This window comes from Streptococcus sp. 2100, assembly GCF_013276335.1.
Lineage (GTDB): Bacteria > Bacillota > Bacilli > Lactobacillales > Streptococcaceae > Streptococcus > Streptococcus pseudopneumoniae.
The window spans coordinates 1-50,280 of the sequence record NZ_VMKV01000037.1; the positions used below are offsets into that span (position 1 = coordinate 1).

General features: G+C 40.2%; 35 protein-coding genes and 5 pseudogenes. 9 read left to right on the forward strand and 31 right to left on the reverse strand.

What is annotated here, in order from left to right; genetic code table 11:
* Window positions 1–226: transposase family protein (locus tag HT669_RS06145; protein ID WP_172933658.1), on the reverse strand; the 226-nt coding region annotated here is incomplete at its 3' end.
* A gap of 37 nt (window positions 227–263) precedes the next feature.
* On the opposite strand from HT669_RS06145, the pseudogene HT669_RS06150 reads away from it, so the two are divergent.
* Window positions 264–473 (forward strand): annotated as a pseudogene (locus HT669_RS06150) (FAD:protein FMN transferase); the annotation flags it as partial.
* 99 nt (window positions 474–572) lie between these two features.
* Here the strand turns inward: HT669_RS06150 and HT669_RS06155 are convergent.
* From HT669_RS06155 to HT669_RS06190, 9 genes and pseudogenes are all read right to left on the reverse strand, one after another.
* Window positions 573–830 (reverse strand): DUF896 family protein, encoded by a 258-nt coding sequence (locus tag HT669_RS06155; RefSeq protein ID WP_000371298.1) that lies wholly within the window; start codon window positions 828–830, stop codon window positions 573–575.
* Between the two features lie 42 nt (window positions 831–872).
* Window positions 873–2,909 (reverse strand): glycine--tRNA ligase subunit beta, encoded by a 2,037-nt coding sequence (glyS, locus tag HT669_RS06160; protein ID WP_000164732.1) that lies wholly within the window; start codon window positions 2,907–2,909, stop codon window positions 873–875.
* Between the two features lie 211 nt (window positions 2,910–3,120).
* The gene (gene glyQ / locus HT669_RS06165; RefSeq protein ID WP_023936433.1) at window positions 3,121–4,038 is read right to left on the reverse strand and encodes a glycine--tRNA ligase subunit alpha; all 918 of its coding nucleotides are present in this window, start codon (window positions 4,036–4,038) and stop codon (window positions 3,121–3,123) included.
* A gap of 368 nt (window positions 4,039–4,406) precedes the next feature.
* Window positions 4,407–5,168: an elongation factor Tu gene (locus HT669_RS06170; protein ID WP_050223293.1), complete on the reverse strand. Its 762-nt coding sequence runs from the start codon at window positions 5,166–5,168 to the stop codon at window positions 4,407–4,409.
* 272 nt (window positions 5,169–5,440) lie between these two features.
* Window positions 5,441–6,283, reverse strand: coding sequence for an aldo/keto reductase (locus HT669_RS06175; RefSeq protein WP_050223292.1), 843 nt, complete (start codon window positions 6,281–6,283; stop codon window positions 5,441–5,443).
* 120 nt (window positions 6,284–6,403) lie between these two features.
* Complete coding sequence (gene pgdA, locus HT669_RS06180) at window positions 6,404–7,795, reverse strand: peptidoglycan-N-acetylglucosamine deacetylase PgdA (protein ID WP_044814436.1); 1,392 nt, start codon at window positions 7,793–7,795, stop codon at window positions 6,404–6,406.
* A gap of 234 nt (window positions 7,796–8,029) precedes the next feature.
* Window positions 8,030–8,629, reverse strand: coding sequence for a DUF6088 family protein (locus tag HT669_RS06185; RefSeq protein WP_000998387.1), 600 nt, complete (start codon window positions 8,627–8,629; stop codon window positions 8,030–8,032).
* Window positions 8,630–9,116: 487 nt separating this feature from the next.
* Window positions 9,117–9,227 (reverse strand): annotated as a pseudogene (locus HT669_RS11140) (flagellar assembly protein H domain protein); the annotation flags it as partial.
* A 5-nt stretch (window positions 9,228–9,232) separates the two neighbouring features.
* Window positions 9,233–10,207 (reverse strand): Rpn family recombination-promoting nuclease/putative transposase, encoded by a 975-nt coding sequence (locus tag HT669_RS06190; protein ID WP_000603335.1) that lies wholly within the window; start codon window positions 10,205–10,207, stop codon window positions 9,233–9,235.
* A 196-nt stretch (window positions 10,208–10,403) separates the two neighbouring features.
* Between HT669_RS06190 and HT669_RS06195 the strand changes: the two genes are divergently transcribed.
* The gene (locus tag HT669_RS06195) at window positions 10,404–11,381 is read left to right on the forward strand and encodes a Gfo/Idh/MocA family oxidoreductase (protein ID WP_172922295.1); all 978 of its coding nucleotides are present in this window, start codon (window positions 10,404–10,406) and stop codon (window positions 11,379–11,381) included.
* Window positions 11,378–12,460, forward strand: a complete 1,083-nt coding sequence (locus HT669_RS06200) for a DEAD/DEAH box helicase (protein WP_172922294.1) — start codon at window positions 11,378–11,380, stop codon at window positions 12,458–12,460. Before HT669_RS06195 ends, HT669_RS06200 begins: the two co-directional genes overlap by 4 nt.
* A gap of 361 nt (window positions 12,461–12,821) precedes the next feature.
* Here the strand turns inward: HT669_RS06200 and tuf are convergent, their stop codons facing one another.
* The 7 genes and pseudogenes from tuf to HT669_RS11375 all read right to left on the reverse strand — a co-directional run bounded on the left by tuf (window position 12,822) and on the right by HT669_RS11375 (window position 31,186).
* A complete protein-coding gene (tuf, locus tag HT669_RS06205) occupies window positions 12,822–14,018 on the reverse strand; it encodes an elongation factor Tu (protein ID WP_001040724.1) in 1,197 nt (398 codons plus the stop codon).
* Window positions 14,019–15,099: 1,081 nt separating this feature from the next.
* On the reverse strand, window positions 15,100–15,969 hold the full coding sequence (gene gla, locus HT669_RS06210; RefSeq protein ID WP_172922292.1) for an aquaglyceroporin Gla: 870 nt from the start codon (window positions 15,967–15,969) through the stop codon (window positions 15,100–15,102).
* Window positions 15,970–16,149: 180 nt separating this feature from the next.
* Window positions 16,150–16,383: pseudogene (locus HT669_RS06215) on the reverse strand (ATP-binding cassette domain-containing protein); the annotation flags it as partial.
* A gap of 160 nt (window positions 16,384–16,543) precedes the next feature.
* Window positions 16,544–16,924, reverse strand: a pseudogene (locus HT669_RS06220) (flagellar assembly protein H domain protein); the annotation flags it as partial.
* Window positions 16,925–16,933: 9 nt separating this feature from the next.
* Entirely contained in the window at window positions 16,934–17,872 is a 939-nt protein-coding gene (locus tag HT669_RS06225; protein WP_172922290.1) for an Rpn family recombination-promoting nuclease/putative transposase, read from the reverse strand.
* A 567-nt stretch (window positions 17,873–18,439) separates the two neighbouring features.
* Window positions 18,440–22,240, reverse strand: coding sequence for a G5 domain-containing protein (locus HT669_RS06230; RefSeq protein ID WP_172922668.1), 3,801 nt, complete (start codon window positions 22,238–22,240; stop codon window positions 18,440–18,442).
* A 102-nt stretch (window positions 22,241–22,342) separates the two neighbouring features.
* Window positions 22,343–31,186, reverse strand: coding sequence for a YSIRK-type signal peptide-containing protein (locus HT669_RS11375; protein WP_172933659.1), 8,844 nt, complete (start codon window positions 31,184–31,186; stop codon window positions 22,343–22,345).
* Between the two features lie 459 nt (window positions 31,187–31,645).
* Between HT669_RS11375 and HT669_RS06240 the strand changes: the two genes are divergently transcribed.
* From HT669_RS06240 to HT669_RS06260, 5 genes and pseudogenes are all read left to right on the forward strand, one after another.
* Complete coding sequence (locus tag HT669_RS06240; protein ID WP_172922298.1) at window positions 31,646–32,644, forward strand: Rpn family recombination-promoting nuclease/putative transposase; 999 nt, start codon at window positions 31,646–31,648, stop codon at window positions 32,642–32,644.
* Window positions 32,645–32,651: 7 nt separating this feature from the next.
* A pseudogene (locus HT669_RS11160) lies at window positions 32,652–32,996 on the forward strand (hypothetical protein); the annotation flags it as partial.
* Between the two features lie 210 nt (window positions 32,997–33,206).
* Entirely contained in the window at window positions 33,207–34,145 is a 939-nt protein-coding gene (locus HT669_RS06250) for an Rpn family recombination-promoting nuclease/putative transposase (protein WP_172922300.1), read from the forward strand.
* 311 nt (window positions 34,146–34,456) lie between these two features.
* The gene (locus HT669_RS06255) at window positions 34,457–36,175 is read left to right on the forward strand and encodes a phospho-sugar mutase (RefSeq protein ID WP_172922301.1); all 1,719 of its coding nucleotides are present in this window, start codon (window positions 34,457–34,459) and stop codon (window positions 36,173–36,175) included.
* A gap of 110 nt (window positions 36,176–36,285) precedes the next feature.
* Window positions 36,286–36,633, forward strand: a complete 348-nt coding sequence (locus HT669_RS06260; RefSeq protein WP_172922302.1) for a PedC/BrcD family bacteriocin maturation disulfide isomerase — start codon at window positions 36,286–36,288, stop codon at window positions 36,631–36,633.
* Between the two features lie 278 nt (window positions 36,634–36,911).
* Here the strand turns inward: HT669_RS06260 and HT669_RS06265 are convergent, their stop codons facing one another.
* The 5 genes from HT669_RS06265 to HT669_RS06285 form a co-directional block, all read right to left on the reverse strand.
* Window positions 36,912–37,748: an amino acid ABC transporter substrate-binding protein gene (locus HT669_RS06265; protein WP_061438856.1), complete on the reverse strand. Its 837-nt coding sequence runs from the start codon at window positions 37,746–37,748 to the stop codon at window positions 36,912–36,914.
* A gap of 12 nt (window positions 37,749–37,760) precedes the next feature.
* A complete protein-coding gene (locus tag HT669_RS06270) occupies window positions 37,761–38,390 on the reverse strand; it encodes an amino acid ABC transporter ATP-binding protein (RefSeq protein ID WP_172922303.1) in 630 nt (209 codons plus the stop codon).
* A gap of 9 nt (window positions 38,391–38,399) precedes the next feature.
* The gene (locus tag HT669_RS06275; protein WP_172922304.1) at window positions 38,400–39,041 is read right to left on the reverse strand and encodes an amino acid ABC transporter permease; all 642 of its coding nucleotides are present in this window, start codon (window positions 39,039–39,041) and stop codon (window positions 38,400–38,402) included.
* A gap of 145 nt (window positions 39,042–39,186) precedes the next feature.
* Entirely contained in the window at window positions 39,187–40,416 is a 1,230-nt protein-coding gene (locus HT669_RS06280) for a tetratricopeptide repeat protein (RefSeq protein WP_172922305.1), read from the reverse strand.
* The gene (locus tag HT669_RS06285; protein WP_172922306.1) at window positions 40,406–41,572 is read right to left on the reverse strand and encodes an AI-2E family transporter; all 1,167 of its coding nucleotides are present in this window, start codon (window positions 41,570–41,572) and stop codon (window positions 40,406–40,408) included. Before HT669_RS06285 ends, HT669_RS06280 begins: the two co-directional genes overlap by 11 nt.
* A gap of 143 nt (window positions 41,573–41,715) precedes the next feature.
* Here HT669_RS06285 and HT669_RS06290 point away from each other — a divergent pair, with 143 nt between their 5' ends.
* Entirely contained in the window at window positions 41,716–42,729 is a 1,014-nt protein-coding gene (locus tag HT669_RS06290) for a lactonase family protein (RefSeq protein ID WP_000665626.1), read from the forward strand.
* A 171-nt stretch (window positions 42,730–42,900) separates the two neighbouring features.
* On the opposite strand, the gene HT669_RS06295 is transcribed toward HT669_RS06290, so the two are convergent.
* The 9 genes from HT669_RS06295 to HT669_RS06335 all read right to left on the reverse strand — a co-directional run bounded on the left by HT669_RS06295 (window position 42,901) and on the right by HT669_RS06335 (window position 50,075).
* Entirely contained in the window at window positions 42,901–43,320 is a 420-nt protein-coding gene (locus HT669_RS06295) for a F0F1 ATP synthase subunit epsilon (RefSeq protein WP_000192870.1), read from the reverse strand.
* A gap of 10 nt (window positions 43,321–43,330) precedes the next feature.
* Window positions 43,331–44,737 carry a F0F1 ATP synthase subunit beta gene (gene atpD, locus HT669_RS06300; RefSeq protein ID WP_000094362.1) on the reverse strand — a complete coding sequence of 469 codons (1,407 nt, stop codon included), beginning with the start codon at window positions 44,735–44,737 and terminating at the stop codon, window positions 43,331–43,333.
* A gap of 85 nt (window positions 44,738–44,822) precedes the next feature.
* Window positions 44,823–45,701 carry a F0F1 ATP synthase subunit gamma gene (locus HT669_RS06305; protein WP_000301222.1) on the reverse strand — a complete coding sequence of 293 codons (879 nt, stop codon included), beginning with the start codon at window positions 45,699–45,701 and terminating at the stop codon, window positions 44,823–44,825.
* 15 nt (window positions 45,702–45,716) lie between these two features.
* Complete coding sequence (gene atpA / locus HT669_RS06310; protein ID WP_023941010.1) at window positions 45,717–47,222, reverse strand: F0F1 ATP synthase subunit alpha; 1,506 nt, start codon at window positions 47,220–47,222, stop codon at window positions 45,717–45,719.
* 14 nt (window positions 47,223–47,236) lie between these two features.
* Window positions 47,237–47,773, reverse strand: a complete 537-nt coding sequence (locus HT669_RS06315) for a F0F1 ATP synthase subunit delta (protein ID WP_023941011.1) — start codon at window positions 47,771–47,773, stop codon at window positions 47,237–47,239.
* Entirely contained in the window at window positions 47,773–48,267 is a 495-nt protein-coding gene (gene atpF / locus HT669_RS06320; RefSeq protein WP_023941012.1) for a F0F1 ATP synthase subunit B, read from the reverse strand. The genes HT669_RS06315 and atpF overlap by 1 nt, the downstream gene beginning before the upstream one ends.
* A 13-nt stretch (window positions 48,268–48,280) precedes the next feature.
* Window positions 48,281–48,997, reverse strand: a complete 717-nt coding sequence (atpB, locus tag HT669_RS06325) for a F0F1 ATP synthase subunit A (protein ID WP_000392851.1) — start codon at window positions 48,995–48,997, stop codon at window positions 48,281–48,283.
* Window positions 48,998–49,031: 34 nt separating this feature from the next.
* Window positions 49,032–49,232, reverse strand: coding sequence for a F0F1 ATP synthase subunit C (locus tag HT669_RS06330; protein WP_001054562.1), 201 nt, complete (start codon window positions 49,230–49,232; stop codon window positions 49,032–49,034).
* A 429-nt stretch (window positions 49,233–49,661) separates the two neighbouring features.
* Entirely contained in the window at window positions 49,662–50,075 is a 414-nt protein-coding gene (locus HT669_RS06335; protein WP_166731177.1) for a GNAT family N-acetyltransferase, read from the reverse strand.
* Between the last annotated feature and the right edge of the window lie 205 nt (window positions 50,076–50,280).

Below are 50,280 nucleotides of genomic sequence, written 5' to 3' on the forward strand. Positions count from 1 at the left end.
CAAAATCAGCCGCAATTTGTTCATAAGTTCGATATTCTCGCACATATTGAAGAGTGACCATAAGAAGGTCTTCTAGGCTTAGTTTAGGTTTTCGTCCCCCTTTTGCGTGTTTACCTTGATAAGCTGTTTTCAATACAGCTAACATCTCTTCAAAAGTGGTGCGCTGAACACCAACAAGACGCTTGAATCGTGCATCAGTTAGTTGTTTACTTGCTTCATAATTCATAGAACTACTATACCATGTTTTGTTTCGCAGGAAGTCTAATCAAACAGGATATCCTGTTGAAACGGAACTAGCGAGTCTAACAATCATCTCTGATAAATCAGTCGATGGCGAAATCTGAACGACTCGACTCTTTGGAGAAAGACATGCTTCTATCCTCTGGCAAGTCGAAAGTTTTGAGGGCATCGAAGCCATCCTCATCGATAAAGAAGGTCACCTAAGCTGTTCTTCAGGAATTCCTACTCTATAGAGACAACTGTTTCAATGGAGTTTTAAAATTGTATTATGTAAAAAGAGAAAGGAAATCTCATGTTATAGTCATTTAGTTTTAAAAAAGAAAGAATACATATTATGAATTTGGATCATCAAGACTACGACCATGTAATCCTTTTTCACGTTGTACCTGACGTAGTTTTTCTGGTGTAACATCATTACCTTCTTCGTCCACAATTTTGATTCCCTCAATGTGGTGACGAACAGAGCGACGATAACCTTCAATGTACTCCTCACGTAGTTTAGCTTGTTCCACTTTTTCTTCTGATGTCAAGCCTTCTGCTTTTTTCTTTTTGGCAAGCTCATTGATACGATCAATTTTTTTAGGATCCATGTTTCTCTCCTTTATGATAAGATTTAATCCGTTTAACAGATTTTATTTGGTATTGATTTGGTTAAAACGTGCAAGTTTAGCTGCTTTCTTGGTTAATTGAGACAAGATTGCCAAACGATTTTGACGGACTGCTTCATTTTCAGCCATAACCATGGTATTCTCAAAGAATGCATCAATGACTGGGCTAAGAGCAAAGAGCTGTTTCAATTGCTGACTGGCAGTCCCTGACAAAACGAGTGATTCTACTGCTTCTGCCAAGGTTTTCTCTTCTTCATTCTCAAAGAGAGCTGAATCAACTGTGGCTACTCCTTCTGCCTTCTCAGTCAAGTTAAAGGCACGAGAGAGTGATTCAACGGATGGTTTGAAGTCTTCTTCCTTGCTTGCTTCTACGAGAGCACTTGCTGCTTCCAACATATCTGCCACAACAAAGTTTGATCCTGCAAGAACGGCTTCCTTAATGTCTTTTGGAGTAGAACCCATCATCTTATCAACACGAGCCTTGATAAAGTTCATAACCTCTGTCTTATTTTCATAAGTCAAGCTGTCAAATGTTAAAGCATAAAGGCTATCAATCAGCTCGTCCATAGCAATGTGCCAACCAAAGGCATCCAATATACGAACTACACCTTGCGTCGCACGACGAAGGGCATAAGGGTCATTAGAACCTGATGGAATCAAACCTACTGAGAAGAAACTCAAAATCGTATCCAATTTATCTGCAATAGCAAGCACTGCACCAACCTTGCTCTCTGGAAGTTCTCCTTCAGCTGATGTAGGCATGTAGTGTTCACGAATAGCAGTTGCCACTGCTGGAGTTTCACCAGCAAGAAGGGCATATTTCTCACCCATAATTCCTTGGAGCTCGTCAAATTCACCAACCATACCTGTCAACAAGTCAAACTTGTAAATTGCTGCTGCACGGGCTAGGTCAACTGTTTCATCCGCTGACAAGCCTGCTTTTTCTGCCAAGAGAATAGCAATCTGACCCGTACGAATCATGTGTTCACGAAGGGAACCAATCTTCTCATGGAAGGTCACATTGTTTAATTTTTCAACAAGATCTGAAATGACCAATTTTTGATCTTCACGCCAGAAGAATTCACCATCTTCTAAGCGAGCGACCAAGACTTTTTCATTTCCTTTGATAACATTTTCCAAATGCTCTGCATTTCCATTACGAACAGAAATGAAGTTTGGCAATAGTTTACCGTCTTGATCACGGACAACAAAGTAACGTTGGTGTTCCTTCATTGAAGTCACCAAAACTTCTTCTGGAACTTCAAGATATTTAGCATCAAAACTTCCCATAAAGGCAGTTGGGTATTCAACCAAGTTCAAGACTTCATTCAGCAAATCAGCGTCAATCTCTATACCTACACCACGCTCAGCTTCGATTGTCTTGATTTGGTCAACAATCATTTGCTCACGTTCACGTGGATCTGCAATTACATACTGTGCACGAAGGTCTTCTTCATAGCTCAATGCTGACTGAATCTTAGTTTCTTGTCCCAAGAAACGATGGCCACGGCTCACACGCCCTCCCTTGATATCAAGGAAATCCAAATCAAACTCTTCTTCATCTAAAAGAACAGTTAAAGTGTGAACAGGGCGGATGTATTCAAAGGTGTTGTTAGCCCAGTGCATGCTGACAGGGAAAGTCAAGGACTTCAAGACATCTACAACACCAGGAACAATGGCTTCAACTGCTTGACCAATTTCTTCCTTGGTAACATAGACATATTCTTCACCCTTGATTTCACGGAATTCGATATCTTCAACAGTCAAGCCTTTCCCACGGACAAATCCTTGAGCTGCTTTGGTGAAGTTTCCATCACTATCCAATGCAATTTTCTTTGCTGGCCCCTTAAAATCTTCTGTCAAATCAGACTGTTTGTCTGCAAGACCAGTTAAACGAACAGCCAAACGACGTGGTGTTGAGAAGGTCTGAATAGCTTCAAAAGACAAGCGGTTTTCCTTGAGAAAGGCTGCCATTTTTTCGCCTAGTTGTTTTTCACTTGGTGTGACAACATAGGCTGGTAATTCTTCAAGACCGAGTTCTACTAATAAGTTTTTTGTCATGTTTTTTCTCCGAAAAATATCTTTTTATTTTCCAGTTTGCCTTATGTGATTGGTACGCAAGCAACCAACTTCGTTGTTTCATTGCTAAAATTGGAGCCAAAAGTCTCCAATTTTGCCTAGTATCCTTAGTTTCACTAAGGATACCTTCATCACTGCTGCAACTGGTTCAGGGCTCACACTGTTCGCCCATTTTCGTAATTTGTCACTTTCTTTATTCCGCGTCTTCTGCTAAGAGTTTAACTCGTGTTGCTTCATCTAAAAGTGGGTAACCTAGGCGTTTGCGTTCTGCGACAAAGGTTTTGGCTACAACTCGGGCCAAGTTACGGATACGAGCGATATAGCCTGCGCGCTCTGTTACAGATACGGCACCACGCGCATCAAGCAGGTTAAAGGTGTGTGAACATTTGAGAACATAGTCATAGGCAGGGTGAACCAAGCCTTCTTCCAAGGCACGACCAGCCTCTTTTTCAAACTTATCAAAGTTTTCCAGCAACATTTCTTGATCCGAAATTTCAAATGAATATTTTGAATGCTCGTACTCAGGCTGGATAAAGATTTCTCCGTATTTTACACCATCGGCCCACTCAATATCATAGACAGAATCTACTTCTTGGATGTAAGAAGCCAAGCGTTCCAAACCATAGGTAACTTCCGCAGTCACAGGGCCAGTTGCCAATCCACCGACTTGTTGGAAATAAGTGAACTGAGTGATTTCCATCCCATCAAGCCAAACTTCCCAACCAAGACCAGCTGAACCAGTAGATGGATTTTCCCAGTTGTCCTCAACAAAACGGATATCGTGCTCCAAAGGATTGATTCCCAATTTTTCCAAAGACTCAAGGTAAAGTTCTTGGATGTTTGATGGCGAAGGCTTCATAACCACTTGGAATTGGTGGTGTTGGTAAAGACGGTTAGGGTTTTCACCGTAACGACCGTCCGCAGGACGGCGTGATGGCTCTACATAAGCCGCATTCCATGGCTCAGGCCCAATGGCACGAAGAAAAGTGTAAGGACTCATGGTTCCCGCACCTTTTTCATTATCATAAGCCTGCATGAGCATACAACCTTGGTCATTCCAAAATTGTTGCAAAGTCAAAATAATTTCTTGAAATGTTAATTTCTTAGACATTGAATACTCCTTAATAAAAAATAATTTCTTGCGACACGAGTCTGCCTCGTCGATTATACGAGGCAAGACGAGTTAGTACTGCGTCTAGCTCAGGCACTCTAGTGCTGAGCGTAGGGCAGTCCGACTGTAAGGAGGTTTCTGCCACTGACGCAGTGAAATGTTAATTTCTTAGACATTGTTTACTCCTTTTTATATAAATTACTTGCGACACGAGTCTGCCTCGTCGATCATACGAGGCAAGACGAGTTAGTACTGCGTCTAGCTCAGGCACTCTAGTGCTGAGTGTGGGGTAGCCCGACTGTAAGGAGGTCTCTGCCACTGACGCAGTAAAATGTTAATTTCTTAGACATTGTTTACTCCTTTAGTTTTTATATTTCTTTTTCAATTAATTTCTGTTGAACAAACCAATTTAACAAGGGAAGAGTTTTATCTGTATTTGCCCATAAATGATAAGAATCGAAGACCGCTTGTACACTACCTAGATTTTCTACCAACTTATCTATTGTCAAAAAACTACGCCAGTATTCGTAAAAAATACTTGCATAGTTCTTATCATAGGTCGAAGAACCAAAATCATTCAATGAATGCCAACCATACTTCTTCTGAAAAAGTTCTACAAGAGATTGATTACAAATTTTTTCCGCTTGAAATTCCTCTTCTGTCAAGAAATACTTGCGACTAATATATTCAACCATTCCCTCTTCGAACCAGATATAAGAGTCGTAACCATCAAAATCATCTAAAAAATACTCCGACCAATGAGCTAACTCATGTCCTACAATCTGTAAGAGGAAATTTTCAGATAAAGAATGATAGTGACTTTCTATTGCTTGAGTTTGCTGAGAACACTCGTAGTCCATCAACTGATACAAATACAACTCTTTCCAAACAGCTAAATCAGGCGTCACAACCATTCGTCTATTATTTGTATAGGCTGGAACAGCGCTTTCCCTAATAATCTGTGTAGCAGCATTAAAACTTGACCAAATAACGGCTTGCGGTAAATCACAAACTGCAAGTTCATTCTTTAAAAAAGATTGATAATCTTTCAACTTTTCAGTATTTCTTACTACAAAATCACGAAATGCAGCTAGTTGACTATCGTCCTTTACAAGATAAAGGTTTTCCACGTCTCTCCTTTCTTTCACACAATAGACTGAATAAGCAAAAGAACCGCGTCCGACAATCCTAGGTTGACTTAACCTAGGGGCGTCAGAAACGCGGTTCCACCCTAATTTATTACTTCATTGTTTTTGAAAATTCTACAGAAAGCGCCAGCTCTTTATCTTGTCCTACTTGGCTCCCACTATCCCAAGCTCGCTTGAAGAACGCCATAAGACTTTCTTTCCTGTTGACTATTATATCAAAAATTAGAACAATGTACAATTCTTTTTATGATTTTCTAAAAATCCACATCATCAACTCGTGGAGCACCAGACTGAACAGCTATCATTTTTAAGGTTTCTCGTTCCTCTTGACTCAGTTCAATTCCAAAGCAATCAAGATTAGCCTGAATACGAGAGGCTGTGACAGATTTTGGAAGTGGTAAAAATCTTTCTGCCAAGCTCCAGGCCAAGGCTATCTGAGCAACAGACTTTCCATGATTTGCTGCGATTTCTTGCACTTCCTTGCTATCAAATAGTTCTCCCTGACCAAAAGGTCCCCAAGCTTCCAATAAAATTCCTTTTTCTCGACAGTAATCTACGACATCCTCTTGATAGACACCTGGCGCCAAGCGAACTTGATTGACCGCTGGAAGAATTTTTGCTGTTGCAAGCAAGGCATCCAAATGATGGGGAAGGAAATTACTAACCCCGATAGCACGGATTTTGCCTTCTTGATAAAGCTCCTCCATCGCTCTCCAGACTTCTGAATTTCGGATTTTCCATTGGTCATTTTCTCTGAGCGGTTTTGGATTTGGCCAATGAATCAAATACAAATCCAAATATTCCAAGCCCAGCTTCTCTAAAGACTCTTCAAAAGCCTGACGAGCTTGCTCATAGTTGTGATTTCTATTCCAGAGTTTGCTGGTTACAAAAATTTCCTCCCTCGGAATACCACTATCTTGAATGGCACGACCAACGCTTTCTTCATTTTTATAAATAGCTGCCGTATCGATATGGCGATAGCCTGCCTTTAAAGCCTCTAGTACAGCTTGATAGGCAATCTCTCCATTTTCAGCTTTCCAGGTACCAAATCCCAGAACTGGAATTTCTACTCCATTATTTAATTGATAAGTATTCATATACTCCTCCTTCTCTCTTATTCATCAATTATAGCATAAAATATTTTTTACTAATTAGTACTATCTTCTCTTCTGTAAAAAATAAGTCTATCACATATCTGACAGACCCATTTTTGTTGCTTATTCATCACGACTATAATACAGCTCATGAGCTTTTAGGCGAGTATTGAGCATCTCTGGTATGGTCACAAAGGTGTACCCTTGATTTTTCAAATACTCAATGACCCTTGGCAAGGCATTGACTGTCGGACTGTGAATATCATGCATCAGAACGATAGAGCCGTTAGCTACTTGATGCTGAATTTCCGTCAAAATAGCTGTTTCATTTTTACTCTTCCAGTCCAGACTATCCACATCCCACATGATAAAGCTCAAATCGAGGCTATTGCGAATGTCGTCTGTAATGGCTCCATAAGGCGGGCGCATGAGTTTTGAACTAGAACCCAGTACTTTAGTTAGCACATCCTCAGTATCAGTAATCTGCTTTTTAGCTTCATCAAGAGAAAGTTGCGAGAGAATCGGATGGCTCCAACTATGGTTTCCAACAACATGACCTTCGGATTTTATCCTTTTCACCAAGTCCTCATTCCCAGAAACGTTTTTCCCAAGTACAAAGAAAGTGGCTTTAACACCATATTTAGCTAGAGTCTCTAATGCCTGCGGAGTCGTTGCTGGATTTGGACCATCATCAAAGGTTAGAGCGACAACTTTTTGATGTTTCTTATCAAAGTAAGACTGGTACAAGGCTGCGTCTTTTTCAAGTAAGTACGAAGATTGGATAACATCAAAGAAAGCAGATACTGGCAAGGCTATCTCTTCTAAATTTTCAACCACAGGACTTGGATAAAGGATGATCTGACTATCCTTGTAATCAAAATTCCATGCAGACAAGTCTTGGTCGGAGAAACCTTTAACAATCTGATCACTCTGGTCTTGCTCCAATTTCTTATCCTGTAAGAAGGAAGTCAATTCTTTTATCAGCTGTTCCTTGGCCTTACTAGCATCTGAAAACAGTTGGTCAAGTGTAAAAGGTTGCCCATCTTCTGTTAAGTGAACCTTTCCTAGGCTGGTCTTTTCAGTCTCTTCAACCTTAAAATCAACTAAATCATAGATTTGTTTCGTCGCATTACGATTGACGACTCCCTTTAAACCTGACTCTTCTTGCTCTGTATAGTAGAAAACAAGATTGTCCTTACTTTCTAGCTTGTCCTTAATATCTTGATTTATCAGCTCCTTAACAGACGAAATCACTTGCTCCCCTTGGAGAGGATAATAGGTAATCACTTCGGTTTGTCCCTTACGAAAATGCTCCTTCTGATTTCCCTCACTCAATTGATCGTCTTTCTCTTTTTTGAGCGATTCAATCTTTTGCTCAAAGCTTTTTTGCTGATACATTTTAAAAACAATAAATCCGCCTAATAGGCAAATAGAAATTGCTAAAATACCAATCAAAGCCAATAATATATGTCTCTTTTTCCCGTGTCTGCCACGTCCCAGTCTACTTTTATTCATATTTATATCATAACAAATTTAAGCAATAATTTCAATGATACAGTTTGGCAATCCACAATTCCTCTAGCAAGCCAAAGCATCTCACATCAACTAGATCAGCCCTATCTATAGGAACCATCTAGTTTTCTATCTATGGAATTTCTAGTAGATTGAAGCTAGAATAGACACCGTCACTTCTAAAAACATTCTGAGAAATTGATTTATTTTTCCCAGTCGATTTATCCTCAAACATCCCTATACCTCTGATATTTTCTTGATAATACTATATACCCAGACACTTGTAGTTTTACCTTCAGCTAGTAATGTTGACTTTTCTTCTTCAGATAATTTTTTCCGTAAGTAGTCAATCTGCTGAGAAGTAATGTTCTCTTTCCCCATTGCCTTGACAGATTGTATCACCATTGCAGTTAAGGTTGACATATTTGAAATATCTCCATTATTTCTATGCTTAAATTCTATTCTTGCCTTACCAACATTAAAACTGGCATATCTTCCATCTGATATATAGATCCATTTTGCTGGTACCTGCGTAGATAGACCAAGTAAATTAAGGGCTGTGTTTCCCGATGGAGCAATGGTCCAATTATATTTTCTAGCAATAGCATCAGCAACTTCATCCACAGAGGCCATTGCATACTCTCCAATCAGTTCTATATATTTTGGTTTATAATAAATACCTTTCAAAATGCGAGTAACCTTTTTGTCTTTTACAAGACGATTTAATGTACTACGAACAGTTTCATATCCTACAATTTCAAAGAAATCATTTGCTATAAAAACTTGATTCGATTCAAAATTTTCTATCCTGTTTACTATTTCCTGCTTATCGTTCATCTATCGCACCTCCTTTGCACCGAATATGATGCTATTTTGGGTGCGAGAGTCATTTTATCAAGAGGGAACAGACCTCTTACAATTTCTTATGTAACATCTCTATCTATTTTATCCCATTTCTTATTTCAGTAATCGCTTGATTATAAAAATCAGGATAGTCAGCCGTATTTATTTCTTTTATATTGTAAAATGAAATAAGAATAGGACGATTCGATCAGGACAGTCAAATCGATTTCTAACAATGTTTTAGAAGTAGAGGCGCACTATTCTAGTTTCAATCTACTATAATAGAAATTACTTTGACTTTCCTGACTGATTTGTTTAGTTCTTATTTCATTCAGATATGCTATGCATTAACCAATAGCGGATACCTACGGAGAACTTGCCACTCAGATGTAGGACCTGCCCATCATACAAAAAAACAGACTTCATCCCACAAAGAGATAAAATCTGTTACTATTTTCTACACGATATTTCCTAATTTTTAATCCAGCAGTTGGTCTACTTGGCTGATGACTCGCTCGGTAAAGGGCTTGTTGCCAAAAAACTCCAACCACGGCTTGCGAACCTCGTCTTTGCTGGTTTCTCTGTATTTTTTAGGTCTTATTTATGATGCTCTTTCAATAGTTCTTCAAACTCAGCCACAGTCATGCCTAATTGCTCACTCGCAACCTCAGGTGTTAGAAGACCTTGACGAACTAGATTTGCTAAACTTACTTTTAATCCCTGTTCGATGCCTTCAGCTCGTCCACGTTCAATTCCCTGTTCAATGCCCTCAGCTCGCCCACGTTCAAGACCGCGCTCCAGTCCTTGTTCAATCCCTTCCGCCCTAGCAGTTTCTAAGGCATAGTCCTGTGCTAACATGGCTTGTTCTTCTCGCCTGCGTTGTTCACTAAACATTTTCTTATCCTCCTCGGACCAACTCTTGTAGTCCAGCAGTTGATCTGCTTGGCTGATGGCTCGCTCGGGCTGCTGGGTAAAGGGTTTATTCCCGAAAAACTCTAACCATGGTTTACGAACCTTGTCTTTGCTGGTTTCTCTGTATTTTTTTAGTTCCAAGAAAGCCATCTTAACCAGATGGTTTTCCTGACCGTTATTTGTGATGGTTAAGACCTCACCTGTCGTGTCCTCTCGCATGCTAAAACTGTGGAAAGCCAAATCATCTTGAAAATAATTACTATCCACAATTGCAATAGCGTATACTGGTGCGATGTGTTTGTAGCTCTGGTGAGTATTGCCTTCTTGCTGGCGAATTTTTTCAAGATTTTGATTGACCTGACTGCACAGGTAAGCCCATAAACGATTGATGAAAAAATTCTGATGATGGACTTGGATTTCAATGATTACTTGAGTGCCATTATCCAACTCCGCCAAGACGTCTATACTGGTATAGAAATCCTGCGCCGAGTAGGGCAGGGAAGGCAAGACGTGAATGTTACTTCCCTCCAAAATCGTCACATTTTTTGCTGGCAAGTCCAGCATATCGCGAATAAATTGACAAGTGATTTCTGGATTGCTAAAAATTTTCTTAGCAACCAAGTCGTTGGTCGGGCTAATGCCCGGATGTCTTAGAATCATCCTTCTCCTCCTTCTATTATAGCACATTTTTTAATCTAATTTGCTAGATTTGATGCTTCTATCTATTTATTCGTAAAAGAAAGCTTTTCTTCAGAAGAAAGCTAATCGCTTATTTGAAATTTTTCCCCTCTGTTGGATAGTCCCGTCTATCTATGTTATAATAAAAGAAGGATTTAAAATCAGAAAAGGAGTATTTATGCTTAAATTAGGTATCATTGGCACTGGCGATATCAGCCACCACTTCATAGAAGCAGCCCATACTAGTGGGAAATACCAGCTGGTCGCAGTCTATTCTAGGAAACTTGAAACCGCAGCAACCTTTGCTTCTCGCTATCAGGATATCCAACTATTTGATCAATTAGAAGACTTCTTCAAGAGCTCCTTCGATGTAGTCTATATTGCCAGTCCAAACTCCTTGCATTTTGCTCAGGCAAAGGCTGCCTTGTCTGCAGGTAAACATGTCATTCTTGAAAAGCCAGCTGTCACTCAGCCACAAGACTGGCCGGATTTGGTTCAAACAGCTGAAAAAAATCACTGTTTTATCTTTGAAGCAGCTCGTAATTACCATGAAAAAGCTTTCACTATCATCAAAAACTTTTTAGCAGACAAACAAATTTTGGGGGCAGATTTCAACTATGCCAAATATTCTTCCAAAATGCCTAACTTGTTGGCTGGGCATACGCCCAATGTCTTTTCAGAGCGTTTTGCTGGTGGAGCACTTATGGATTTGGGGATTTATCCTCTCTACGCTGCCGTTCGTCTCTTTGGAAAGGCTGAGGACGCAACCTACATGGCTCAACAGCTTGACAATAGCATGGACCTAAATGGAGACGGTATCCTCTTCTACCCTGACTATCAAGTTCATATTAAAGCTGGAAAAAATATCACTTCCAATCTTCCTTGCGAGATTTATACGACAGATGGTACCTTGACCCTCAACACCATTGAGCATATTCGCTCAGCTTTTTTTACCGACCACCAAGGAAATCAAGTCCAGCTCCCTATCCAACAGGCTCCTCATACGATGACTGAGGAAGTCGCTGCATTTGCACAGATGATTCAGCAACCAGACCAGACACTCTACCAGAATTGGCTGGATGATGCAAGTTCAGTTCATGAGCTACTATATACTATGCGCCAGACTGCTGGCATTAGATTTGAGGCAGAAAAATGAAAAACAAACTACCGACTGAATGGCAAGAACTGAGTGACCAACTCGGTTTCCAAGAATTCACTCCCATTCAAACCCAACTATTTGAGCCCCTTCTTGCTGGAGAAAACCTCCTAGGAGTGAGCCCAACAGGAACTGGTAAGACCCTAGCTTACCTTCTACCAAGTCTTCTCAGACTACAAAAGAAAAAAGCCCAACAACTCTTGATTCTAGCACCAAATACAGAGCTTGCTGGACAGATTTTTGACGTATGTAAAACGTGGTCAGAAGCTGTCGGCTTGACAGCCCAACTCTTTCTACCAGGTTCAAGTCAAAAACGTCAAATTGAACGACTCAAAAAAGGACCAGAAATTCTGATTGGAACCCCTGGCCGTATCTTTGAACTGATTAAATTGAAAAAAATCAAGATGATGAACGTAGAAACCATCATCCTGGATGAATTTGACCAATTGCTTGATGATTCTCAAATTCATTTTGTTGAGAAAATAACTCACTACGCACCGCGTGACCACCAACTTGTCTATATGAGTGCGACGACCAAGTTTGACCAAAAGAAGATTGCGCCTAACACACGTACCATTGATCTTTCTGACCAAAAATTGGACAACATCCAGCACTTCTACATGCAGGTAGACCAACGTCACCGAGTGGATATGCTACGAAAACTGTCTCATGTAGAGGATTTCCGAGGTCTTGTCTTCTTTAACAGCCTATCAGACCTTGGAAGTGCAGAAGAAAAACTACAGTATCGGGATATCTTGGCTGTTTCTCTAGCTAGTGATGTCAATGTCAAATTTAGAAAAGTCATCTTAGAAAAGTTTAAAGACAAGCAACTAACCCTGCTTCTTGCAACAGATCTTCTGGCACGTGGAATTGATATCGATAGCCTAGAATGCGTCGTAAATTTTGATGTCCCTAGAGATATTGAAACCTACACTCACCGTGCTGGCCGTACTGGCCGTATGGGCAAGGAAGGTTATGTTATCACTCTCGTAACCCATCCTGAAGAACTCAAAAAACTTAAGAAGTTTGCAAGTGTCCGTGAAATTGTCCTAAAAAATCAAGAACTCTATATCAAATAATCCCCTTTGCTCTATGCCCATCAGGTGTATAGAGCTTTTTTATAAGCAATTCAATTTTATACTCTTCGAAAATCTCTTCAAACCGCGTCAGCTTCGCCTTGCCGTATAGATGTTACTGACTTCGTCAGTCTTATCTGCAACCTCAAAAACATGTTTTGAGCTGACTTCATCAGTCTTATCTACAACCTCAAGACCATGTTTNNCTCAAAACAGTGTTTTGAGTAGCCTGCAGCTAGCTTCCTAGTTTGCTCTTTGATTTTCATTGAGTATTAGTTCAATATCTGAAAAAAAAAGAACCTTGCAAAGCAAGATTCTTTTAGTGTCTGACTTAAATAATTGTTCTTCTGGGAACTAAATCGAATTAAGCTTCGATTTCTGTAACCATACCTGAACCAACAGTACGTCCACCCTCACGGATAGAGAATGTAGTACCTTGTTCTACGGCGATTGGGTGGATCAACTCAACGTCGATTGTCACGTTATCACCAGGCATTACCATTTCAGTACCTGCTGGAAGTTCGATTGAACCTGTAACGTCAGTAGTACGGAAGTAGAATTGTGGACGGTAGTTGTTGAAGAATGGAGTGTGACGTCCACCTTCTTCTTTAGTAAGGATGTAAACTTCACCTTTGAATTTAGTGTGTGGGTTGATTGAACCTGGTTTAGCGATAACTTGTCCACGTTCGATTTCATCACGTTGAACACCACGAAGAAGGACACCTACGTTATCTCCAGCAAGACCTTCGTCAAGTTGTTTACGGAACATTTCAACACCAGTAACAACTGCTTTTTGAGTTTCTTCTTTGATACCAACGATTTCGATTTCGTCGTTGACTTTAACGATACCACGGTCGATACGTCCTGAAGCAACTGTACCACGTCCAGTGATTGAGAATACGTCCTCGACTGGAAGAAGCAATGGTTTGTCAGTGTCACGTTCTGGTTCTGGGATGTACTCATCAACTGTGTTCATCAATTCCATAACGATGTCTTCGTATTTAGAGTCACCTTCAAGAGCTTTAAGAGCTGAACCTTGGATAACTGGAAGATCGTCACCTGGGAAGTCGTATTCTGACAATAGGTCACGGATTTCCATTTCAACCAATTCAAGCAATTCTTCGTCGTCAACCAAGTCAACTTTGTTCATGAAGACGATAAGGTGTTTAACACCAACCTGACGTGAAAGAAGGATGTGCTCACGAGTTTGTGGCATTGGTCCGTCAGTTGAAGCTACTACAAGGATAGCTCCGTCCATTTGAGCGGCACCAGTGATCATGTTTTTAACGTAGTCCGCGTGTCCTGGAGCGTCGATGTGAGCGTAGTGACGTTTTTCAGTTTCGTACTCAACGTGCGCAGTGTTGATTGTGATACCGCGTTCGCGTTCTTCTGGAGCAGCATCGATAGACGCATAGTCTTTAGGTTGGTTAACTGATGAAGGCAAGCGACGTGCCAAAACAGTTGTGATAGCTGCAGTTAGGGTAGTTTTACCGTGGTCAACGTGTCCGATAGTACCAATGTTAACGTGTGGTTTACTACGATCGTATTTTTCTTTTGCCATTTGAGTAAAAGCCTCCAATAAAATATATTTTATAGATAGACAGTAGGCAATACAGTCTAACTTTCCTTACTATTTTATCAAATTTCAGCTAAATTGCAAGTGTTTTACAACGTTTTTGTGAATTATTCTTGGTAAAAATTTAGCTAGCTAATAGAAAGTACTAAATAGACTTATCCTTCAAGGAGTTTTCAGCATTATCCATCCACTCACTTGCTGAGAAGGTAAATAGTCTCTGGTTTATACTACAAAAGCAAACTAGGTAGCTAGTATAAGTTACTCACAACATCGGTTTAATACTCTTCGAACATCTCTTCAAACCACGTCAGCGTCGCCTTACCGTAGGTATAGTTGAGACTGGTCAAAAAGTCTTTGCAATCAGAAAAACATATAGTATCAGGTCTTGAGAAACCTTGGTACTATGCGTTTTATTGTGGGAAGATTTACTTCATTTTCTCCTAAAGTCGAGTTTTTGCCCAACCTCTTCATCTACAACCTCAAAACACTATTTTGAGCTGACTTCGTCAGTTCTATCTACAANNAACCTGCGGCTAGCTTCCTAGTTTACTCTTTGATTTTCATTGAGTATAAGATTGCAGATAAAACGATAACCATCATAGGACACAGCAGAGCCAATGTCGGTCGAAGAATAGCCCCCCTAATCGCTTATTTTATGGCAAAATGAAATAAAAACTAAACATTTTGTTGAAGAAGGCAAATCAATTCCTCACAATGTTTGAGAAAGAAGGGCGGACTATTCCAACCTCAACCCACTATAAAGCAGACTTACAAGATAGGGAACCCATCTCCGATAATATATAGTAGAATGAAAACTGCACAATTTGATTGGGGAATTCAAATCAATTTCTCACAATGTTTTAGAAACAAGGGTCTATTATTTCAACTGCAACCTACTATAATAGCCCATTGAAGCTGGAATAGCCTACTGAGACTTCTAAACCACTGCTGGAGAGGAGTTTGTTTCGATTTTCTTTCATTTCCCTAAAAAATCAAAAAGAGAGAACCAGTCTGATCCTCTCTTACTTATAGATGGTGCTCACTCAAATGTTAAAGGAGCTATTTCTTAGAGATAAAGGAATTTGAATACAGCTACTGCCGCAATTGCTGCTGCAATAGGTGCTACTACTGGTACCCAAGAATACCACCATTTTGAATCGCCTTTATGCTCACCAAGAACTGATTTTGGAAGGAAAGCATGAAGGAGACGTGGTCCCAAGTCACGAGCTGGGTTCAAGGCAGGTCCTGTAGGTCCTCCAAGTGATGTTACCAAAGCCATAACGAGGAATCCAAGTGCCAAGTGAGCCACAGAAAGTCCTGAAGCAGTGTGTGGAGCCACCTGTGCTTTAATAGCCAAGTCAGAAAAATCAACTGTTTGTCCTGCTTGTGTTGCCATTTGTTTCATGTATTGAAGCACTTCAGCACCAAAGAAGTTTTTAGTCAAACCAAGAGCTGCAAAGAACAAAACAAATGAACCAACAAACTCGTTAATCAAACCATTGACAGTTGCTGCATAGCGACTTTCTTTTGTACCATGGTCAATACTTGAAATAGTTGAGAAAGTCCCCAAGATGTTATTTGGGTTTTCAGTTTTCAAGTAGAATGGACGGTGTGTTGCCACAACTAAGGCTTGACCAAAGATAGCCCCCAAGACTTGTGCGATAATGTAAGGTACCACTTGTGCCCAAGGGAAAAGACCGCTAACTGCAAGTCCTAGAGTGAAAGCAGGGTTGATGTGGTTCCCAGATACGTTACCAAACATCAAGGCTGGGATCATAACCCCCATACCATAACCAACAGCGATGACGATCCAGCCACTTTGGTGACCTTTCGTACCTTTAAGTTCAACGTTGGCAACTGCACCATTCCCAAGAATGATCAAAATGGCAGTTCCCAAAAATTCAGTGGCATACTTTAGTGCCCATGTGAAATCCATTTGCTAGATTCTCCTTAAAATTTTTTAGATATTCCTTATTTTATCAATTTTTACCCTATTTAGCAACTAGTTTCTGGAAAGATTTTTTAAAAATAATACTCTTCGAAAATCTCTTCAAACCACGTCAACGTCGCCTTACCGTATGTATATGATACTGACTTCGTCAGTCTTATCTGCAACCTCAAAACGGCTATCTTGGGCTAGGTAAGACAGAGAAATATCTTTTTTCTTATTGATTTCTCCGCTAGTTGGCTCCTCTTCTCCAACTAAAATCTTCAAAAGAGTAGACTTACCTGCACCATTTTTCCCAACAAGGGCAATCCGATCTCGTTCATCAACCTGCAGGTTGATATTATCAAAAAGAACCTCTCCTGCAAAAGAACGTTCAATTTTATTAGCTTGTAAAATAATCATGCAAGTAGTATAGCATGTTTCCCTAAGGCATTCAAGACAATCGTCTTAACTCAAATATCCTAGAAAAACCGGCTCTGCTTATTCTTGGTATTAAAAAGTATTTGGATTATAAACTCTACTTATTTTTTTGCAAGATAGCTAGCTAAACATTTTCGCTCGTTTACAAGAGTGACTCAAACTCAGCGACAGTCATTCCTAACTGCTGGCTGGCAAATTCAGAAGTTAAAACATGTTGACGAACCATGTCTAAGAAGGCAAAAAGTTTTCCACGTTCTAAACCTTGTTCTAAACCTTGTTCTAAACCCTGTTCAACCCCCTCAGCCCTAGCGGTTTCCAAAGCATAGTCCTGTGCTAACAAGGCTTGTTCTTCGCGCATACGTAGTTGACTAAACATTTTTCTGTCCTCCTCGGACCAGCTCTTGTAGTCCAGCAGTTGGTCTGCTTGGCTGATGGCTCGCTCGGGTTGTTGAGTAAAGGGCTTGTTCCCAAAAAACTCCAACCACGGCTTGCGAACCTCGTCTTTGCTGGCTTCTCTGTATTTTTATTATTCTTATTTACAATGGTCTTTCAATAGCTCCTCAAACTCAGCAACTGTCATTCCTAACTGCTGGCTGGCAACCTCAGATGTCAGAAGACCTTGGCGAACGAGATTTAGTAGCATAGACAAACTACCTTCAACTTTTCCACGCTCCAGTCCTTGTTCAAGACCACGTTCTAAACCTTGTTCAACCCCCTCAGCCCTAGCGGTTTCCAAAGCATAGTCCTGTGCTAACAAGGCTTGTTCTTCTCGCATACGTAGTTGACTAAACATTTTTCTGTCCTCCTCGGACCAGCTCTTGTAGTCCAGCAGTTGGTCTGCTTGGCTGATGGCTCGCTCGGGTTGTTGGGTAAAGGGCTTATTACCAAAAAACTCCAACCAGGGCTTGCGAACCTTGTCTTTGCTGGTTTCCCTGTATTTTTTTAATTCCAAGAATGCCATCTTGACTAGATGGTTTTCTTGTCCGTTATTGGTAATGGTTAAAACCTCACCTGTCGTATCCTCTCGCATACTAAAACTGTGAAAAGCCAAGTCATCTGAGAAGTAATTACTATCGACAATTGCGATAGCGTATACAGGTGCGATATGCTTGTAACTCTGGTGGGTATCACCTTCACGTTGGCGAATTTTTTCAAGATTTTGATTGACCTGACTACACAGATAAGCCCACAGGCGATTGATGAAAAAATTCTGATGATGTACCTGAATCTCAATAATTACTTGCGTACCATTATCCAACTCCGCCAAAACATCTATACTTGTATAGAAATCCTGTGCCGAGTACGGTAAGGAAGGCAAGACGTGAATGTTGCTTCCCTCCAAAATGGTCACATTTTTTGCAGGTAAGTCCAGCATATCGCGGATAAATTGACAGGTGATTTCTGGATTGCTAAAGATTTTCTTAGCAACCAAATCATTGGTCGGGCTGATGCCCGGATGTCTTAGAATCATCCTTTTCCTCCTTCTATTATAGCACATTTTTTAATCTAATTTACTAGATTTGATGCTTCTATCTATTTATTCGGAAAAAGAGTAGAAAAAACAAAAGAAATTCAAACTTTATAGCAAAAGGAAATAAACTCTGAACAAATAGGATAGTAAAGTCGAATCAATTTCTAGCAATGTTTTATAAGTTATAATGTTCTGTTCTGAATTTAAGATAACATATAATTTAAAGAGACTGGACCAAAACTCAACTTCCGGAGAAAATAAAGTAAATCTTCCCACAATAAAACGCATAGTCTCAAGTTTTGAACACCTGATACTATGCGTTTTTCTGATTTGAGAGGCTTTTTCTCAGCCTCTTCTTAATCTTATACTCAATGAAAATCAAAGAGGAAACTAGCCGCAGGTTGCTCAAAGTACTGCTTTGAGGTTGTAGANNATATCTACGGCAAGGCGACGTTGACGCGGTTTGAAGAGATTTTCGAAGAGTATTAGCTTTTCTCCACCCCACTACAGTTGACAATGAGCCAAAAAAAGAAGATGACGAATCATCTTCTTAAAAACTATGAGTTTTTAGTCTTCTTTTTTCTTGAAGAATCCTAGTCCTAGACCAGCTAACAAGGTCATGATACCAGCGCTAGCCAAGCTAGCATTAGCTTCTGTACCTGTGTTTGGCAACTCTGCTTTATCAGATGTTTTCGTAGATGTTACACTATCTACTGTCTTTTCTGATGTAGCTGTAGCCACTGCTTCACCTCTTTGTTCTGAAACTTTAGATGGTGCTGGACTTGGAGTTTGGTCTTTTGGAGCAGGAGTTTGAGCTTGCTTGGTTCTAAACACATGAACTATCAAGTTATCTCCCTCACGGTGACTCTCAACAAATTCATAACCTGGAACTTCACCTGCTTCTTGCTTGTCAACTGATGGCACTTTCAAGTCTTTTCCGTTTTCATCGCGCCATACTGTACGAACCGCTGGAGTTTCAGCTTTGTCTGGTTTTTCTGGCGTTGAAGTTGATGGCGAACTTGATGGAGTCCTTGGATGACTAGTTGAGCTTTCTGGTGAACTTGGAGTTCCATTCGCTACTTTCTCAAATGTATGCGTTAAAATACCTTCTTCTAAGCGACTTGATAGCCACTTGTAGCCTGCAATCTCGCCAGCAGGTTGTTTGCCATCTACTGGTTCCCTAAGCTCCTTACCTGCTCTATCTACCCACAGCGTTACTGGATGCTCTGGGTTTGCTGCTTCGATTGATAAAGCAGCGTATACAAACGGAGTATAACCACTCGTTTTATGTTTGGCTTGAGCTTGGACTTTTTGTTTATTGACAACTGATTCTCGTGGAATGGTTACAGTACCTGTTTTCTTGTCTAATGTAACATTTTCAGGTTGTTTGTCTAACGTCCATTCGCCAGTAGGTTGCTTGGTAAGAGTTAGAATTTCATTACCAGAGCCATCACTCTTAGGATAGGTGATTTTGACTGTATCCGCATCTTTCTTAGGTGCTTTTACTTCGATGCTTGCTTTATTCGCTTCTTCCACAATAGCGATAGTCGGCGGAGCTACCTTAAGATTTGGTTGGTCTTCAGGCTCAGATGGCTGTCCTGGTTGAGTTGGTGCTTCCTCAGGATTTGTTGGTTTTTCAGGTTGTGGAGTCTCTGGTGTTTCTCCTGGTTTTGGTTGTGGAGTCTCTGGTATTTCTACTTTTGGTTGAGTACCACGTTTCACAACACGAGTTACTGGGTCTGTTGTTTCTGTTGTTGGTTCATTTGGAGTTACAACACCTGTAGTTTCATCAATATTGTAAGTCGTAGTCTTAACAGTTTCACCATCCTTACCTGCTGTGACTTCTTCTTCTGTTCCTTCTGGAACTGAGTCATCACGTTCATAACGAGTTGGGAATGGAATTGGTGTTTTCTCTACTTTTGGCTGTGTTCCCTTTTTAACAACACGAGTTACTGGGTCTGTTGTTTCTGTTGTTGGTTCATTTGGAGTTACAACACCTGTAGTTTCATCAATATTGTAAGTCGTAGTCTTAACAGTTTCACCATTAACACCTTTAGTAACTTCTTTTTCAGTTCCTTCTGGAACTGAGTCATCACGTTCATAACGAGTTGGGAATGGAATTTCTGTTCTTTCTACTTTTGGTTGTGTACCACGTTTTACAACATGTGTAACTGGGTCTGTTGTTTCTGTTGTTGGTTCATTTGGAGTTACAACACCTGTAGTTTCATCAATATTGTAAGTCGTAGTCTTAACAGTTTCACCATTAACACCTTTAGTAACTTCTTTTTCAGTTCCTTGCGGTACTGAGTCATCACGTTCGTAACGAGTTGGGAATGGAATTTCTGTTCTTTCTACTTTCGGTTGAGTTCCAACTTTAACAACACGCGTCACTGGCTGCGTTGTTTCTGTTGTTGGTTCATTTTGTGTTACGACACCTGTGTCAGGATTCATCGTATACGTTGTTTTTTTGACTGTTTTTCCATCAACACCTTTTACAGTCTCAACTTCTTGTCCATTTGGAACTGAGTCATCACGTTCATAACGAGTTGGGAATGGAATTGGTGTTTCTTCAACTTTTGGTTTTACTCCAACACGAACAACTTTTTGTACCATTTCTGTTTTTTGAACAGTTGGTTGATTTTCAGTAGTTGTTCCATCTTGTTCATTTAGAGTGTAAGTTGTTCTTGTTACAATTTTTCCTTCTGAACCTGGATTGTCAATAACCGTTTTTCCATAGTCTAGTTCTGGGTCTTGGATATACTTAGTCGTAATGTCAATAATCTCTGTTGTTTCTACAGGTTTGATACCAACTTTCACTACTTTTTGCTCCATTGGTTTATCGTCTTCTGTCACAACAGGAGTATGTGTTGCACCAGTATTCGCATCAACACTATAAGTCGTAGTTTTTGTATGAACCCCTTTCGAACCTGGAGTTACCACTTCTTTCTCATCACGAGTTTTAGTTTCATCAGGAATATAACGAGTTGTGATTTCAGTCTCAACTACTTCTTTCTCAACATTCCCAACTTCTATAACTGTTGGAGTTGGATCTTCTTCACCATCACCACCTGGAACTTCTTCAACTTTATCCGTGTTAGGAATCCACTTATAGGTGATTTCTTGGATTCTTTTTCCTGGAGTTCCTTGAGTTTTCGTTTTCTTTTCATCTTTCTTCAAGTCTGGATTCGCTTCATAGGTAGTCGGTGATGGAATAGGTGTCTCTACTTCTTTTGGTTTAGTACCAACGCGAACCACTCTAGGCGTCATTTTCTTCGTTGTCTTTTCTGTGGCCTGAGGATTGCTTAAACTTCCATCCGTCTCAGACACATCATAAACAGTCGTAGTTTCCTTTTCTCCCGGAGCACCCTCAGCATCGACAACTGTCTTACCACCTTCCAAGGTAGGATCTTCTTTATAAGTAACCGTCATTGGAATTTCTGATGTAGTTACTTGTTTATTACCAACTTTGATAATGGTATCTACCTTGTCTACACGCTCTGTAATCGTTTCGTGTGGTGTCACCTGACCTGTATGCTCATCTAAATCATAGGTTGTCTTTTTGGTAACTGAACCATCACGACCATCAACAGATGTTACTTTGGTATTGTAAGGAGTATCAGAATCTCCTACATAACGAGTTGTTTTAGGAGTTGTTTCTACTACTTCCTTCGGTTTTGTTCCGATTTCGTAAACATCGTCTTTTTTATCTATATGATCCCCTTTGTTTACATGGATTCTATATTCAGACGATAATACTACTGAGCCGTCTTCCTTAACTACGTTTTCATCAGCATTCTCATCAACCGTAATAGGTTTACGAGCAACAACTATAGTATCTTGGTCATCAATTTGCCCATCACTTGGTGCATATTTTCCATCTGGATTATATTTCCACACACCTGGTTTATTTGGACCATCACCAGTTAACCCTGAGTCAACCACATGAGGATATTTAGGATCTTTGTATTCATCATCAATATTACCATCTCCATCTTTATCGTACAATTTTGTAAACAACTCTGACATTGGATGATCAAAAAAATAACTGTCCTCTCCCTCTTTAGGTAAAATAAAACTTCGCCCATTATACCCTTCCTCTTTAAGGACAGGTGTGTGGCTTTCAATCTCATCATTTCGAACGTATTGCTTACCTTTTGGAATAATAACTTCATAACCAGAATCCGAACTCGAAAGATCTTCAATATTATTCTCTCCGGGGCCCGATTCATTACCATTAGCATGAACTACATTTGGTGCCATGATTGCAACACCACCTAGGGTAATGACAGTAGCCACTACACAGGAACCGAAAACTTTTCCGATTTTGCGTAGAGCATATTTTTTATTCTTAGTTGATTGTCTTGACATATTTCCCTCAATTTAATATTTATTTTAGTTTATAGATTGTTGACTCCGAGCCAAAAGCCAGATAACTCATCCAACTTTTGGCAAGAAGCAACGTTTTCTATATTATTCGGATTCATCTTCTTTTTTCTTGAAGAATCCTAGTCCCAAACCTGCTAACAAGGTCAACAATCCTGCCCCAGCTAAGCCAGCATTAGCTTCTGTACCTGTATTTGGCAACTCCTCTCTCTTACCTGTCACATAAGTCGGAACTTCTGGATCTGGATTCACTGGAGTTTCAGGTCTTGGAGTATCTGGTTCTGGAATTGGATTCTCTTGATTTGGTAGTTCTGGGCTTGGAGTAGGAGCACTTGGATGCTCTGGATTTGGTTGTGGGTTTGGCTCCTCAGGTCTATCTGGAATTGGTTCGTTAGGAAGAACTGGCGGTATCTTTTCAAATCTATGAATCGTAATACCATCCTCCGTTACAGTTGTAATATATCTGTATCCTGGAATATTTCCAGCTTCATGAGTACCTGGTTGATCTGGTTTAAGTGGATTACCATCTTTATCAAACCAGACTGTAATTTTATATTCTGGCTTGTCTACAGATGGAGAACCTGCAAAGAAAATATGTGTGACTTTATTTCCTTCCAAACGACTTTCCAACCAAACATGATTTGCAATTCGACCTTTTTCATGTAAACCATTTTCAGTTGGTCTTAAGACATTTCCATTTACGTCAATCCATTCTGTTGTTCCTTCAAATTTAGGTACATCAAGAATATTCGGCATAACACTAACAATCTTACTTTGTTTGTATTTATGTTTTGTTTGCGTATCTACCCATGTCTTCGGTTGAACTTGTTCACTTGGAATGTAAACACGACCATTCGTCGGATTGATAGTCACTCCAACTGGAGATTTTTCAATTTTCCACCTACCATCTTTATCTTTCTTCGTAACGATAGTTTCTTTTTCAGTACTGTTTCGTTTTGTAAATGTAATAGATAAAGTATCGGCATCTTTATTTGGCACATCAACTTCTACAGTATTACCGCTTGGACGTTCGACAATTCTCGGTGTCGGTGGAATAACATAGATTTGACGTAACTTCACAACAAAGACTTGAGACGGATTTTTTCCTTCTTCATCTTTTACGTTGTCAAATGTCGCTCCATCTTTCAGAGGATTGTCTACTAACTCGTAGTCACCATTATTAACTGGGTCACCTGTTAGTTTCTTCAATGTATCATTAAAGTTTTCTGTTGGGATTTCCTCTCCAGTTTTACCTGTCAGCGACATCCTTGAAGCAACAAGCTCCGTTTCTTTTCCATCTTCGCCTACGACAACAAATTTGACAATAGCTCTTTGTCCATCTGGTGTATACTTGATTGGTGTATCCATCTTAGGATCATTTGGCGTTTCTGGAACTGGTGGCACCTTATATCCTTTTTCTGGATGTTCTGGATCTATAGGTACTAATGGAGTTCCGTTTGGTGTCTTAGGTGTATAGCCTGGAACGTATGGAATCACTGGCACTTTCGGTACTGGTTGACCTGGTTGTGGCGGAGTGGTTGGATAATCTGGAGTTTTAGGCTTAGTTGGATCATCTGGATCATTTGGATACGGAATTGGTGTTGGTTCTTCTTTTCCTGGTACTTTTGGCACCCATGAACCAATTTTTCTGTATACCACTTTTTCCTCGAATGATTCACTATCTCCTGTCACTTCACGAGATTCTACCTTGGCTTTATCCGCTAGATAGCCTTCTAACACTGGAGTCTTCACTTCTCCTAGTATTTGTTTTTCACTCCATTTTCCATTGCTAATCCGACCTGTAGCCAAGTTTATACTGATGTCACGACTAAAGTTTACAGTCTGAGTATTGGTTGGTTGTGCATTCTCAACTTCTACTTCTGCGCCATTTTGTTCTTCAATTTTAACGTATTTAATCGTTCTTGTAACTGCTTTTGTCTCTGTATCAAAGCTTATCCGTTCTCTAACGAGGAGATCATATACCTGTGTTGGGTCTCCATTTTCTGGATCTTTTTGATTATCAAAAACTTTACCTTTCAACAAGTCCTTGTTATCAACAGTGTATCCACGTTTTTCCAACTCTTTGATTTTATCTTCTAAAGATTTAGTTGGAATAGCTTGATCCGTTTTACCATCATTGATACCTACAGTATCGTTTTCTAATGGTATCTTCACTCCATCTTTCACATTGTACACTTTGACCAATGCTCGTTGCGAATCAGGGACATAGCTAATTTCTTTATCTGTTCCTGGTTCTGTCGGTATTGATGGTGGAATATAACCTTTTGTTGGGTCTCCTGGAACTTTTGGTTGTAATGGAGTTTCCCCAATTTTCGGTGTGTATCCTGGTACATACGGAATTACTGGGACGTTTGGTGTATTTGGATCTGTTGGATCACCTGGTTTTGTTGGATCAGTTGGGTGGTTAGGATATGGTAGTGGCGTTGGTGTTTCTACACCTGGGACTTTCGGAATCCACGAACCTAATTTCGTATAGACTACTTTCAGTTCTTGATTTGCAGAGTCTGCTTTTAGATGTTCACTTGCTACTACACTTGCTCCACTTGCCTCTACTAAACCACCTTGTGTATCTTGGTTGGCCTTTAAGACATAGCCTTTAACCATCGGAGATAGTACCGCAGCAAATGTAGTGTCATTATCTACAGCCATCCATTTTCCATAAGTAATGGTTTTGGTCACGACATTGATGGACGCTGTTCTAGTAAAGGTTACTTTATCTGTCACTGCATCTGTCGTTTCTTGACCATTAGCTGTATAGGTGACCTTAGCTCCCTCTTCGTCCACATACGTAATTGTACGTGTCACTTCCTTCTTGGTATCCAACTGTTTCACTAAGTCCTCTGTCCATCGTGGGATGGTTGGATCATTTGGTTTGTCTGGATCAACTGGGGTCGTTGGATCAATTGGTGTTCCAGGTTCGATTGGCTTATCTGGCGTTGGCGGTGTTACTGGCACCACTTTTTCATGAACTTTCAGTGTAAAGACTTGCGTTGGGTCTCCATCATCTGGATCCTTAACATTATCAAATTTTTGATTATCTAATAAGTCTTTGTTTTCTACGACATAGCCACGTTTTTCCAAGTCTGTAATCTTCTTGTTAACGTCACCTTTCGGAATATCTGCATCTGTTGAGCCGTTACCAATAGCTACCGTATCGTTTGGTAATGGTATTTCTTTTCCTTCTTTAACGTTTACGACTTTAACGACAGCTCTTTGTGGATCAGCAAGATAGCTTATCTCCGTATTTGTATTAGGTTCTGTCGGTACTGCTGGTGGAATATAGCCTTTTGTTGGGTCTCCTGGTACTTTTGGTTCCAACGGTGTTTCCCCAATTTTTGGTGTATATCCTGGGATATACGGAATCACCGGAACATTTGGATCTGTTGGATTACCTGGTTTGGTTGGATCGGTTGGGTGGTTAGGGTAAGGTTTTGGATCCGTATCGGTTCCTTCTGGTGGCACTACACCTTTTGGTATTTTCGGAATCCACGAACCTAATTTGGTATAAATAACTTTTTCTACTAAATTATTTGAAGTTTCAGCGACTGTTACACTAGCTACGGATAGCTTATCTGCTACATACCCATCTAATTTGTCTGTTGGTACTGCTGCTAAGTTGTTATCCGTACTTGTCCAGTTTGTATACTCTACAACTGTTCCAGTTACTACGTTTACTTTTACATTACGTTTAAAGTGTGCTGTTTGTGTTACAGTTGGTTGTGCGTTTGGAATTTCTTCTCCATTTGGAGTGTCTTTCTTAACATAAGTAATGGTACGTGTAACATCTTTCTTAAGTGACAATTGGTTCACTAACTCTTCTGTCCATCTTGGAATACTTGGATTATTAGGATCATCTGGAGTATCTGGATCAATTGGTGTATTTGGAGTTGGTGGTTCTGTTACTTCTACCACTTTTTCATGAATTTTTAGCGTGAATACTTGGGAAGGATCTTTCCCTTCTTCGTCTTTTTGCTTATCAAAGCTTGACTTGGTAATCTCAGCGATTACCTCATCCTTATTATCCACAACAAAGCCACGTTTTTCCAAGTTCGTAATCTTAGCAAGCACTTTCTCTGTTGAAATCTTTTCTGCAGTCCTACCTTCAAGATTGACATCTTCTGCTGGTAAGCGCACTTCCACTCCAGTTGTGGTATTGACGACTTTGACCAATGCCTTTTGTGGATCTGGTTCATAGGTGACAGCTGTGTTAGACTTAGGATCGCTTGGTTTTGGCGGTGTATAGCCTTGACTTGGATCTCCTGGTACCTTTGGTTCCAATGGTGTTTCCCCAATTTTTGGTGTATATCCTGGCACATGCGGAATCACTCCTGGTGTCGGATCACCTGGTTTGGTTGGATCTGTTGGATGGTTTGGATAAGGGATTGGGTCAATTGGAGTTTCTCCTGCTGGGAGATTTGGTACCCAAGTCCCAATCTTAGTATAAACCACTTCTTCTTGAATATCTTCCGTCGTAGCTGTTACTTCACGTTCTCCAACTTCCGCTCTATCCGCTATATAGCCTGATAGGACTGGCGATGCGACTTTATTTAAGGTTTGTGCTTCACTCCATTTACCATAGGTTGTTTCCCCTGTAACAAGGTTGAACTTGACTTCACGGTTAAATGTTGCTGTATCTATAACTGTTGCATGTGCTTCTGTTGAAACTTCTACACCATCTACAAGATCTTTTTTCACGTATGTGATCGTACGTGTTACAGTTTTACTGTCAGTGTCTATGCTGATTGGTTCTTTAACAAGTATTTTATAAGTCTGGGATGGTTCTCCCGTAGTGGCATCGTCCACTCTATCGTACTTGGTAGTTGCCGTGATAGGATTGGTGCTCTCCACATTATAACCACGTTGTTTCAAGGCTTTTATCTTGTTATCAACTTTAGTTTTATCATCATCCTCAACTACTTGGTCGGATACGCCACTAAATTCCAGCTTTTCTGTTGGCATTTCCACTTCTTTCCCTGTCGTGATATTGACAACCTTGATCAGGATTTTTTGTGGATTTGGCACATACTCTATCTCTCTATTCTTCTTAGGATCACTAGGTATTTCTGGCACCTTGTATCCCCTTTTAGGATCATTTGGATCCAATGGTTCTAATGGTTTTAAAGGATTGGTATCTGGATTTTCTGGTTGTGTTGGATCCGTCGGTACTTTTGGTGTATAGCCTGGTACATATGGAATAACTGGTGGTGTTACTGGAGTTTCAGGTGTCCCTGGTTCTCCCGGTTGAGGGTTTGGTGTCTCTCCTGGAGTCTCAGGTGTTTCTGGATAAGTTGGAGTTTTAGGCTTGGTTGGATCATCTGGGTCATTCGGATATGGAATCGGTGTCGGTATTTCTTGATCCGGAACTTTTGGTACCCAAGACCCGATTTTAGTATATACAACTTTTCTTGTGATGTCCGTGACTACCCCTGCCTTAGTAGGTTCTGTCGCTGTTTCCTCTGTCACCACTTTCGTATCTGCTAGGTAGCCTTTTAATAATGGCGTCTTGACTTCTGGGAAATTCTGATTGTCAGTAGTCCAGTTTCCATATGTAACTGCTTTTGTAACTAGGTTATAGGTAGCAGTCCGTTTGAATAGAACTTTATCTACCTTATTTTCTACTCCACTTGGCTCCTCAGCTCCATCTGGACTTGCTTTCTTGACATAGGTGACGGTTCGTGTTACTTCTACCTTGAGATTAGACTCTTTTAGTCCTTCTTCTGGCCATTTTGGTCCATCTGGAATATTAGGGTCAATCGGGGTATCTGGGGTTGGCGGTTCTGTTACTTCTTTTGTACGCTCTTGTACTGTAATCGTATAAGACTGCGTTGGCTCTTGTCCGTCTAAATCCTCTTTGTCATCACCTTTTCTTGATTCAGCTGTTCCATCTGTAAAGGTATTGCTAACAATTTCATAACCTGCTTTTTTCAAGGCAGCAACTTTGGCATCAACATCTGTTGATGGGAAGTCTTCGCCTACTTCTGTTTCGAGGTTGATCTTATGTTCTGGTAATTCTGTCACGCTATTATCAGCAGATTGTTTCATCACATGAACAACTGCTTTTGCTTTGGTGGCTTCCCCTTCTTCATAGACAAATGTTACAACCTTATCAGCTGAAGTTACTGAACCTGTGACAGCTGCTGAGTTATTATATAGCCCATTATTTAGAGATCTTTTTAGGCGGTATTTTTTCTCGCCTGTGTTAATCCCACGTAATTGCTTACTTGTTACATCGTAGCTTGACCCAATAAGGGCTTCTTTTTCTACAAGGTAGGTACCATTATCAGATTTTTCTCCAACTTTTTTAGCTTCTTCATCAGATAGTGGTATATCTTGTCCCTGTTCATCGACATAACGAACCTTTACATTACCAGAGATAGCTTTTCTAACTTCCGATGTTTTCTTACTTTCATCGATTTTTCCTTTGAGTTTTTTCCCTTCTTCTGGTGGAATTTTCTTCTCTTTCACCTGTTTATCAATGATCCGTTTGGCTACTTCTTTAGATGGTTCTACCGTATCTTGAATTACTGAGAAGTCGGCTAGGATAGGTAGGTTATATTGAAGTCTTGGACTTTGCTTATTAACCCCAACGCGTTTTTCGTTTTCAGCAAACACTTGTATCTTGTAGGCTACAACATCTTTGTCCAATGGAATATCCCCTGTTGAGAAGTATCCACCTTTACCTAATTTATCCTGATCTCCATCAATTGCCTCAGTAATTTTTTCAGATAATTTCTCATCAGAAATTACATTATTACGTATAACGTTTTCTTTTTCAACAAAATAGGCAGTGAATTTTGAAAGACCATCTTTTTCCTTCGCAGCAAGTTCATTGGTCTTTATTCTATTGTAGTCAGCTTCTGTTAGTTGACTTGCATCAGGTTGCACTTTCGCTTCCATGTGTGATCCAAGGATTTTTGCTTCTTGACTACCGTTTCTTGCTTCCAGGTAAGTGTAGGCGTTTGTAGATCCAAGGGCTGATTTTAAGGCAGAGATTTCTTTTTTAAGTTTAGTTTTTTCCTCTTCATTCGTACTGCTTGCTAAGCTAGCTTCTTTTGTTTTCAGTCTAGCTGCAAGCTCTTCACGATGTTTTGTTACTTTTTCTGGATCTGTTTGGAGTTCTAATTGATCTGTATCTGCATGATAGATAATTTTTTTCGCAGTCGGCAATACAAAATTTAATATTTCATAAACACGATCTGGGTCGTTTCTTTTTAGAGTTCCATCCGATTTCTTATCATTGGTATTCGCCCATGTTGGGGAGTTTGGTTGCACCTCTGGATCCAAAGTTTTGCTAAAACTATTATTAAGCTTATTGGCTACAGTTGTATAACCTTCTGTAAAAGGAATTCCTTCTTTAAAAGAGTTTTTTCCCTGAATTTGTAACTTATCCTTATCGATAGGTAACTCGTAGGTAACTACCCCTTTGTCTTTTTCAGCGAGCTCTTTTGTGATAATAGGCATCAGGTCTTTATATTGGCTAAATTTAGGGTTTTTTACTTCTGGATGTTGCTCCTTATATCTTGCTGCTGCAAGAGGCTTAACTTTTTTCTCGTGTTCCTCTGTCAATAACTGTTTAATTAGTTTGTTAAACCCTTTTAAATCCACACCTTGGCTGTAGCGTTCTTCGTTCTCTACTACTCCGTCAATTCGGTTGATAGTGTGATCATAGATGGTTTCTTCACTCTTATCCTTTTTAATAGCTTTAACAACGATACGATAAGTCCCTTTTGACCCTTCATAGTCTGAGATATATCCTGTCACAAAGTCGATTTTCAAACGACTTCCATATTTGGTGGAAAAGGCAGTGAAGGTTTTTTCTATTCCATTGAATCCCTCAATATTTGGAGAATGTTGGAGAATATCTTCCTTCTCTTTTACAGGTAAATTATTAAGATTCTCTTTATTAGCCTTGTTATTTGCTGTCTTTATATCAAACTCAGAGTCATCTTGTGCTTTATCAGTTCTATTGGCGATAGTACGTCCTTTGGCAAGCATTAACATATATTTGAAGCGACGATCTAGGGCTTGCTCGTGGACGTAGACTCGGTCCATGGCGTCAGAACCCAGCATTCCACCTTCTTGACGTTGTCCATCTTTGTCAGTGTACCAACCAGTAAAGTAACCTTCTTTATTTTTCATCCCAACGGCGAATTTACCAGTTGTACCATCTTTTTTCATAATGGCTGTCCATCCACCAAAGCTACTGATTTCTCTAATTTCACCTGGTTGAAGTTTTTTACCATTTGGATCATCAGTGACGTTTCCATTTTCGTCAAATCTAAGTGCATCACCAAGGGTGTTCATATTTCTCAAGTATGAACGCTCGTTGTTTTGGAAGTCATCCGGCATATTTTGGATGATTTTGTACATGTACTCAACTGTAGCATTCTCACCAGGAGTATCAAATGTTAAGTGGGCATTCTTATCATCCGAACCCTTTTCTCCATCTGTAGGTACATGTACCCCAGGTTGATCGTCTTTTACTGTCTCACCTTTACGATTGGCATCCAGTACAGGTGAGTTTTCACCTGTTGGCTGGTTCTCTCCTGATTCAGTCCCTGTAGCGCCAGCTGGTGTCTCTCCTGTATCCCCATCAGGTAATCCTCTTTTAGTCCGACGAGGTTTGGCAGCTTCTGGGGTTACTAGCGGATTTTCAGCTACGGGAGCATTATAGGTGTTTGCTGCTGCATCAGTATTGCTGAGGTCAGGCTTGTTTCCTGTCTTTCCATTTCCAGACTGTTCTGGATCTGTCGGGTTTGCTGTCCTCTCAGTTTCCCTCGCTGACTCCACGCCCTCAGCATGAGCAATCCCAGCTCCCATCAAAAGATAGAGCGCCCCAATGACAACACTAGCTGCACCGACACTCACTTTCCGAATACTGTATTTTAATTGTTTTTCTGGATGATTCATTTCTACACTCCATATATATATATATATATATATATATTGTGCCCTATTACTTCCTATATAATAGAATACAATTCATGAATATATTATACACCAGTCGGCTTGAAACTTCAAATTTTTTGAATGGAAGACTAGGAGATAGACGACTCTTTTTACTGAGACCAAAGCTAGGTTAGGAGTCCCTCATCAGTAAGCCAACACCAAAGATGAAGCCTCATCATCCTTGCCTTGTCGTGTGCATCTTATGGACTTACTTCCTCCTATCAGCAAGCTCAGCACTGCGCTTTGAGACCTTTCCAGCTTGCTTTTGGATTTCCATTAACTTTTACACTTATTTCTTTAAAAATGAGACAATTTGACATTTTTTCTACTCTTTTTCTACTTTTTACGAATAAATAGATAGAAGCATAGAATCTAGTGAGCCTAGATTAAAAAATGTGCTATAATGAAAGGAGAAGAAATATGACTGTACGTCATCCGGGCATTAGCCCGACCAACGATTTGGTTGCTAAGAAAATATTCAGCAATCCAGAAATCACTTGTCAATTTATCCGCGATATGCTGGACTTGCCAGCAAAAAATGTGACGATTTTGGAGGGAAGTAATATTCATGTCTTGCCTTCCATGCCTTACTCGGCTCAGGATTTCTATACCAGTATAGACGTCTTGGCAGAGTTGGACAATGGCACGCAGGTTATTATTGAGATTCAAGTGCATCATCAGAATTTTTTCATCAATCGCCTGTGGGCTTATCTGTGCAGTCAGGTCAATCAAAACCTAGAAAAAATTCGCCAACGTGAAGGTGATACACACCAGAGTTACAAACATATTGCACCAGTATATGCTATCGCTATCGTGGACAGTAATTATTTTCAAGATGACTTAGCTTTCCACAGTTTCAGCATGCGCGAAGACACGACAGGTGAGGTTTTAACTATCACAAATAACGGTCAAGAAAACCATCTGGTCAAGATGGCGTTCTTGGAACTAAAAAAATACAGAGAAACCAGCAAAGATAGCATTCGCAAACCGTGGTTAGAGTTTTTCGGCAACAAACCCTTTACTCAGCAACCTGAGCGAGCCATCAGTCAAGCAGATCAACTGCTGGACTACAAGAGCTGGTCCGAGGAGGACAGGAAAATGTTTAGTCAACTACGTATGCGAGAAGAACAAGCCTTGTTAGCACAGGACTATGCCTTGGAACAAGCTGAAGAAAAAGGTTTAGAGAGAGGTCGTGCAGAAGGTCTTGAACGTGGTCGTACAGAGGGGATTGAACAAGGTTTAGAGCGTGGTCTTGAACGTGGTCGTGCAGAGGGTCGTGAACAAGGACGAGAAGAAGGATTAAAAGTAGGTTTAGTAAATCTAGTACGTCAAGGTCTTCTGACTTCCGAGGTTGCCAGCCAGCAGTTAGGAATGACCGTGGCTGAGTTTGAAGAGCTATTGAAAGACCATCATAAATAAGACCTAAAAATACAGCGAAACCAGCAAAGACAAGGCTCGCAAGCCGTGGTTGGAGTTTTTCGGCAACAAGCCCTTTACCCAAGAACCCGAGCGAGCTATCAGCCAAGCATCCCAACTGCTAAGCTACAAGAGCTGGTCCGAGGAGGACAGGAAGATGTTTAGTCAACTACGTATGCGAGAAGAACAAGCCTTGTTAGCACAGGACTATGCTTTGGAACAAGCTGAGGAAAAAGGACTGAAAAAAGGATTAGTAAATCTCGTTCACCAGCATCTTTTAACACCTGAGATTGCCAGCCAGCAGTTAGGCATGACTGTGGCTGAGTTTGAGGCACTGTTGAAAGAACATAAGTGAGAAATCTGTAAGCGTTATGCAATCTTAAAACAACCTAAAAAAGATAGCTAAATTTCTTGATGGAAAGAGTTTGGCTATCTTTTTTTACTTAATGTATTGCTATTTTCAGGAAAGTTTGAACTTTTCCCTTTCTTTTCCGAATAAATAGATAGAAGCATAGAATCTAGCAAATTAGATTAAAAAATGTGCTATAATGAAAGGAGAAAGAATATGACCTTACGTCATCCGGGCATTAGCCCAACTAATGACTTGGTTGCTAAGAAAATCTTTAGCAATCCAGAAATCACTTGTCAATTTATCCGCGATATGCTGGACTTGCCAGCAAAAAATGTAACCATTTTGGAGGGAAGCAATATTCACGTCTTGCCTTCCCTGCCCTACTCGGCGCAGGATTTCTATACCAGTATAGACGTCTTGGCGGAGTTGGACAATGGCACTCAGGTAATTATTGAGATTCAGGTGCATCATCAGAATTTTTTCATCAATCGCCTGTGGGCTTACCTATGCAGTCAGGTCAATCAAAATCTTGAAAAAATTCGCCAACGAGAAGGTGATACACACCAGAGCTACAAACATATTGCACCAGTATACGCTATCGCAATCGTGGACAGCAATTATTTCTCAGATGATTTGGCTTTCCACAGTTTTAGCATGCGAGAGGACACGACAGGTGAAGCCTTAACCATCACAAGTAACGGTCAAGAAAACCATCTTGTTAAGATGGCGTTCTTAGAACTTAAAAAATACAGAGAAACCAGCAAAGACGAGGTTCGCAAGCCGTGGTTGGAGTTTTTCGGGAATAAACCCTTTACCCAGCAACCTGAGCGAGCCATCAGCCAAGCAGACCAACTGCTGGACTACAAGAGCTGGTCCGAGGAGGACAGGAAAATGTTTAGTCAACTACGTATGCGTGAAGAACAAGCCTTGTTAGCACAGGACTATGCCTTGGAACAAGCGGAGGAGAAAGGGTTAGAGAGAGGTCTTGAACGTGGTCGTGCAGAGGGTCGTGAACAAGGACGAGAAGAAGGATTAAAAGTAGGTTTAGTAAATCTAGTACGTCAAGGTCTTCTAACACCTGAGGTTGCGAGTGAGCAATTAGGCATGACCGTGTCTGAGTTTGAAGCCTTGCTAGAAGATTATCACCAATAACGGTCAAGAAAACCATCTGGTCAAGATGGCATTCTTAGAACTAAATGTCGAGTCACAGATTACTCCAAACACTGTTTTGAGGTTGGGTATAAAAAGGCTGGGTAAAAGTCTTCTCATAATAAAANNTTTTATTATGAGAAGACTTACTTTTTTACTGAGATTGAATTTTTCCTAGCCTCAACATCGTATAAACCCCAAATTCAATCTGACCTGGTTTGAAGAGATTTTCGAAGCAGATAAGGTTTTACTAAAACTAAAAAAAATGATATAATCAAACTGATTAAATGTTTTAAAAATAAAGGAGAATGTTAATGTCTTACCAAGAAAATTACCAGAAATGGGTTGATTTTGCGGAGCTTCCTGACTACCTTCGCCAAGATTTGGAAAATATGGACGAAAAAACAAAGGAGGATGCCTTCTATACAAATCTTGAATTTGGTACTGCAGGGATGCGTGGCTTGATTGGCGCTGGTACAAACCGCATCAACATCTATGTTGTTCGTCAAGCTACTGAGGGATTGGCTCGTTTGATTGAGTCAAAAGGTGGAAACGAAAAAGAACGCGGTGTAGCAATCGCCTACGATAGCCGTCACTTCTCACCTGAGTTTGCCTTTGAATCTGCGGCAGTTCTTGCTAAACACGGTATCAAATCTTACGTATTTGAAAGCCTTCGTCCAACTCCAGAACTATCATTTGCAGTTCGTCACCTCAACTGTTTCGCAGGTATCATGGTCACAGCCAGCCACAACCCTGCTCCATTTAACGGTTACAAGGTTTACGGTGAAGACGGTGGACAAATGCCTCCACACGATGCGGACGCTTTGACTACTTATATCCGTGCAATCGAAAACCCATTTGCAGTTGAAGTTGCTGATGTGGAAACTGAAAAAGCTTCTGGCTTGATTGAAGTTATCGGTGAAGCTGTTGACGTAGAATACCTTAAAGAGGTTAAGGACGTAAACATCAACCCAGCCTTGATTGAAGAATTCGGTAAAGACATGAAAATTGTCTACACACCACTTCATGGTACTGGTGAAATGTTGGCTCGTCGTGCTCTTGCCCAAGCAGGATTTGACTCTGTTCAAGTCGTAGAAGCTCAAGCAACTGCTGATCCTGACTTCTCAACTGTAAAATCTCCAAACCCAGAAAGCCAAGCAGCCTTTGCCCTTGCTGAAGAACTTGGTCGTCAAGTTGGTGCAGATGTTCTTGTCGCAACTGACCCTGATGCTGACCGTGTTGGTGTTGAAGTTCTTCAAAAAGATGGTAGCTACCTCAACCTTTCAGGTAACCAAATCGGTGCTATCATGGCAAAATACATCTTGGAAGCCCACAAAAACGCTGGAACTCTTCCTGAAAATGCAGCCCTCTGCAAATCTATCGTATCAACTGACTTGGTAACGAAGATTGCTGAAAGCTACGGTGCAACCATGTTCAACGTTTTGACAGGTTTCAAATTTATCGCTGAAAAAATCCAAGAATTCGAAGAAAAACACAATCACACTTACATGATGGGATTTGAAGAAAGCTTCGGTTACTTGATTAAACCATTCGTACGTGATAAAGATGCTATCCAAGCCGTTCTTGTCGTTGCTGAACTTGCTGCCTACTACCGTTCACGCGGTTTGACACTTGCTGACGGTATCGAAGAAATCTACAAAGAGTACGGTTACTACGCAGAAAAAACTATCTCTGTTACCCTTTCAGGTGTGGATGGTGCTGAACAAATCAAAGCAATTATGGCTAAATTCCGCAACAATGCTCCAAAAGAATGGAATGCAACAGCTATCACTGTCGTAGAAGACTTCAAAGCTCAAACAGCTACTGCTGCTGACGGTACCGTTACAAACTTGACAACTCCTCCAAGTGACGTGTTGAAATACACACTTGCTGACGGTTCATGGATTGCTGTTCGCCCTTCAGGTACAGAACCAAAAATCAAGTTCTACATTGCAGTTGTAGGGAAAACAAACGAAGAATCACAAACTAAGATTGCTAATATCGAAGCAGAAATCAATGCTTTTGTAAAATAAAGATCTAAAAAGATGAGACCAACCAATCTCATCTTTTTTTCGTATCAAATCTAAGCAATTTTAGAAACTTTATGGCATACTAGACATATCAATGAAAGCGAGGTAATCTCATGGAACAATTTTTAGATAACATCAAAGATCTTGAAGTCACTACAGTTGCGCGTGCGCAAGAATCTCTTGATAAAAAAGAAACTGCAACCTTCTTTATCGGTCGCAAAACTTGCCCTTACTGCCGTAAATTTGCAGGTACATTGGCAGGTGTCGTAGCTGAAACCAAAGCTCACATCTACTTCATCAATAGTGAAGAAGCAAGCCAACTCAATGAGTTGCAAGCATTCCGCTCACGCTATGGAATCCCAACTGTACCAGGCTTTGTTCACGTTGCAGATGGACAAATCAACGTCCGTTGCGACTCTTCAATGTCAGCACAAGAAATCAAAGATTTCGCAGGATTGTAAAAAATCAGCTAACAAGTCTTAAAATCACAAAAACGCATAATATAAGGTGCCAGAAAACCTTGATATTATGCGTTTTATTGTTCCTAAAACAGTTACATCAGCATTTCATTACAGAACATTTTAATTTTGGAAGTCAAATCAATTTTTAACAATGGTTTAGAAATCACAGTGGGCTATTCCATATTCAATTATCCAGATTCAATCGCTATTATCGTTTTCCTAGATTACAAAAAACTGCGTTTTGCTAATCAAAACGCAGTCTCAGCCACTATTTTATCTTACTGTCCTTCTTTTACTTCTTTGGTTGCTACATCTTCTCCAAACCATTTTTGGCTGATTTCTTGGAACTTGCCGTCCTTGTAAAGACTAGAAAAAGCTTCATTTATCTTCTTAACCAGAGTTGTATCTTCCTTACGGGCTCCAACCGCAAAAGCTTCTGTTTCTAGTCCAACTGTAAAGACATTATAATCGTTTAAAACACCTTCTGCTTCTAAATAATAGTTTGCATAGACACGGTCAATCAATAGACCGTCAATTCGATCATTTTTCAAATCAATCAAGGCTTCATTAAAGGTTTGGTATTGATTCGCTTCCTTATTAGCGACAATATCCTTTAAAATCGCTGGGTTTGCTTCAAAGTCCGCATAACCAGATGAACCAGCTTGAGCTCCTAATGTCTTTCCAGCCATATCCTTTGCAGTCGTGATACCAGATGACTTCTTCGTAACCAATACCTGCTCATTCTTCATATATGAGTTACTGAAAGCCACCTTTTCACGGCGTTCATCTGTAGCAGAATAGCCATTCCAAATCAGATCAATCGTTCCTTTTGTCAATTCAGCTTCTTTCAAATCCCAATCAATCGGTTGCCAGTTTACTGTGATTCCGTATTTTTCAAAAACAGCTGTAGCTAAATCAATATCAAATCCTGCATAAGAACCATCTTTCTGAGCAAATCCCATTGGAACAAAAGTGCTATCAAATCCAATAGTAATAGACTTGTTAGACTCGTACTTAGACCAATTATCTCCACTAGTTTCGCTAGCATTTTTTCCACAAGCTACTAAGAACAAAGCAGTCATTAGACTGACTAATACAAGCATCCATTTTTTCATCCATTTTTCCTCCTATTTAGGTTCTACTTTCAATAATACATCTGCGATATTTTCAGCAAACTGCAAATCGTGGGTTACCACAATCTGTGTCATACCAAGTTCCCTATTTTGCAAGATTAGTTTTTCCACTTCCAAGCGCAATTCTGGATCTAGGGCAGAAGTTGGTTCATCATAGCCAATGATTTCTGGGTCAATCATCATAGCACGCGCCAAGGCCACCCGCTGCTTTTGCCCACCAGATAGTGAAAATGGATAGGCGTCTGCATGCCCTCCTAGTCCTAACTGTTCCAAGAGACCACGCGCCTTCTTCTCAGCCTCCTCCTGCTTCATTCCCATGGTCTTCACAGGCGATAAGGTCAAATTTTCCAGAACTGATAAATGAGGGAATAGTTGAAAATCTTGGAATACAAATCCCAGTAGATTGCGCTTCTGCAATTCATCCAGCTCTAAAGGTTGTCCATTATAAAAGATTTGCCCTGAATCAATGGTTTCAAGACCTGCAAGCATACGTAAGAGGGTCGTCTTACCTCCACCAGAAGGTCCAACAATAGCCAGGATTTGCTTTTCAGGAATACTTAGACTGAAATCAGACAGGATTTGTTTGTCTCCAAATTTCTTATTGATATTTCGTAATTCTAACATGGCAACCTCCTATCTATAATAACTGTACTTCTTCTCAACTTTTTTGGAAATAATTGTCACAATCCCAATTAAAATCAAGTAAATGGCACCTGCCAAGAACATAGGAACCAGACTAGCATCGCGGTTAGCAGCTGTTCGACTAGCCAAGATAAGATCTGAAATTCCTAGAGCATAGACCAGAGAAGTATCCTTTACCAAACTCATAACCTCATTAAAGACACTAGGAAGAACAATCTTGGTCACCTGAGGCAAGATAATATGGCGTACTGTGGCAAAGGGACTAAACTTCAAGACCTTGGCAGCCTCATACTGTCCTCTTGGAATAGTGTCAATTCCTCCACGGAAAATTTCTGCAAAGTAAGCTGCATAGTTGAGAACAAAGGCAATAATGGCAGCAGGAAGGCGGTCTAAACGAATCCCAATACTTGGAAGCACATAATAAATAAAAATCAGTTGCAAGAGTAAGGGGGTTCCCCGCATAATCCAGATGTAAATGTTAATCAGATAATGGAGGGGCTTCCAGTGGACTTGCAAGGCAAAGGCAATCAAAACGCCCAAAGGAATCGAAAATAGCAAGACCAGTGCAAAGACCTGTACAGTCGTGCTCGCACCATTCAGTAAACTCGGTAATATCTCAAATAAATAAGACATACTGCACCTCCTAAAAGTAATTGTTCCTATTATAGCATGAATAAACAAAATAACCAACCATTTTTGCAAAAAAATTCTATCATATACAAATAAAAACCGTAGCTATCAAAAGAGATAAACTACAGTTCTATATGTTTAAACATTCTTACAATCTCTCAAACAGTTCTTGCATTTGCACATCATCTGGAACCAGTTTTAAGTAAGCTTGTGCATTGACTTTTGCTTCCTCAAAGTAGCCCAATTCACGCAAGAGGTAGATATAGTGTTCCAGAAACTCTGGATTGTCCTTCAAATCTCCTGACAACTCTTGGTAATGCTCATAGGCAGTATCCAAATCGTCTATTTCTTGATAGGAACGAGCAATCATCCACTTGGTCAAGAGATTTTCTGGCTCCTCACTTTGCAAGTCTAGAATATCCTCATAACGCTCCTGCTCCAGATAAATAGTTGCTAGACGGAGTAAGATTTCTTCCGTATCCTCAGCATCTTCTTTAGCAGTAAGGAGGTAGTTCTCTGCTCCACTAGCATCATGCAATTCATAAGAAAATTGTGAAGCAGCCAGCAAGAGGCGAGTTTCAAAGGGATTTTTCTCTAAGCCTTGCTTAGCGATACGCAGGGCTTCTTGAACTTGGTGTTCCTTATGTAAGGCCTGGCTATAACCATATTCATAGCCTTCAAAGTCAGGAGAAATGATATCGATCTGCTTAAAATAGAGGACAGCCTTTTGGTATTCTTCTTGATCAAAGTAAAGACTGGCCAACTCAAAAGCTGTTAGGTCATCGTATTCTAACTCCAGAGCTTTTTCTAAAAACTCTGTGGCCGTTTCAAATTTCCCTAACTGAGCATAGGCAAAGCCAATTCGTTGATAGGTAGAAATGCCTGTTTGCTCATAAATCGAGCGATTATCTAACTGGGCATAGCCTTGAATAGCCTCTTGGTAATTTTCCAACTCACTATCCAACTCTGCTAAGCCCAATATCAAGAGAGGATCCTCTGAGTAGGTCAAAGCCTCCAGCAGTTTCTCACGCGCTACATCTGTCAAACCTTCCAGCTGGTAAAGGTCTGCTTTAAGCGCCAAAGCCGAAATATACCAGTCACTGTCAGCTTGGATTTCCTCTAGATAGGCAAAGGCTTCTTCTATTTGACCATCCTCGCTAGCGATTGCTGCTAGATTAAGATGAACCTCTGGAAAGTCCTCTACGATTTTCAGGTAAATTTCCTTGGCCTGAGGATAAAAACCAATCCCTTCAAGATAAGTTGCCAACTCATACAGAAGATCACTTGAATCATTTTCTAAAGCTTCGGCGAAATAATACTCAGCCTTGGCTAAATCTTGCTCTTCCAAAGATTGTAACATCTGTTGACTATTGTTCACTTTTGACTTCCTCGCCCTCTAATTCATATAGACCACTGACTACCTTATACCATTCGAAAATGGCTGAAATGACAACCTTAGCAGAGGCATAAACTGGAATACCGAGTAAGACTCCCCAGATACCAAACATAGATCCTGAAGTTAACAAAACAAAGAGAACATTAATGGGATGGATATTTAATTGACTTCCCAAAATCAATGGAGAGACAAAACGACCTTCAATAGTTTGTTCTACGATAAAGACAATCACTACTTTCAAAAGCATGACTGGTCCAGCAATCAAGCCCAATACTAGGGCAGGAAGCATGGCTAGGAAGCTACCAAGATAAGGAACCAGATTTAAAATACCAGCAGTAACACCAAGCGTAACCGCATAACGTAGACCGATAATCTTAAAGAAGATCATAAACATTACTGCTACAATAATAGCCACTGTTACTTGCCCTCGAACATAGTTGGACAACTGTTGATTCACATCTGATAAAACTTGTCCAACAGGTTCCTTCAATTTTGTCGGCATAAATTGGGTCAAATAGTTACGCAAGCCTTTCCCATCACGCAAGAGATAAAAGAGCATAAAAGGAACGATAATCAAGGCAACAATCACTTGAGAAGCCCCGCTAATAAAGGCACTCACCCAGTTGACTGCCTGAGATGAAACTTTACTTGCCCAAACTGTAGCCTGACTAGAGAAGTTTGTCAAAACCTGCTCTAACTGAGGTCTGAAATCATCTGGCAGGTGCTGGGCTACCAATCCATTAACAATCCTATCTATATCTTCTAAGTAAACAGGAACGTTTCTTGCAAAGGTCAAAACCTGACGTTGCAGATTTGGAATAGCTACTGCCAAGCCCCAAATGATAAAGATAGCGATGATGACAAAGACAATAGTGATAGCTATGACACGATTCACCTTATGCTTCTCCATCCAATCAACAATAGGATTTAATAAATAATATAGTAAACCAGATAGAATAACTGGCAGCATCACAACTGCCAAAAAGTCTAAAACAGGTGAAAATAGAAAACTAATCTTACTTAAAATAAAAAGATTCAGTCCCAATAATAAGGTTACCAAAAATACCGTAATGGCCTTGTTATCCAAAAACCACTTGAAAAACCAAGACAGGCTAAAATGTTTCTCTTTTTGTTCCATAAATACTTCCTTTCTATCGTTCTCTCATTATACCATTTTTAAATCAAAATAACTCTTTTTTAAAGTGCTTACATCTAATTGGATGTCTTTAATTGGCTTGTTTTTGTGATATAATAGTCTTATCTTTATATAGAGGTAAAGTTATGAAAGAAACTGTTTATTTTGGAACTTACACACGTCGTACTTCCCAAGGGATTTACAAGGCTGACTTTGATACAGAAACTGGTCAGCTTTCAAACCTAGAACTTTTTGCAGCTGAACCAAGTCCAACCTACCTTGCCTTTGACCAGCACCAACATTTATACACCGTTGGTAGTCAAGACGATAAGGGGGGAATTGCAGCCTATCAAACTGACGGGACTGTGTTAAATCATGTCGTTGAGGAAGGAGCTCCCCACTGTTATGTTGCTGTCGATGAAAAGCGTAATTTGGTCTATGCAGCCAACTACCATAAAGGACAGGTACTGGTTTATAAACGTCAGAAGGATGGGAGCCTTTTACTTAGTGATGTAGATCAACACAGTGGCCAAGGTCCACATGAAAATCAAGCATCTCCTCATGTTCACTATACAGATTTAACACCTGACCACTATCTAGTGACCTGCGATTTGGGTACTGACCAAGTCATCACTTATGACCTTGACCAAGAAGGAAAATTATCTAAGCTCTACACCTATCACAGCCAGCCAGGAGCAGGCTCACGCCATATCGTTTTCCATAACCACTATAAAATCGCTTATCTGATTTGTGAACTCAATAGTACTATCGAGGTTTTAATCTACGATGGTGTTGGCGAATTTGAACGTATGCAGGTTATTTCAACTTTACCAGACGGTTATGAAGGCTTTAATGGAACCGCTGCTATTCGTCTCTCTAAAGACGGTAAATACCTCTACGCTTCTAACCGTGGTCATGATTCTATCGCAGTATATACCATCCTTGCGGACGGTAGCTTAGAGTTATTAGAAATCGTTCCAACACATGGTCAGACTCCACGTGATTTTGATTTGACACCTGACCAAAAATTTCTCATTGCTGTCCACCAAGACTCTGACAATGCAACTGTCTTTAAACGTAATTGTGACAATGGTCGTCTAGCAGAACTCTCCAACGACTTCCATGTTCCCGAAGCAGTCTGCATCCGTTTTGCTCCTTAATACTCTTCAAAAATCTCTTCAAACCACGTCAGCGTCGCCTTACCGTAGGTATGGTTACTGANNCTGTGTTTTGAGCAACCTATGGCTAACTTCCTATGTTTGCTTTTTGATTTTTATTGAGTATAAAACACCATAAAAAAATGAACTTGGAATTTTCAAGTTCATTTTTTCTTATAGTCTATTTCCGACATTAATACGGTTAATGGCACGTTGCAGCGCAATCTTCGCACGACGTTCTTGGTCAATCAAGTGTTTGTCTTGTGCTTCTTCAATTGCACGTTCTGCACGAAGTTTGGCACGTTCTGCACGACTGATATCGATATCACGAGCACGTTCTGCAGAGTCAGCGACGATTGTGATCATATCATTGGCAATTTCAATAACACCGCCATTTACTGCAATCCAGTTCACGTGATCTTCGTCATCAATACGTTTCACCTTTACTTCATCAACTGCTAAAACCGCAATCATATTTTCATGTCGTGGCAAGATCCCCATCTCACCATCCAGAGTTCGAACCGATACATAGCTGGCATGGTGATCATAGACGAGACCATCTGGTGTCACGATCTGGACAGTTAACTGAGTCATAGATCACCTCTTAAAATCCCATTTTTTCAGCTTTTGCAATCACATCTTCGATAGAACCTACACCACGGAAGGCATCTTCTGGCAAGTGGTCGTATTTACCATCAAGGATTTCCTTAAAGCCACGTACCGTTTCAGTAACTGGAACATAAGAACCTGGCTGGCCAGTAAATTGTTCCGCAACGTTGAAGTTTTGTGACAAGAAGAACTGGATACGACGGGCACGAGCCACCAAGGTCTTTTCTTCATCAGAAAGCTCATCCATACCAAGGATAGCAATGATATCTTGCAATTCATGGTAACGTTGAAGGACACGTTTTACTTCTGCAGCAACTGCATAGTGCTCTTCTCCAACGATTTCAGGTGCCAAGGCACGTGAACTTGAAGCAAGTGGGTCAACGGCTGGGTAGATACCCAATTGTACCAACTTACGTTCCAAGTTTGTTGTTGAATCCAAGTGAGCGAAGGCTGTTGCTGGCGCTGGGTCAGTATAGTCATCCGCTGGCACATAGATAGCCTGGATAGAGGTTACAGACCCCTTCTTAGTTGATGTAATACGCTCTTGCAATTGACCCATTTCCGTAGCAAGGGTTGGTTGGTAACCAACGGCTGATGGCATACGACCCAAAAGGGCAGATACTTCTGAACCAGCCTGAGTGAAACGGAAGATATTATCAATAAAGAGAAGCACGTCTTGGCCTTCTACATCACGGAAGTATTCAGCGATTGTCAAACCAGTAAGGGCAACACGCATACGTGCTCCTGGTGGCTCATTCATCTGACCAAAGACCATGGCTGTTTTCTCAATAACGCCTGATTCTTTCATTTCCCAGTAAAGGTCATTCCCCTCACGAGTACGTTCCCCAACACCGGTAAATACTGAAATACCACCGTGTTCTTGGGCAATGTTGTGAATCAATTCTTGGATTAAGACGGTTTTACCAACTCCGGCACCACCGAAGAGTCCAACTTTACCACCTTTAAGGTAAGGGGCAAGAAGGTCGATAACCTTGATCCCTGTTTCAAGGATTTCAGAAGAGGTAGACAATTCATCAAAAGTTGGAGCTTTTTTATGAATTGGCTGACGCTCTGCGTCTTCTGTAAAAGGAGCTTCCAAGTCAATGGTATCTCCCAAAACGTTGAAGACACGTCCCAAAGTTTCTTTACCTACTGGTACAGAGATTGGACGACCTGTGTCCAATACTTCCATTCCACGAGTCAAACCATCTGTTGATTCCATGGCGATAGTACGAACCATACCATCTCCCAACTCTAAGGCTACTTCAAGGACGATTTTTGTTTTTCTTTCGTCATTTTTGTAGACGACAAGTGCATTGTTAATCTCAGGAAGTTTTTCCCCTGCTGCAAACAAGACGTCTACAACGGGACCGATAACCTGAGCAATTTTACCTGAACTCATCTCCTTCTCCTATTCTATATAAGATACTGTCGGTTCCTAGTTCAACTAGGTCCTAAGTTCATTTTCATACGAGCTGGACTAGAGCCTATTCTAAGGCACTAGCACCTGCTACGATTTCTGTAATTTCTTGTGTAATCGCCGCCTGTCTGGCACGGTTATACTGAATTGTCAAATCATTGATGACTTTCTTAGCATTATCAGTCGCTGTTTGCATGGCTGTCATACCAGCAGCATTCTCAGCTGTCTTGGCATCGATAATGGCACCGTAAATCATACTTTCTGCAAACTGAGGCAACAACTGCTCCAAAATTTCTTCTCGGCTGGTTTCCAATTCAAAAGTCAAGCTGTAGTCTTCATCCGCTTCATTTGGATCCAAGTCAACAATCGGAAGCATTTGTTCCACACGCATTTGACTGGTTAGCGTATTGACATGGTGGTTGTAGCAAACATAGAGTTCATCAAAGAGTTCATTTTGGTACATTTCAACAGTTTTTGAAATAATCTTACGAACTTGATCAAAGCTAGGCTGATCCGCCAAGCCACGTAATTCATAAAGTGGTTGAATACCACGAGCCTTAAAGAAATCAGCTCCCATTCCACCGATACAGATCATTTCAAAACCTGTACCGTCTGGGTGGTATTCTTCTTTCAACTCCATAACGGCTTTCAGAATAGAAGAATTATACCCTCCAACCAAACCGCGATCTGAAGTAATGACGATATAGCCTGTCTTCTTCACAGGACGGCTAATCAGCATGGGATTGGTTGAGCCACCAGCTCCATTACCATGAAGAATATCTGTCAAAAGTTTGCGAACTTTCTGAGCGTAAACTTGGAAGTTGCGAGCAGCTTCTTCAGAGCGACCTAGCTTAGCAGCTGATACCATTTGCATGGCATTAGTGATTTGACTCGTATTTTTTGTTGAGGCGATTTTTGTTTTAATATCATTTAGAGATACTGCCATCTGACACCTCTATTCTTATTGGAAGCTAGATTGATTGAGAAACTCTGTAATCGCAGCATCCAAGACTGCTTCTTCTGGCAAGTCTTTTGTATCACGAATGGTTTCCAAAATATCTGGATGTTGAGCGTCAAAGAAGGCATGGAACTCTTCCTCGAAACGAACAATATCATCTACTGGAACAGTATCCAAGAAACCATGTGTCAAAGCATAGAGAATGGTTACTTGTTTCTCAACAGGTAAGGGTTTGTGAACAGGTTGTTTCAAGACCTCAACGGTACGACGTCCACGGTTCAACTTAGCCTGTGTTGCTGCGTCCAAGTCAGAACCAAACTTAGTGAAAGCTTCCAACTCACGGTATGAAGCAAGGTCGATACGAAGTGTACCAGCAACCTTCTTCATGGCTTTGATTTGTGCAGAACCACCTACACGCGATACAGATGAACCCGCATCGATGGCTGGACGAATACCCGCATTGAAGAGACCATCACCAAGGAAGATTTGTCCATCAGTGATAGAAATCACGTTGGTTGCGATATAGGCAGAGATATCTCCTGCTTGTGTCTCGATAAATGGTAGAGCTGTAATTGATCCACCACCAAGTTCATCAGAAACTTTAGCTGAGCGCTCAAGCAAACGGCTGTGAAGGTAGAAGACATCTCCTGGGAAAGCTTCACGACCTGGAGGACGACGAAGCAAGAGTGACAGTTCACGATAAGCTACCGCTTGTTTTGATAGATCATCGTATACAATCAAAACATGCTTCCCTTGGTACATAAATTCTTCCGCCATGGCAACCCCAGTATAAGGAGCTAGGAAGAGCAATGGAGATGGTTGTGAAGCAGAGGCTGTCACAACGATTGTGTAGTCCAAGGCACCGTACTGACGAAGTGTTTCTACTTGCGTACGAACTGTTGATTCTTTTTGTCCAATTGCGACATAGATACAGATCATATCTTGATCTTTTTGGTTCAAGATTGTATCAATCGCAATGGTTGTTTTCCCTGTCTGACGGTCACCGATAATCAACTCACGTTGACCACGACCAATCGGTACAAGGGCGTCAATAGCTTTCAAACCAGTTTGCAATGGTTCTGAGACTGACTTACGTTGCATGACACCAGGAGCTGGCGCTTCTACTGGACGAGTTTTATCAGTGTGGATTTCTCCCAGACCGTCAACCGGACGACCAAGCGGATCCACAACACGACCAATCAGACTTTCACCTACTGGGACTTCCATGATTTTACCTGTACGGCGGATTGTATCGCCTTCACGAATATCTGTAAAGTCACCTAGGATGATAATACCAACGTCTGTTGACTCCAAGTTTTGAGCCATACCATAAGAGCCGTTTTCAAAGATCAACAACTCTCCACTCATGGCATTGTCAAGGCCATGAGCACGCGCGATACCGTCCCCGATATAGGTTACAACACCTGTTTCAGTCACATCAAAATTGGGTTTGAAATTTTCAATTTGTTGCTTAATTAAAGCGCTGATTTCTTGTGCGTTAATTGCCAAAAGAACACCACTTTCTATTTCAAATTTTCTTTAACAACTTTAAGTTGTTGTTTAATACTCACATCAATTGTCTTGTGATTGGCAAAAATAACAAAACCACCAATGAGACTTTCATCGATTTGTTCTTTTACACTCCTTACTTTCAGAGACATTTTCTTCTCAATCAAAGGGAGCAAACGACTCTTTTGTTCATCAGTTAGAGGATGAGCAGCAGTAATCGTCACTTCAAATCGATTTGTTTCTTTTTCAAGTCGGTCCAAGCAATCTACAAGCACATCATAAAAAAGATTTGCTCTGTGATTGTAGACCAGAACCTGGATAAAGTTTTGTAATAAAGGTGACACAGAGTCTTGGAAAAAAGCAATCGTTTTTTTCTTGTCAGACTCATCTACTGTCACTTTTTTTAAAAAAGAAGGTAAACCTGTTTCTTCAGCAACTTGCTTGATTTGAGTCAAGTCTGAAAAGATACGGGCTTCTTCTCCTTTTTCAAGTACCAATTGGACAAAAGGCATGCTGTATTTTTCAATTACCTTTACTGTTTTCTTGTCCATTAAGCTTCTCCTAGCTGATCGATATACTGATCAATGAGTTCTTTATGGGCATGACCGTCAAGGTTTTGTGAGATGATTTTACCAGCTAGGCTGATGGTCAAATCTGCTACCTCACCCTTAACGCTTTGTAAAGCTTCAGCTTTGTTTTGAGCAATTTCTTGGTTTGCTTTTTCTTTTAAGCGTCCTGCTTCTAGTTTAGCATCTGCTAAGATATTAGCCTTACTTTGCTCAGCTGTTTCCTTTGCATTTTCAATGATTGTCTTAGCTTCTTTACGGCTACCAGCCAATTCATCTTCGCGTTTTTGAGCCAATACTTCTGCTTTTTGACGGGCTTCTTCAGCTCTGTCAATATCTGAAGCAATTTTTTCAGCTCTTTCTTCGAAAATGCCTGTAATATTAGACCATGCAAATTTTTTAATCAAGACTAGCAAAAGAATAAAAGAGCCAGTGATTAAAATAAAATTACCAATCAATTCACCTACTGTTACGTGCATCAGTTACTCCTTTCTATTCCTCTTCAATATTAATCTTATTCCCTAAATACACAGATGTCAAAAGAGTAAAGACATAAGCTTGGATGCAGGAAATAAAGACAGAAAATGCAGTCCAAGCCAAATTAGCTCCAAAGGCTACTGGATACCAATAAATAGCTTGGTGGGAAAGAAGAAGTAACAAACTCGTCATGACCTCTCCTGCAAAGATATTCCCAAAAATCCGCAAAGCCAAAGATAAGAAGTTTGTAAATTCTTCCAAGATATTCATCGGTATGACAAAAACAGGACTCATAAAAGATTTTATACTTTTTTTAAATCCACGACGACGAACGCTTTCTATATGTGTCAACAAAATGACAAGAAAAGATAAGGTTAAGTCATACTGTAAATTAGCGGTTGGCGAACTCCACCAGTTAGTCCCATCGATCGTTTGAAGCTTTGTCATTAAGCCAAGGTTATTGGCAATCACCATGAAAAGAAATAAACAAAGGAAAAAGAGTGAGTAATCTTTCATGTAGCGCGAACCAATGTTAGGTTCTGTAAATCCAATAACAAAGTCATAGACATACTCAAGTACATTTTGCTTTCCTTTGGGTTTCAAGGTCATATTGCGGCTTGCCCAATAAATAAAGACAAAAATAACTCCCACAATCAACAAGGTCATGGCTAACATAGTCAGATTGAAGATAACAGGACCAATAGAGATGATTGGATTAATACTTTCTTCCATCTAAAATCCTCCCTTTTCTTCTCGTTCCATGTATTTATTTGATAATAAATGAGAAGACAAGAGTTACAAAGAAAGTTCCTTCAATAAAGGCAACACCTAAAAACATCAAACTACGAAACTCAGAAAGCATATCTGGTTGGCGTGCTACTGATTTAAACAGTCCATTCATCAATAAACCTTCACCGACAGATACGCCCATACAGGCAATACATAAGCCTAAAAATGTTAAATTCATAACGAATTCTCCTTTAAAATAAAATTTACTTACTTAGTGTAGTCCTAAAATTTAAATTTGTCAACTTTTAACCGCTATTGGAAGCGTTTAATAAAAATTATTTCCATTTTCTTTCGGATTTCACTCTATTCTGAAAAACTCGAGAGGGGAATCTCGGATTAATGTCAATTTAAAAAGATAGAGAGTTTTTAGTTTAAATAAATTGTTTTAAGATATCAACCACATCACTTCTTTTCTTAACCCGATAAGCCTTGATTCCCAATTTCTCAGCTGCCATTGCATTGTACCCAATATTGCCCAGAAAGACACAATTTCTAGGTTATAACTGGTATTTATCGATAGTTACTCATATACATCAGTCCACCTCCATACTTATGTGCGAGCCTCTCTTTGTATTATACCTCCATACTCACCTTACAGATTCTTTTGCTAATAATATCTTTGCCCAATGTAGGGATAGTCTTGTAACCTAAAGACTTCCTTGTAGCCATACCTTTTATAAAAATCAAGAGCTTGAAACTGGTAGGTATTGACAAAGGCAAAACGACAGTTTCGATTCTTAGCTTCAGTTTCTGCTTGCTGCAATAGTTTTGAACCGATTCCTTGCCCTCTCAGTTCCTCTTTTACAAATAAATACTCGATTTCTAGCCAATTTCTAAAAGTCTCTACTATCAAACCTGCCAGGAGATTGCCCTTTTCATCTTCGACATAAAGATTAAGTGGCTCACTTTCAGCTTCCTCTCTTTTTGAACGGTTATAAACACGAATCAGATTCCCTATTTCTTGCGATTTATGTGAATCCTTATTTTTCAATCTAAAGTATAGTGAAATAAAATAAAACATGCGCAAATCGATTAAGGAATTTAATCTAATTTCTAACAATGTCTTAGAAACCAAAGTATACTATTTTAACTTCAATGCACTATACATCTAATACTCAATGAAAATCAAAGAGCAAAATAGGAAACTAGCCACAGGTTGCTCAAAGCATGGTTTTGAGGTTGTAGATAGAACTGACGAAGTCAGCTCATACTAAACTAAAATTAAA

What these genes read in the sequence shown, in the direction of transcription:
- HT669_RS06155 (WP_000371298.1), bottom strand. Translation starts at nt 830, where the DNA reads ATGGATCCTAAAAAAATTGATCGTATCAATGAGCTTGCCAAAAAGAAA.
- glyS (WP_000164732.1), bottom strand. Translation starts at nt 2,909, where the DNA reads ATGACAAAAAACTTATTAGTAGAACTCGGTCTTGAAGAATTACCAGCC.
- glyQ (WP_023936433.1), bottom strand. Translation starts at nt 4,038, where the DNA reads ATGTCTAAGAAATTAACATTTCAAGAAATTATTTTGACTTTGCAACAA.
- HT669_RS06175 (WP_050223292.1), bottom strand. Translation starts at nt 6,283, where the DNA reads ATGAATACTTATCAATTAAATAATGGAGTAGAAATTCCAGTTCTGGGA.
- pgdA (WP_044814436.1), bottom strand. Translation starts at nt 7,795, where the DNA reads ATGAATAAAAGTAGACTGGGACGTGGCAGACACGGGAAAAAGAGACAT.
- HT669_RS06185 (WP_000998387.1), bottom strand. Translation starts at nt 8,629, where the DNA reads ATGAACGATAAGCAGGAAATAGTAAACAGGATAGAAAATTTTGAATCG.
- HT669_RS06190 (WP_000603335.1), bottom strand. Translation starts at nt 10,207, where the DNA reads ATGATTCTAAGACATCCGGGCATTAGCCCGACCAACGACTTGGTTGCT.
- HT669_RS06195 (WP_172922295.1), top strand. Translation starts at nt 10,404, where the DNA reads ATGCTTAAATTAGGTATCATTGGCACTGGCGATATCAGCCACCACTTC.
- HT669_RS06200 (WP_172922294.1), top strand. Translation starts at nt 11,378, where the DNA reads ATGAAAAACAAACTACCGACTGAATGGCAAGAACTGAGTGACCAACTC.
- tuf (WP_001040724.1), bottom strand. Translation starts at nt 14,018, where the DNA reads ATGGCAAAAGAAAAATACGATCGTAGTAAACCACACGTTAACATTGGT.
- gla (WP_172922292.1), bottom strand. Translation starts at nt 15,969, where the DNA reads ATGGATTTCACATGGGCACTAAAGTATGCCACTGAATTTTTGGGAACT.
- HT669_RS06225 (WP_172922290.1), bottom strand. Translation starts at nt 17,872, where the DNA reads ATGATTCTAAGACATCCGGGCATCAGCCCGACCAATGATTTGGTTGCT.
- HT669_RS06230 (WP_172922668.1), bottom strand. Translation starts at nt 22,240, where the DNA reads ATGTCAAGACAATCAACTAAGAATAAAAAATATGCTCTACGCAAAATC.
- HT669_RS11375 (WP_172933659.1), bottom strand. Translation starts at nt 31,186, where the DNA reads ATGAATCATCCAGAAAAACAATTAAAATACAGTATTCGGAAAGTGAGT.
- HT669_RS06240 (WP_172922298.1), top strand. Translation starts at nt 31,646, where the DNA reads ATGACTGTACGTCATCCGGGCATTAGCCCGACCAACGATTTGGTTGCT.
- HT669_RS06250 (WP_172922300.1), top strand. Translation starts at nt 33,207, where the DNA reads ATGACCTTACGTCATCCGGGCATTAGCCCAACTAATGACTTGGTTGCT.
- HT669_RS06255 (WP_172922301.1), top strand. Translation starts at nt 34,457, where the DNA reads ATGTCTTACCAAGAAAATTACCAGAAATGGGTTGATTTTGCGGAGCTT.
- HT669_RS06260 (WP_172922302.1), top strand. Translation starts at nt 36,286, where the DNA reads ATGGAACAATTTTTAGATAACATCAAAGATCTTGAAGTCACTACAGTT.
- HT669_RS06265 (WP_061438856.1), bottom strand. Translation starts at nt 37,748, where the DNA reads ATGAAAAAATGGATGCTTGTATTAGTCAGTCTAATGACTGCTTTGTTC.
- HT669_RS06270 (WP_172922303.1), bottom strand. Translation starts at nt 38,390, where the DNA reads ATGTTAGAATTACGAAATATCAATAAGAAATTTGGAGACAAACAAATC.
- HT669_RS06275 (WP_172922304.1), bottom strand. Translation starts at nt 39,041, where the DNA reads ATGTCTTATTTATTTGAGATATTACCGAGTTTACTGAATGGTGCGAGC.
- HT669_RS06285 (WP_172922306.1), bottom strand. Translation starts at nt 41,572, where the DNA reads ATGGAACAAAAAGAGAAACATTTTAGCCTGTCTTGGTTTTTCAAGTGG.
- HT669_RS06290 (WP_000665626.1), top strand. Translation starts at nt 41,716, where the DNA reads ATGAAAGAAACTGTTTATTTTGGAACTTACACACGTCGTACTTCCCAA.
- HT669_RS06295 (WP_000192870.1), bottom strand. Translation starts at nt 43,320, where the DNA reads ATGACTCAGTTAACTGTCCAGATCGTGACACCAGATGGTCTCGTCTAT.
- atpD (WP_000094362.1), bottom strand. Translation starts at nt 44,737, where the DNA reads ATGAGTTCAGGTAAAATTGCTCAGGTTATCGGTCCCGTTGTAGACGTC.
- HT669_RS06305 (WP_000301222.1), bottom strand. Translation starts at nt 45,701, where the DNA reads ATGGCAGTATCTCTAAATGATATTAAAACAAAAATCGCCTCAACAAAA.
- HT669_RS06315 (WP_023941011.1), bottom strand. Translation starts at nt 47,773, where the DNA reads ATGGACAAGAAAACAGTAAAGGTAATTGAAAAATACAGCATGCCTTTT.
- atpF (WP_023941012.1), bottom strand. Translation starts at nt 48,267, where the DNA reads ATGCACGTAACAGTAGGTGAATTGATTGGTAATTTTATTTTAATCACT.
- atpB (WP_000392851.1), bottom strand. Translation starts at nt 48,997, where the DNA reads ATGGAAGAAAGTATTAATCCAATCATCTCTATTGGTCCTGTTATCTTC.
- HT669_RS06330 (WP_001054562.1), bottom strand. Translation starts at nt 49,232, where the DNA reads ATGAATTTAACATTTTTAGGCTTATGTATTGCCTGTATGGGCGTATCT.
- HT669_RS06335 (WP_166731177.1), bottom strand. Translation starts at nt 50,075, where the DNA reads ATGTTTTATTTTATTTCACTATACTTTAGATTGAAAAATAAGGATTCA.